Source organism: Candidatus Finniella inopinata (assembly GCF_004210305.1).
GTDB lineage: Bacteria > Pseudomonadota > Alphaproteobacteria > Paracaedibacterales > CAIULA01 > Finniella > Finniella inopinata_A.
Genome location: NZ_SCFB01000001.1, coordinates 114,492 through 158,651, shown reverse-complemented (window position 1 = coordinate 158,651; position 44,160 = coordinate 114,492). Strand labels below are relative to the sequence as shown.

Sequence of the window (44,160 nt, the reverse complement as noted above, 5' to 3'; positions counted from 1 at the left end):
GGCCTTCCAGCCTTTAACCCTCCATTTTTCCGACACGTATAGTATGAATTATTATAAATTTAGAACTCAATATCTTCAATAATTTTGTTGATATCAATTTTGTTTATAGTGCCGTAGAAAGTAAAATGACCCGTAAAATGAACGTGTTGCCAAGCAACGGATGATGACTTTTTGAGAAATTTTAAAGCCTTTTGGCCTGGATGCTTGTTCAAGTAACAGGAATGGAGGCACATATTATAGTAAATGATGGCCAAGGCGATTAGCCGACCGCATTGATTGCTGATCTCCATCTCAATATCCGTTTGTCCAAGCAGGGCTTTTCGACCTCCTGCTTTTGCAATGGCAGCGCGTAAGGTGTGATATGATTCGATGCGATTTTGTGACCGGTGCACATCAACTAAAATCTGAGGATTCAAAATGCATTTTAAGGTGTAGATGCTTTGTATCAGCTTGTTAAATTCAAACACAGCTTGGCGTGTTTTATTGGAGGACGGCAACGCACATAATTTTTTGATCAAGGTGCTTTGACTCATTTCTTTTAAAGCCAGTGTGGCCACGATTTGGTCGATGTTGTCTTTTTCATCTAGGATCAGCTGTTTATCAATTTGCCCTGTCGGTTGCACTATAAACTTTTTGTAACGTGAGACTTCTTTAGGCGCATAAATGTTTGTTAATTCAGCTTTCAGGTTTTTCAAACTGGGTCTAAAATCCGCGCCAAACCAATGCAAAATGGAAAAATTGGCTTTATTTCTGCTGTGCATGTCTCCTGTTAGGATAGTTGGAGTAAGGAGCGATGTGTTTTTGTACCAGATATCAAAAACAAAAGAGCTTTCATGCTCGTGGGCCCCAATCACTTCCGATTGGATAGGAATGTGGTTGGACAACAAGGTATAGGCGACAACGCCCCGCCCTTTGGCAAAATACTTTCGGGAATGGCGGGCTTTGGCTGTCGGCGTCATGGCTTCAAACTTCTGTCCATCGAGGGCTCCAAAAAGGGCTTGGAGATTATCAAATGTATAATGAGAAAAAATGTCGAGAGTAGAAGCTGCATTCACAAGTCTCATGTTGCTATTTCGAAGGGTTCCTAAACGCAGATATTGCTGATAATTGTCTTCAAGAATGGCGTAAGAAACGTCACTGGTTTGGGCCATTTTGTGGTTTCCTATGCCCAAACCCTGGGAAAGAATCACCGCAATAAGGTCGTCGATATTAAGATCTTTTTTGTTATAGCGCTGTTGTAAAGGGATAAAGTCTGACAAAAAACCTGTTCTTTCATGGGCGAACCGTAAGATATCGGCAATGTCCAAAACGGGGAGATTTTTGTAAAAAGTTTTCGTTTCGGTTGTGTTTTCTTCAGCAACAAATTTTGGCTTGACCCACAGCACTTTTTTCGTAACGGCGTTGTACTTTAGGTGTTTGATTTCGCCCTTTTTGAGTTTATTATCGAACTCAAGCAAAAGTGTCTGCAGCTCTTTAAAAAGTGAAGTCAATTGTTTCTTAACTGGGATTCTCATCCAAGGGATATCCAGGTCTTTTAGTATTTTCTTTTTATCTTTTAAAGACACCAGGTCATCAGCAAAAGGTCGGTGACGGATGCTGTCTTTAACGAAGAGGGCCCCCGTTTCCATCTGTTTGGAAAGTTGTTGGTAAACAAGCATTTCAAAACGGTTGGCCAACATAGTGGAGTTCTCCTTATCGTCAGTCGTCATCAGATACGGTTCGAGGCGTTTTGAAATCAACCCACGCGGAAAGGCACTAAAAGGCTGTTGGGCCAGGGATTGTTTCTTTGTGAAAACTTCCTTCATCCACTGCATCGCTTTCAACAAAGGATTGTCGGAAATAGAGCTTTCAAAATCAATTTTCATGAATAGGGGGCGAAGGTTATGAACATACTGAAGGGCCGCTTTATCCCTTTCCTTCCATTTGGGATCTTGCTTACGGTTTTGTTTTTTTACCAATTTTTCGCCAATGGTACGAATCGATTCCTTTGGCAAAATTTTAAAGGCTTTTTGATGGATGACGTCCTTGTTTACCCCATCATCAACATATAAAAGTATCAGTTGGCCAACCTGTTTATCATGGTTTCCTTGGTCTTGTGCTGCCTGGTTCTTTGCCTTTTCTTTTATTTCTTTTTCCAGTTTTTTGACGTTGAAATCCAGAGATTCTACCAGGTTGTCGTTGATTTGTTGGTGGCGTCTCAGGATATAGCACAAAAGGTAGAGGTAGGTTTGCTCAATATCAAACTGTTCTAATTCGTAGATCGTGTAGTGATGGATCAAACTGGCATAGTAGGTAATGTTTTGCTGGGAAATGTCCAGATGGGGCAGAATCGCTTGGGCTACAGCGTGCAAGGGTTTCAGGGTGTCATGTTTCTTGATTTCAAGACGCATCATAGAAAGTTTAAAGTTTTTGGCGTCTTGCTTGAGGGCAGCCAGTTCCGACAGGGTGTTTTCCTTTTTAATCAGTTGATTCAGGCTTTCTCTATGAGAGTCTGTAAGATGCTGCTGCAAACAAGATTTAAGGCGGATTCTCTCTTCCGTCAGCGTTTGACTTATAACTTTTTGAAGCGTCGAATATCCCGGCCGCACGATCTTTTGGGTCTGCAAAAAATCCAAAAGCTCGTAGGCAATAAAATGAGGGCTGATATCGCGTTTAACACTTATTTTGGCACGATTGTAAAGCTGGAGTGAAAACTCGTTGGACCAAAGTTTATACTCAAATAGTTGGCTGATGGCGTCTCGCTGGAAATAGTATTCGTATTTTGTAATCTGGAATGTTTTAAGGGATTGTTCTGTAAAATATCGTGACAAAATAAAGTCGAGATCCTCTTTTGGAATTTTGTGAAGGGAGAACCGAAAGAAAATTTTCTTGGCCTTGAAATAACCGATTTGGAGAGCACAGGCCACCTTGGCGTGCAGAGATGAGCATTTTGAAACCAGCTCCCACTCTTTGTCTTCGAAGGCAAAATAGGTTGAACGCTATTCATCGTTAAAGTCCGGAAAGCCATAAAAGGCAAATTCTTCTAACTCGGATAAAACGGAAAGTCTTTTGTCTATATATTCCATTAAAAGTCCTCTACTTTGGTTGTTTCATAACGGCCGTTAGAGGGCCTTCGTAATGGGCCATTAAAACACATTAAAAGAGGAATACAAATTGGATTGTTTTTTATCTAAAATGACGTTAACGCTTAACAGGTCTATTTTATGAGCAAAATCGTCGCTTATTTACGAGCTTCTACTGACAAACAGGACCTGAATCATCAAAAATTATCCCTACTTGAATTTGCCAGGAAAAAATCCTTGTCCATTGATGAGTTTGTTGAAATTACCATCTCTTCTCGTAAAACAAGTAAGCAACGACGCATCGACGAACTTTTGGAAAAGCTCAATGAAACAGATACCCTGATGGTGACGGAACTGAGCAGGCTGGGTCGAAGCACAACAGAAGTTATTTCATTGGTCAATGCGCTGCTTCACCAAAACATTCGGGTCATTATTCTGAAACAAAATTTAGATATCAGCCAACAGGACATGAATTCAAAAGTCACGTTGACGCTGTTCTCTTTGTTCTCAGAATTAGAAAGAGATTTGATCAGCCTAAGAACAAAAGATGCCCTAGCCTGTAAAAAAAGAGGCGGGCAGATTTTGGGGAAGCCAAAGGGGACCATTCAAAAAAGCAAGTTTGATAAGGACATAGAAAAAATCAAAGAACTTTTGGGATATGGACTCTCTATGAGGAAGATGGCAAAAGTACTTGGATATACTAATCATATTGCCCTAAACACTTATATAAACAAGAGAAGTCTAAAAATAAAAGAATTATAGTAGAGATCTATACGTGTCGGAAAAATGGAGGGTTAAAGGCTGGAAGGCCTTTATCGATTGGAATTTTGTTTCAAGTTCAAAAGAACGACTGGAGAAAGCAAAAATGGACTGGGCTAATGGCAACTTCCCCAGAGTACCAGGTGATGCTGTTGAGTTCATCCCCTTACCGAGTTAAGAAGTCGTTCGGGATCTTTTTTGATTTCTGATAACCCAAAACAAATAAAGGGCGGACAGGGTACTAAACAGCAACCCGCCCCCGAACGAAGCCACCGTGTTGCCATGATAATCGGCTAAAAAACCCGCAATATAGTTCCCAATTAGCACAGCAATGCCGCTGGTCAAATAATATAACGCAAACGCGGTTCCTCTTAGGTCCTTCAAGGTGTTTTCTGCCACCAGGGTGGCTATTAAGCCTTGAGTCATACCCATATGAAGGCCGGCAAATAACATGGCAAAGGCCATTCCCCAGGCACTATGCCAAGTTAGGATAAGAACGTTAACCCCTGCCAAAACGACAATCCCGAACAGCAATAATGTTTTTCTGTCGTACCTGTCGGCAAGTTTTCCAATCGGCAAAGCGACGCCGGCATTGATCAGGTCATACCCCACCATCAGCAAGGGCAGCATAGCCAACGACCACCCTAAATCCTTGGCGCGTAAGGTCAAAAAGGCTTCACTAAACCGAGCCAACATTAATAAAAAGGATACGCCCAACAGTTGCCAAAAAATCATCGGCATATCATAGGCCTGCCGCCATTGCCACTTTTTAGAAGGCGCCCCAGGGGCCGATAAAGCAGGCGCCTTCACAACAACCCATAGTACAATGAAGGCGATAGCCGCAGGGATCGTCGATAACCAAAAAACCAACCTGTAGTTGTCATTGGATAGACGCATTGTTAAGGCTGCAATACAGCCCCCTAAAACTGCGCCCAGGGCATAAAGGCTATAGCGCAGACCATAGCTTCTTCCCTGTTGATCACGGGGCGATAAATCCGCGATAAGCGCGTCCGTTGGTGCAGAACGAATACCCTTGCTCAATCGGTCAACAGACCGAGCCACAAAAACCCACGTAACGCTGCTAGCCAGGGCAAACAAAACTTTTACCAAGATGCTGAAAAACGTCCCCCACATAATAAGAGGCTTACGGCTTTTCCAATAATCACTTAGGATTCCAGAGCCAACTTTTGCAGCAAAAGCACAGAAGACAGCCATGCCTTCAATCAGGCCCAAGGCTGTCTTGCTGGCCCCCAATACATCACACAAAAAGGTTGGAAGCAGTGTAAAGACCATCATTGAAGCCGTGGTCCAGCAAAGGCTCATCCAAGCGATGCCCCATAAGCTGCGATTGTTAGCGGATGCATTATGATCTGTGGACAAAAAATCTTACTTTTATAACGCTGAATTTGGATTCACTCTAGGCTAAAATGGCAGCAGGCGCAATCGATCGAGAATTAGAAGGTTCGTTGTTCCGGCTTCCGCATTAAAAGGGCCTACAATCCATGTTTTGTTTCAACAATATACAAAGGGCGCCCTTTTATTTCCTGAAAAATCTTTCCGATATACACGCCCATTAACCCCAGCATCATCATGATAATACCATTAAAGAAGGTCAAAATGACGACAACTGATGTCCACCCAGGAATAAAGAAATCCGTAAACAATTTAGCTGTAATAATCCCCATGATCGCTAGCATCGATAAAACAGAAATCACTGATCCAACCAAAAAAGATAATCGCAAGGGCCAATCTGAAAAAGACGTAATCGCATTAACGGCCAATTTTAACATTTTTCTTAAAGGATACTTTGTTTCTCCAGCAAAACGCGCATGACGCTCGTACAGAACACACCCCTGCTTAAAACCCACCCAGCATGATAATCCGCGTAAAAAACGGTGCTGTTCTCTCAACTGGCGAAAGGCTTCAACAACTTTACGATCCATCAAGCGAAAATCCCCTGCGTTCCGTACAATTTTTGTCTCGGTGATTTTTTCAAGAAAACGATAAAAAAGGTTCGCTGTCGCTAGTTTGAACCAGGTTTCTCCTTGTCGGCTTTGGCGAACGGCGTGTACAACATCAAATCCAGCTTGCCATTGTTTAATTAAATCAAAAACAACTTCGGGGGGGTCTTGCAAATCAGCATCCATAATAATGACCGCTTCCCCATCAGCCTGATCAAGACCGGCCGTTACCGCATTTTGGTGACCAAAATTCCTGGAAAATTTCAAAACTTTAAAACGGCTATCTTTTTGAAATTGTTGTTGCAACAGTTCATAGCTGTTATCCGAACTGCCATCATCAACCGATATTATTTCTGCTGAACCATCCAACTTACCAAGGGTGTCCTCTAGACGTTCGAACAGCTTATGCAGAACTTTTTCTTCGTTAAAAATGGGAATCACAAAAGAATATTTGGCCTTATCCATAAATCCCTATTTCCTTTCTATCTCGGCAAACTGGCCCCACAACAAAGTATGAGTTTTCTTTATTTTATAGTGGCTGAGCAATATTTCTTTTAACTCATTAACTTGCTGCTTAGTCAAATTTTGAGACTGCAAGGCATCCATATAGTCAGGTTCAATCCAAGGTGTGGTTGCGATCACTCGTTTTCCCCGTTCCATAGCCGAATTTATTTCCTGCATAATTTGATCTGCCGCTTGTTTTACACAAATGCCCGGAGAAAATTGAAAGGGCGTATTAAGACAAGATACGTCCTCTAAATAAATTGTGAAATCTCCTTGGTAATCGAAAATCATTAACCAAGGTGACCATCCTTCATAAGCTAAATGAACAATTTTGGTCTTTTCTTTTGGGAAAAGCTCTCGAAACTCTTTGAATCCTTTGACGGCCTGGCTGTCAGCACCTTTAGATTGCTTAAAGGCCAGAACATTATCAAACCCCACTAAAACGACTAATATGGGTAGGGCTACTCTCAAGGCTACTTTCCATTTTTGGCCTAAAGACAAAAGAATCAAACTAACCGTCACGATAAACATTGGTTGAATTTGAAATTGAGGATCTTGAGGTTGACCATACATGTTCTGAAGCTGTCCAAAGATAAACACGCCTAGCCCCATGGAGGCTAAGATTTTATATTTTTCAAAGGTATCCTTCCTGAGGATATGAATAGAAACGCCTAAACAAAGAAATGTCAAAGCCCAGGAAAAAACTGTGCGAATGATGGTGTGGCCAGAGACACCCGAAAAAGTAGCCACATTCTGTCCCCCCACCAAAAAATTTCCAACGCCCAAGTATAAACTTTCAAACTTATGCCAACAAAATCCCACCCACGAACCGGGACCCGCTTTATTCGGGAAAAGAAGATCGAAAAAACGAAGTTTAGATTTAAAATGGCTCGCAACAAGAAAATTAGATGAAAGAACAAAAAGTCCGATCAGACCCGAAAATAGGAACAGTTGTTCAACAAAAAGCCTGATATATCCTTTCTCTTTAAAACAAAGCCACAACCCCACCAATCCATATGTACAAATTATGGGCGGGAATAAGGTCCAATGGAGAAACATCGCCCCTAGCACGCTGAATGTTGTTAATGTCAAATAAAGGCGTTTGGAATCAGTTATTATTGCCTGGTAGAAGAACAAGAAGCTAAGGCAAAAGAAAAAGTAGCCTGGCATGATATCTTCAGATGTAATGCTGTTGACCAAGATAAAGGCTGAGACGGCGTGCAACAACGCAATGCTGGTTGATAAAAGGCGATCGCGGGTTATCTGATAGGCAAAAATCAAAATGGAGGTACTAGCCAACGCCCCGAAAATGCTGTGTATCAAAGCCAGCTTTCGATAGCTGATGAAATTAGTTACCACCCCGTAAAAAGTAACCCATTGGTCGGGTATCAGCTTTGCTAACATACCCATACCGAATGCATACAGTAATCCCCCACTGTCAACAACGAAGCGGGTCCCTTTTTCCCACCCCAAAACGTCAACTGCCTTATACAAACCGTTACCAGTAGCAATGTTGGTGTTATCTAGATAAACAACCAAACTTAAATAGAAAGTAAGCAGGATAAGAAAAAAAATGGTACTTAAAAAGGCATTACATAAATTTTTAGCCATAAGCTTATTTTTCACTCCATTTCCAGGCATCATTTAAAATTTGTTCAATTGGCCGAGTGGGGTTCCACCCCAAAATCTCTTTCGCTTTATCATAGCTGCTGACCAATTCAGCTGGATCACCCTCGCGTCTATTACCATATTCAAACGGAACCCTAGCTCCAAACAATTTTTCCAAAAGCTGAATCATTTCTAAATTCGTCGTCCCATGGCCACTCCCTAAATTAAGAGACGCCGTCTCTCCCCCTTTTTGTAAGTATTCCAGGGCTTTCAAGTGAGCATCCGCCAGATCAAGAATATGAATGTAATCACGCAGGCATGTCCCATCGCGCGTTTCATAATCATTACCAAATACTTTCAAGAACGTCCCCTTCTGGGCTGCTTGAATCATTAAGGGGATGAGATGAGATTCAGGTTCATGGGCTTCGCCTAACCCTTCTTCAGGGGCAGCGCCGGCTGCGTTGAAATACCGCAAACTAATGGACCGAATCCCGTAAGCCTGGGCACAATCCTTTAGTATCTGTTCAATCATCAGTTTGCTATGGCCATAAGGGTTAATGGGATGACAAGGGTTCTTTTCATCAATAGGGGTATATTCCGGGTTACCATAAACGGCCGCTGAACTAGAGAAGATCATGTAAGGAACATGCCCTTCCCTCATAGCGTTCAACAGGTTAATCATGCCAGTCACATTATTTTGGTAATATTTCAAAGGATCTTTGACCGATTCCCCCACCTGAATAAATGACGCCAAATGCATCACTGCCAGGGGCTTATGCTCTTGGATGGCTTCGTAAATATCATGGGGGTTTAAAAGATCCCCTTTAACCAAGGGACCATACTTGACAGCCCATTCATGGCCCGTTGAAAAATTATCAAAGCAAACCGGATTCCAGCCTTGTTGTTTTAAGTAACAGCAAACATGACTACCAATATAGCCAGCGCCCCCGGTTACTAAAATTATACGGTCCATTAGCTACCTTTCTTTCTGCCGTGCGTGCAATATTGGGCCCCTAAGGGCAGCCAAGACAATAACTTATCGAGTTTTTGAAACAATGAATGCTTAAAGGGGGTGAAGAAAATAAAATCACTTTTACAGGTGATAAGATTGGTTTCATTCAATAAACATTCAACTTTTTTTGATCGCAATAAGACGGCATCTTTATCAAAGGGACATCGATTTACAGCCAAGCGTGTTAAGGGATTATAAGGGTTGTGTTCAAAGATAAATACCCGACCTTGTGGCTTTACGACGCGCACCATTTCATTAACAAAGTGCTGCCACTGCAAAGGAGAAACGTGATGCATAACGCAAATGGTCAAGGCCATGTCAAATGTATTGTCCTCAAAAGGCAGATTATATCCGTCGTAAGAAATATATTTATTATTAGGGTTATTAATTCGCGCTATTTTCAGGCTTTCTGCGGAGACATCAACACCAGTAATGTTGCTTTGATCGTTTCGCAAAAAGGCATGTATCTCGCCGGTTCCACAGCCAATATCTAGTATTTTATAATCTTGCTCATTCTCTAAAAACGCATTCAAAAAATTTGCTTTACCTTTCGTAAAGAAATCAACCGTTAACCCTGAAAAATTCACAGATTGGTTAACAAGGTTTTTATAGTCTTGGCTATAGGAATCAAATTCAGCTTTATGTTCAGTCATGTTTATTTCCTAATTCAACAACGGGGACCAGGTACAGTCAGCCGAATCCCGGCTGGTTTTAACAGTTCTTTGATGGTGGCCAGTCAAATCAACCATTCGAATCTGTCCCTTGTTCGATCGTCTTTCCTCTTGAGTGAAAATCAAATACCGTCCATTGGGGGCCCAATCAGGTGCTTCCACCAAATAGCCCTGGGCAATCAATCGCTCCTCAGTTCCATCCGGTTGCATCAACCCAATATAAAACTGTCCCCTCTGCTTGGTAAACACAATCAAGTCCCCCCGTGGTGACCAAACAGGTTGGGAATACTTTCCCTCACCAAAGCTGATGCGACGCACGTTACCGCCGTCACTGTCCATAACGTAAATTTGTTCACCACCTTCGCGATCCCGGTCAGAGGTAAACACAATATGCTTACCATCAGGTGAGGGACAAGGCGATGTGTCAATAGACCGGTGGGGCGTGAGTGGCGTCAATGTTTTCGTTGTTAAGTCAAAGCGATAGATGGCACTTTTGCCGCCCTTTACCAAACTCATAACCAGAGTTTTGGAATCAGGCATAAAACGCGGAGCAAACGTCATTTCACCAAACCCCTTTAGTAACTTATTCAAATCACCATAGGGCGAGGTTTTACCTGTTGCTGCGTCAGTAATATGAACCTGCGCGCTTTTACCGACGTACCTTAAATAGGCAATCAGTTTGCCATCGGGCGAATACCGTGGCATCAAAACCAAATCTTTTCCATCGGTTAATGTCTCAACATTTTCACCGTCCTGATCCATACGCATAAGGCGCTTTTTGATGTTTTTCCCTCTAAGACCCATGGTTTCCACATAGACCATTTGCGTATTGAAAAAACCCTTCTCATTCGTCACGCGACTGAAAATTTGGTCAGCCACAATGTGGGCAATTTTTCGCCAATTTAAGTGATTCCCTGTCAGGCTTAACGCCAACATTTGCTGTCCTGTGATGACATCGTAAAGGCGGAAATGAATAACAACCCCCTCACCACCCCCATCCTTTATGGTTCCACACACCAAAAACCGCGATTTAATCAATCGCCAATCGTCAAAACGCGGAAGTCCAACTGCCAACGATTCCTCTGTTTGAATAAAGGCATCTCTGGTAATGGCTTCAAACAAACCAGATCGCTCAAGATCTGCCTTAACAACGCCTGAGATATTTTCACCCAGCTTGCTTAAGGACGTGTCATCACTGTGAAAATTTGTAATGGCAATAGGGTCAGGACGAACCAATCCTTGCGTAATTTCAACTTTCAGGGCCTGAGTTGTATTCAAACACAACGCTGCAAAGCCCCACAAAACGACAATTTTAATCATTGAACGCACTTTAATACATATCCTTTGGGTTAAAGCTAAATTCTAAATTCTTCCATTGATCATATTTTCCAGGTGGCAAGGGTAATGGGCTGCACTGCGGGTCTAACGCGGCCCGTTTCGCACTTTCTGCCGCCGTTCGAAAGGCACTGTCACGAGCCATACGACTTTTATCAACAATGTCAGCTTTAATCACGGTGCCATCCTTGCTTAACTCCATTTTAATATCAACAGCCATGTCCTTGGCCCCCTTGATGCCAGCCGGAACCACCCAACATTTGCGCATATGTTGGCGCAATGCATCAATCTCTGATGCTGTGACCGTATCGCCAATCGTCTCCGCCGGCGCTCCATCGTCCCCTTGCGATTCATCACTGTCTTTATCGACATCTTTTAACAAATCATCAAGGGAAGCTTTCAGTTGTTTTTTTGCCTTAGGATCGGTCTTTTTATCCTTATCAGGCTTTGATACAACCTTATCTTTTTTCAAATTCACTTCAGCCTTATGGTTCTTTATCTCTTTTGGTTTTGGGTTTTCTGTTTTTTTAGAGTCTGATTTTTTAGGATCTGGCTTCTTTTCTTCTTTCTTTTTTGGGGGCTCTTTTTTCTTTACAGGAATACTTTCTGGCTTAACTGGCTCTTCCACCTTTTCTGGCTCCGGTGGTTTTTGTTCCTGAGGTTTTGGTTTTTCAGCCTCTTGAGGTTTTGAAACAGGTTCCGGTTCTGGCTTGGGTTCAGGTTTAACCTCTGGCTCAGGTTGAGGTTTTGGTTTAACGGGTTCAATTTTCTGTTGAGGCGACAATTTAGGGGCCGCTGATTTTTCGGCAATATTAACGAAATCAATCAAAAGCGGTTGCTGATCTTTTAATGTTTTCTGAAAAGGGTTACCAATCCCAATGCAAAAAAGCAGAACAACCGCTGCATGGAGGATTAAAGATGCAATGACAAAGTTTCTCATCATGCTCTAACTCATGCTTTGGGTGGAAGTTGAGACGGCCTTGATGCTGCCAGCGGTTTTGTTCCAACTGGCAATGGATTCTTTGTCATCTTATTCGTCGGGGCTGGCGTGGGCATTTCAGCAATCAAAGATACTTTCGAAAAACCGGCTGATGAAATGGAACCCATAATCTCCATAATCTGACCATAGGCTAATTTTTTATCGCCCCGAATATAAACTCTGGCATCAGGATTATTGCCTGTAATAGCTTGAAGGCGCGTGATCAAAACCTCCACCGGCATTTCCGTTTCTTGCAAGAAAATATGCCCTTGGGCATCCACAGAAACAACCAAGGGTTCAACCTGGTCATTCATTTGGGCAGCCTGGGTTTTTGGCAGATCAACAGGTACCCCCACCGTCATCATCGGCGCTGTGACCATAAAAATCACAACCAGAACCAACATCACATCCACAAGGGGGGTGATGTTGATGTCCGTGTTGGGGCGAAACGTTCGGCGGCGTTTGGGGCCAGAACGGCGAGGTGTGTGGGAGGATGAACCGGCCATTAAACTGCTTCTTCCAATTGACGGGATATAATAGCACCGAACTCGCTGGCAAATGCATCCAGGCGATTTTCATAACGATTCACATCACTTGATAATTTGTTATAGGCAATGGCTGCAGGTATGGCTGCAATCAATCCAATAGCTGTCGCGAAAAGCGCTTCGGCCATGCTGGGGGCCACAACGGCCAGACTGGCGCTTTGTTGTCCAACGATGTTGCCAAAGCTGTTCATGATACCCAAGACCGTTCCAAACAAACCGATGATCACCGCATTGGACCCCAAAGACGCCAAAAACCCCATATGGCGTTCCAGTTGCTGAATCTCACGATTCAATGTGACTTGCATAACCCGGTCGATACGTTGTTCCACCGTTCCGCGTATTTCTGTTGTGCGCGTCATTCCCTTGGCAATGGATCGGCGCCATTCACGCATGGCCGCACAAAAAATAGCAGACAGCGGATCAAGCATGCGATTATGTATTCGATCAAACAAATCATCAAGGGCTCCCCCTGACCAAAATGCCTTCTCAAAAGAGTCGGCCGCTTTGTTCAATCGCTGCAAGCTGTAAACTTTATTGAAAATAATCGTCCATGACCAGACAGAGGCCACGATCAACCCAAACATCACCAATTTGATGATGGGCTCTGCCCCCCAAAACAAATCCCACATGCTAAGGCTGTGCAGGACCGGCGCTGCAGGATCAGCCAACGATTGGGCTAGATTTTGACCGACGGCAACTGTTTTAGCAGCGGCATTTTGTAATGTTGATTGATCCATGAAATGAAATACCCTTTTATAGAATAGTCTTATGATTTAACGCTGAAATAAAGCTATGTAAGCTTTTACCAAAAGCGACCCCTCTTTTACAACAAATTGTTTGGATGCACCCCATTCAAAAAATCAATAAATAGTGTGTTAAGCTTAAATGTGGGGAGTTTCAAAACCTTTCAACATACACCATGCCCCTAACGGAGAACCCGCTTTATGGAAAAGAAATTTGTTATTTTTCTGTTGTTTGCCGGAATAGTAGGCGGAGGTTATAGTTTCAATCAACATCGAAAAGCCCACGATGATCAAGGTTTCTTAACCCTTTATGGCAATGTGGACATCCGCGATGTTTTGCTGGGGTTTCGAGTCGCCGGCCTTGTCAAAACCTTGCATTTTGAGGAAGGGGATCAAGTCGAAAAGGGGGTGGTTTTAGCAACCCTTGACAAGGAACCTTATGAAAAGGCCTTGGCAGCACGTCAGGCAGAACTGGCCGAAGCCCAAGCTTTGCATGAGAATGCTGTGAAAATTTACGAAAGAACCAAAACCCTTGTTAAAAAAGTAACCGCCTCTGAAAGCGATTTTGATACGGCCATTGCAAATCGCGATGCAACCAAGGCAAAGTTAGAGACGGCAAAGGCGCAATTGGAACAGGCACAAATAAGCCTTAATGACACGGAAATGCATTCCCCCGATAAGGGGACTATCCTAACGCGGGTCCGAGAACCTGGATCGGTCGTGTCCGAAGGAACAACCGTTTACACGTTGGCACTGGACAACCCTGTTTGGGTGCGCATCTATATTGATGAGCCGAATCTTGGAACAATTCATCCCGGCCAAAAGGCCGTCGTGTTGACCGACTCTGGTCAGGAATATCAGGCGAAAATTGGCTTCATTTCGCCACAGGCTGAATTCACCCCAAAAAATGTAGAAACGACCCAATTAAGAACCAGTCTAGTCTATCGTTTACGCGTGGTGGTTGATAACCCCAACAACGGCCTTCGCCAGGGAATGCCTGTCACCGTGAAAATCAAAAAATGACGATACCTATAGGGATCATTGATGGCGTGACAAAACGTTTTAAAGGGTCGGACAAGCATGCCCTTGATTGCGTGTCGGCCCGAATTATCCCTGGAAAAATGACAGGATTGGTCGGCCCCGATGGCGCCGGGAAAACAACATTCATGCGCCTGTTGGTTGGCTTGCTTCACCCTGATGAAGGAACAATCACCATCAACGGACTTGACACCAAAACCCAAGCCGCAGAAATTCATGAAATTTCTGGGTATATGCCGCAAAAGTTTGGCCTGTATGAAGACTTAACCGTCATAGAAAATCTAAATCTTTACGCTGATTTACGCCTTATCACCGACGAAGAGCGTCAGCAAAAATTCAAACGCCTTTTGGATTTCACAGATCTTCAACAATTTCAGTCTCGCCTGGCCGGCCAATTATCAGGTGGCATGAAACAAAAGTTGGGCCTTGCCTGTTCGTTAATCGGTGACCCAAAAATTCTGCTGTTAGACGAACCAAGCGTTGGTGTTGACCCCATTTCCAGACGCGAACTTTGGAAGATGGTAAAAGAACTGTTGTCTGATGGAATGGCTATTGTATGGTCAACATCTTATCTGGATGAGGCTGAAAAGTGCGACAGCGTTATTTTGCTGAATGAAGGGAAAAAACTATACGATGGTCCGCCATCTGACTTTCTTAAAAACGTTGAGGGCCTAACCTGGCAAATAAGAGGCATAGAGGAAAATGACCGTCGCCGTGTTTTGACCAACGTGTTGAAGCACGATGGCGTGCTGGATGGCGTCATTCAAGGTCGTCATATCAGAATTGTTGAGAAAACGGCTAAAAGCAAACCCACCCTTGATAAGGGCGAATGGCATCAAGTTCTGCCGTGGTTTGAAGATGCGTTTATTTATGCGCTGGGTGGTGGGCCTGATGGCCATTCCAAAGTGGCAGAAGGGATTACGTCCAAGCCTTTCGATGGCAAGCCTGTCATTGATGCGCAAAACCTTACAAAAATGTTCGGTAATTTTACAGCTGTAAAAGATAATACCTTTCAAATCAAGCGGGGGGAGATTTTCGGGCTGTTGGGGCCCAACGGTGCGGGGAAGTCCACGACCTTCAAGATGATGTGTGGACTGCTTCAACCAACGCAAGGGGTGGCCTTATGTTACAGGCCTTGATTTGAAAACAGCCTCCTCCCAGGCACGCGCGCGTATTGGATACATGGCCCAAAAATTTTCCCTGTATAACAACCTTAACATTTTGCAAAACCTGCGTTTTTTCTCTGGCCTTTACGGCCTTTCGGGCACACACCAGAATCAGCAAATCGACTTGATGGTTGAAATTTTCGATTTCAGAAACCATTTGAAAATGAACGTGGGCGCCCTGCCCCTTGGTTATAAACAAAGATTGGCGCTAGCCTGTGCTGTCATGCATCAGCCAGATGTTTTGTTTTTGGACGAACCCACGTCTGGAGTTGACCCAATAACGAGCCGGGAATTTTGGATACACATCAATGCCATGGTTGAAAAAGGTGTGACCGTGATGGTGACAACCCATTTTATGGACGAGGCAGAATATTGTGATCGGATTGGTTTGATTTATCGTGGAGAAAACATCGCAACAGGAACGCCTGATGATTTAAAAATGTCGGTCATGTCAGAAGAGATGCCAAACCCAACCCTTGAAGATGCTTTTATCGCCCTTGTCAAAAACACCGACATGAAACGAGAATCTGCATGAGAAGACTAAAAGCCCTTATGAAAAAAGAGGCGCTGCAGATCATTCGTGACCCCAGCACAATCTTGATCGCCTTAGTCTTGCCCCTTATTCTTTTGTTCATATTTGGATACGGCGTAAATCTTGACAGCAATCGCGTTAAAATTGGCCTAGTATTAGAGGACACGACGCCCGACATCGTATCCCTTGCCAAGGCTTTCACCAATTCACCTTTCTTGGAGGTAAAAACAGCCAAAGACCGCCATGACTTTGAAGAAGATTTGGTAACAGGTCGTTTGCGTGGCATGGTCGTTATCCCTCAAAATTTTACGGCCAAAAAATTGCAACAATCTGAGAGCGCCCCTTTGCAAGTCATTTCGGATGGGTCTGAGCCAAACATCGCCTCTTTTGTGCATAACTATGCGCGGGAGGTTGTGCAGATTTGGTTGACGCATCAGATGGAGGATCGGGGTGTTGAAATCTCTAATTCCGCCATCTCGTTAGAGCCACGATTTTGGTATAACGCTGAACTTAAAAGTCGTAATTTTCTTGTGCCGGGTTCTATCGCCATCATCATGTCCCTGATTGGCACACTTTTAACAGCCCTTGTGGTTGCCAGAGAATGGGAGCGGGGAACCATGGAAGCCCTGTTAGCAACACCTGTCACAGTTACAGAAATCTTATTGGGTAAACTTATTCCGTATTTTTTGCTGGGCCTTTGCTCCATGATCCTATGTTGGATAATCGCAACGGCATGGTATGAGGTTCCCTTCAGGGGCTCTTTTCTCGCCCTTGTCTTGGTTACCTCCATTTTCCTACTTTCTGCTTTGGGACAAGGGCTTTTAATCTCCTCCATCGCAAAGGATCAATTCATCGCTTCCCAAATGGCCCTAATGTCGGCCTTCTTGCCGACCTTTATGTTGTCTGGATTTATTTATGAAATCTCAAGTATGCCAAAGTTGATAGAAGGCCTGACCTACCTATTTGCGGCCAGGTATTTTGTCACCAGCCTGCAAACATTATTTTTGGCCGGCAATATATGGCCCTTATTACTCAGTTGCATGGCGTATATGTCAATAACCGGTTGCGTATTCTTTATTCTAACGGCCAGAAAAACTGTGAAAAGATTAGACGCATGACCCTATTTTGGCAACGTATCAAAACGCTGATTGTGAAAGAGCTTTTAAGCCTTTTTAGGGATCCCAAGGGGCGTCTTGTCCTTATTGCCCCGCCATTGATGCAACTTTTCATTTTTGCCTTTGCCGCTACATTAGAGGTGAAAAATGTATCCGTAATTATTTACAACCAAGATGCTGGACGCCATGGTTACGAGCTTGTCCAAAGAATCACAGGGTCGCCCACCTTCACACATATAAAATTCGCCAAAACGATTGCTGAATTTGAACCCTATATTGACCAGCAAAAAACTATAGCAGGCATTCATATACCACAAGATTTTTCAAAAACCATTGAATCCGGTCGTCAGGCAAAATTGCAAATTATCATGGATGGAAGACGATCCAACAGCGCCCAGATTGTCAGTGGATATCTAACTCAAGTGACTGCTGGCTATGGCCAAGAAATACAGTCCCATCAGTTCAACAAGCCTCCCAAGGGGGCGATCGTTGATCGAAGCTGGTTTAACGAGAATCTTTTGTATCTGTGGTTTACAGTCCCGTCTTTGGTTGGCATTTTATCGATGCTAATTGCCTTAACGGTAACCGCCTTATCTGTTGCCCGTGAAAGAGAACTTGGGACTTTCGATCAGATGTTGGTATCGCCCCTTATGCCCTATGAAATCCTTTTGGGGAAAATGATGCCAGCGGTGATCATTGGATTGGCGGAAGGCGTTTTTATGTGGGCTATGGCGATATTGGTTTTTCATATTCCATTTACAGGGTCCTTCTTATTGCTGCTTTTTGCCTTATTTATTTTTGTGATGTCTGTGGTTGGGGTGGGGCTATTTATTTCTGCGTTGTCAAAAACACAACAGCAGGCGATTTTGGGAACTTTCATTTTTATGGTACCAGCCATAACGTTATCAGGTTATGCAGCCCCCATTGAAAACATGCCCTCATGGTTACAAACAGCAACCTGCCTTAATCCTTTGAAATACATTCTTGTGACGATTAGAGGGCTTTTCTTTAAAAACATGTCTTTCGTGGAAGTCTGGGCAAATACGTGGCCGGTTTTGATTATAGGATCCATTACGTTGTCCCTAGCGGGTTGGTTTTTTTCAAAAAGGCTTGGATGACCGACTAAAAACTTTAATTTTTCCCCTTTGAATAAAATATATTATTGACATCATTCAAGATAGGGTGCTCATCTTACGAAAAGTCTATGGGAAGGTTTTTTCTGGATTTTCTTGCTAAGCTTGTGTGGTCTTCGCAGTAAAGTTCGCAGCTATGTGTTTTTTTACTATTTTCATTATGTATGCATTGTGCGGCGCAGAGATTGATTTGTTTGTGCCCAGTTTCCCTGAACTACAGCAGGTTTTTCACCTTTCACCTTTCATGGTTGAATTAACACTGGGCGTGAATTTGGTTGCCCATTGTCTAACATCGCTTGTGGTGGGAAGTTTGGGGGATCGGTTTGGTCGCAAAGCCATTATCCTTATTGGTCTAAGTATTTTTACAATCGGCAGTTTGTGTTGCGTTTATGCGCCGGCTTATTGGATATTACTTTTGGGAAGGTTGCTGCAAGGTATTGGCATCTCTGGCCCTGCTGTTTTATCATACGTCATCATTGCAGACATCTACTCTGTTGATAAACAACAGCAGCTTATGGGCTTTTTAAATGGTGTTATTGCGTTTGCTATGGCTTTTGCCCCCGTCATTGGAAGCTATGTCAGTCTTTCTTTTCATTGGCAAGGGAACTTTGTTGTTTTGTTGATCATGGGATTAATCAGTTTAATCATGGGGATTCTATTTTTGCCAGCATCGAAAAATAATAAATCTAATTCCTTTTCGATGAGGGAATATCAAGTTGTTCTTCGATCTTCCAAAGCCCTTTATTACATTTCAACGGTTTGCTTTTTGCTCATTCCTTATTGGTTTTTTGTGGGTATTTCCCCCATTCTTTATATGGAAGATTTAGGAGTCAGCCTGGAAATGTTCGGATTTTACCAAGGATCGATGGCCATGTGCTTCTCAGTCTTTAGTATTTCCAGTTCTTATTTTATTAAAAAGTTTGGCCAACGAAATTGTTTGTTTTTCGGATTGTTTATGGTAGTCATTTTTATGCTGGCAACTTTTGCTCTGCTTGTGGGGAAGATTAATGATGCCTTGGCTATTACATTGGCTATGCAGTTGTTGGCAATTGGGGTCATCTTTCCTATCAATATTCTCTACCCCCTTTGTCTGGACGCTGTCCCTGACGCAAAAGGAAAAATCTCTGCATTGGTTACGTCGGGTCGTTTAGTTTTGACGGCAATTAATTTACAGATAGCAGGCTATATCTATAACGGGACTTTTATGCCCATAGGAACCATTATGATCTTGGCATTAATCTTGGGTTTATGGTTTTGTTATCAAGTTTTCCAAAAGGAAAAGGGTAGTCCCTACCCTGTCTTTGCCTCCGCGTCTTAAAACTGAAAAGGAGATTACCGAATGAAGAACATCGTATTTGATATCGGGAATGTTTTGGTAAAGTGGTCACCCATGGATATCATAAAAAGCGTTTTTCCAGATCAATCAGACCCTAAAGATTTGGTAGAAAAATTTTTTAAGGCACCTGTTTTCTATGACTTGAATTTGGGCACCGTTACTGAAAAAGATGCCATCAAAATTTACAGTCGGGATCTTAATCTACCGTTGCATATTGTGGAAAACGTCCTGGCAGAAGCTAAAAACTCTTTAACACCTGTTGAGGGTGGTTTTGAATTATTGGAAGACGCTTATCATGCCGGCATTCCCCTTTATTGCATAACCGATAATGTCCACGAGTTTGTGCAGCATTTGAAAGAAAGATATACGTTTTTTAATAAATTTAAGGGGGTTATTATTTCTGCCGAGGTGGGAATTTTAAAACCCTCTGAGAAGATTTACCGTTGCCTTATTGACCAATATGACTTAAATCCGCGCGAGACGGTTTTCATTGATGACCTGGCACAAAACACCGAAGGGGCAAAAAAAGTTGGTATGCAGTCTATTCAGTTCATTGATGCAAAAGACTGCCGTCAAAAGCTTATCGAATTGGGGTTTACACAGCTTTCATGAACTCAATCAAACAAAACCTCGCCATTGCTTATCGGGTTCTTGCCCATTTGGGATTAGATGATCACACATATACCCATCTTTCCGCCAGATCAGAAGATGGCGATTCTTACTATATTTACCCCTTTGGGCTAAGGTTCGAAGAAGTAACGCCTGAACTTCTTCTTAGGGTTTCTTTTGATGGGGTCATACTAGAAGGGACAGATCATACTTACAACCCCACCGGATACTTAACCCATGGTTCGTTGTATAAGAAAAGGCCTGACATTAATGCCATTTTTCATGTCCATACCCCCGCCATTGTGGCTGTGTCAGCTTTGGAAGAAGGTTTACTACCCCTTAGCCAATGGGCCCTGCACTTCTATGGTCGAATGGCTTATCACTCTTACGATTCACTGTTGCTGGATCAGGAACAAGGGGCAAGACTTACTCAGGACCTGGGCAACAATTATGTCATGTTAATGCGTCATCATGGTGCTTTAATCTCGGGACGTACTATTCAAGAAACCATGTTTTATACTTATCACCTTTATCAGGCCTGTCAAACGCAGTGCATGTTGTTGAGTATGCAAAGATCCCTGATCTTTCTAGACGAAGCAACCTGTTTACAAGCGTCCAAAGATCTTTTATCTTTTGAAAAGGACTTAGGCAGTCGTGATTGGGAAGCCTGGGAAAGGCTTGTGTCTTTAAATTTTATTTAATATCAAACATTCTATATTCCTTCTCTCGCTCATGCACTGCAGCATGGGCGTAACTTTCAAATTTCTTGAAAGCGGCTGATGTTACAGTCATAAGCAGAATAGCCAAATTTAACTTATTTTTTACATCTATGTCATTAACACCATAAGCAATACCAGCTAGGCCGCACGTTCCAACACTTGTCAAAAAAGCCGCTGTTTGAAACCACTTTTGCCCAAAAAAGCAGCAAACTGTTGAACATTCAACATATTTTTTCGCAAGGGTACTTTTTGACAAAACAGGATGAGCCTTTGGCCTGTAATCCTCGCGCTCAGCATACCGCAAATCTGAATTTGAACGGCTTTCGTTTATCCCTAAACTGATACTTCTACTAAGCGTATCCTTTATGGCTGTCGCTGGCAAGCCAGAGTCGGCTAGTTCCTCTTCTGTTTCAGTCGCCTTGTCGTGAGTTTTCGGCATACCATCTTCTGTCCCCAGATCAATTGCCAACGCACCATCATTAATTCCAATTCCTAAATTAAATCCACCTACGTGAACCTGAACCTCTGCCGCATTACGGTCAACTACAGATTCTTCATAACCGCTATCGTCATTGGCTGCAAAGACTTGTGAAGACAACAAACATATAAAAATCAATGAATAAGTCATTTAAAAACCTATTTTTAATACAATTCTAAAAAAACAATTAGATTTAATTTATTAACAAGCCGTTAATTTGTAATTTTTATATTGATAAAGATTATTTATGGATTCAATTAGCTATTTGAAAAAATTTACTAATGATATTAGACGGGATTTCAAGAATTTGATGAGGTTCCAGGGAACCCAATTCAAAAGGGCCATAACCTTCCCGAATAAGGCGATTAACTTGCAGGCCCAGATGATTCATAACCTTGCGGATCTCTCGATTTTTACCTTCGAACAACGTTATCCGTAACCAATTGTTTGTTTGGATTGATGAAGAATTTGGAATCTCTACATCGATTCTGTCATAGTGGATGCCTTCTATCGTAATTCCATTTTTCAAGGACTGAAGAGCACGCCTATCTAACCTGCCGTAAACACGAACCCTATAACGGCGGGCCCAACCCGTTTTAGGTAGCTCTGCAAAGCGAGAGAATCCCCCATCATTGGTTAATAACAACAAGCCTTCTGAATTTAAATCCAACCGCCCAACCGAAATAACACGCGGCAAATTATGGGCCTGTAAATCCTGAAACACCGTTATGCGCCCCTGGGGATCGTGATGAGTGGTGACGTACCCCACGGGTTTATAGTAACACCAAACACGGGTTTTTAGGGGTTCAGCAACAGGTTTTCCATCCACCTCAACTTTTGAGGATTCATCAACCAACGTAGCGGGGGTTAATAGAATACTGCCATCTACTTTAACACGGCCCTCTGCAATAAACTGTTCGGCTTGGCGACGCGAACAAATACCAGCACGACCTAAAAATTTAGCAATTCTTTCAGCCATTAATGATGGACTCCGAAGAAGGGGGGATATTGTTAAGAACCAACTTAACAGACCATAGGCTATTTTAAGAATAGAAAATATTCCCTTTTAAACAGTTGCGTTGGTATGACCAAAATCAGAACCAGAATAAACTGAATAAAGTTTCCCGCATAATCTTAATAAAATATTCACTATTAAGATCTATTTGTATTGGTACAGTAAATATTTTTGCCTGTAGATGAAATTTAAATTGTTCAAAATAGAGAAGGATTTATGAAAAAATATCTACCCTTTACATTCCTGCTGTTGAGCGCAACTTTAAGTTATGGGTCTGATTTGGCTCTTTTTAAAGATCAGGAAGTACCTAATTCTGCTCAAAAGGCGCATCTTCAAGCCCAAAGTTTTCTAAAAACCTTAAAAGGCTTAAAAGCGGAGTTTGACACTCAGCTGCAAACTTTTACAAAGGATAACCAAGGCGCAAAAAGCGCGGAATTTAAGCTTGAACTTTACGAGACAAAACTGGACGGACTGAATAGTGACATTACCAACCTAGAAACTGCTTTGCAAAGTGCATGCAACACTGCGCAAACGAGCGATAAGTCATCCTTTGGAGAACGAAGTTTTTGGTCTTATTTTTGTCCTTTTTCCGCATGTGCTGCAAAAAGAAAACAGCCTAAAGTCGATGTTTTTTCTTTAAAGTCCGCGTTCCAAAAATTAAAGCCCAACATCGAATTTAAAAAGTTTGTTTTCTATTACGAAGATTCACGAAGCGGAGAAATTTTACCCTTTACTGTGTTTACAACACCTAGAAATGCATCGCCAAAAGAAATTGGAAAATACGGCATGCCAATAGGCCTTGAAATTTACCCGCAAAAAGATGGTGAAGAATATGGCATATTTTCATTTCCTCTTATTACATCAACGTATCATGCCGAAATAAGATATGAAAACCTTGTGATAGGGACCGTGCAGAGCAAGCCTTTTATTGCGTTGGACAAAGAAAGCGCCGCACAGAAGATTATGCAAGAAATGTACTCTTGGAATTGGTCTGATAATGGTGAAGAATACTATGTAAGGGCTAGTCGAAAGGAAAGCACTATTGCAGAAATGATGCAAAACTTGCTTTCTGGCAATTGGTCCTCTGCTCCCTATACCCATATCATTGATTATAAATATAAAACAAAAGGTCACATAGAAATAAAGGGCGACATTACAAGCCTAATGAGAATACGCTCTGATATATTCGCCCTAATAGATTCGATAAAATAAATAATTGAGAAAGGCAAAATTCTAAAACACCACGTTTACAATGCGGTTTGGAACAACAATTACACGTTTAGGAGAATTCCCCTGTAGCATTTCAACAACGGCAGGCAAAGTTAAAGCGTGCTGTTCCAGAACAGAGGTATCGGAATCGGGTGCGGTCGCAAAAGAACCTTTCAGTTTGCCATTAACCTGGACAGCAATCGTAATCTCCTCGACCGCTGCCAAGGTGGCGTCAATCGTCGGCCAAAGCTGATGATGCAAAACAGCATGCGGGTCGCCAGTGACTTGACACCACAGTTCATGGGCAATATGCGGAGCAATAGGTGCCAATGTTTGAATAAGAATTTTTAGAACTTGATTCAATTGATCAGGCAGTGTTTTCTCACCCTGCTCTTCAACCTCTCGTGTTAACTCTCGGTGAAATGCGATAGCTTTGTTAAATGCATTGCGTTCATAAGCATCCGTTAATTTGGCCAAGTACTGGTGGGCCTTTTTCAACAAAGTCGTTTCTCCCGCGCTTTTTGGCGCATCTATAACCTCATGAATCACGCGCCAAACACGGTTTAAATAACGCCACGCACCATCCAACGCCTCTGTATTCCAGTCAAAGTCACGATCAGGCGGTGTATCTGACAATATAAAAAACCGAGCCGCGTCAGCCCCATAACTGTCCATGATTTGTTGAGGATCAACCAGATTGCGCTTAGACTTGCTCATCTTTTCAGCACGTCCGATGACAACTTTCTCACCCGTTTGTACATGAACAGGCTTCCCGTCGTCTCCTTTGGTCACCTCATCAGGGTACAACCACTGCCCCTTCGCGTCTTGATATGTCTCATGACAAACCATGCCTTGGGTAATTAAATTTTGGAAGGGTTCATCTAGAGTCAAATAACCACAATCACGCAAAGCCTTTGTAAAGAACCGCGCATACAAAAGGTGCAAAACCGCATGCTCAACCCCACCAATATACCAATCCACAGGCAGCCACTTTTGACAGGCTTCTCTATCCAGAGGTTGATCACAATTGGGGTTGATATACCTCATAAAATACCACGATGACTCAAAAAAAGTATCCAAAGTATCCGTCTCGCGGCACGATTTTTGGCCACATGTGGGGCAATCAACATGCTTCCAAGTCGGGTGATGATCCAAAGGGTTCCCTGGTTTGTCAAAGGCGACATCTTGCGGCAAAATAACAGGCAAATCTTTTTCAGAAACAGGCACCGCACCACAGCTGGGGCAATGAATAATAGGGATTGGACACCCCCAATAGCGCTGGCGAGAAACCGACCAGTCACGTAAACGATAGGTCGTGCGCCCTTCCCCTTGACCCGTCTCTTCTAAATGCCGGATAGCAATCTCACGCGCCTTTTCAACGGTTAAACCATTTAAAAACCCAGAATTGATCACCAAGCCAGGGCCGGTGTAGGGCAAGTGCTGGTTCGTTTGAACCACAGCTTGAACGGGAAGTTGATATTTCGTAGCAAACTCAAAATCCCGTTCATCATGGGCAGGGCACCCAAACAAGGCGCCTGTGCCATAATCCATTAACACAAAGTTCGCGACATACACCGGCAAAGTCTTGTGCTCATCCAACGGATGAATAACCCGTAAACCCGTATCAAAGCCTTTCTTTTCCACCGTGCTCACAGCTTCTTCTGTTGTGATCATCTTTTGGCATTCGGCCACAAAGTCACGCAAATCAGGATTTTGCGCGGCAACTTGCTCCGTCAATGGATGATTTGCGGAAATTGCACAGAAAGAGGCACCAAATAACGTTTCTGGACGAGTTGTAAAAACATCCAAGGTTTGTATCTGATCGTGCTGCAGTTTAAATTTGACCAGGGCGCCCTCGGACCTTCCAATCCAATTTTCCTGCATCTTGGTAACCTTTTCAGGCCACCCCTTCAGTTGATTCAGATCTTTAAGCAAGCTGTCAGCGTAAGATGTAATTTTGATCGACCATTGATTGAGTTTGCGTTTCTCAACCACAGCACCTGATCGCCAGCCGCGACCGTTAACAACCTGTTCGTTGGCCAAAACTGTGTTTTCCATAGGGTCCCAATTCACCCATGATTCTTTGCGATAGATCAGCCCCTTCTTATAAAAATCCAGGAAGATTTTCTGTTCATGCCCGTAATAATCAGGGTTGCAGGTGGCAACTTCGCGTTGCCAATCATAAGAAAAGCCAAGGCGTTGCAATTGCTTTTTCATCTCGGCAATATTTTGAATAGTCCACAATCCAGGGTGAGTATTGTGCTGAATCGCCGCATTTTCAGCCGGCAAGCCAAAGGCATCCCAGCCCATAGGATGCAAAACCTCAAACCCCTGCGCCGCCTTAAACCGGGCAATCGCGTCGCCAATGGCATAGTTGCGCACATGCCCCATATGCAAACGCCCCGATGGATAGGGCAGCATTTCAAGCACATAGCATTTTGGTTTGTTAGTTTCTTTTGTTGTATAGAGATTCAGTTGGTCCCATGTCCGTTGCCATTTTTCTTCGACGGACTGAAAGGGGTAGATGCGCGGATTCATAAACTTTGTAACGTCAAGGTTGGTTTGGAGGTAAGTATACCCCCTTCAAATGATTTTGCGTAAATTTTGTGAAGAAGTTTGTCTCACAATATGTTTTCAATCAGAATGCTTAAAATTCTTCACCCACGACTTCCAAATTCATTTTTTAACCAACTGCCTGTGAACGCATGCCATCCAAAAGAGTCACAATTTTTTCCTTGGTTAAAATATGCAAAAAACACTTCAGAGGGAAAGATAATATTGCGATCTCTTCGACCGTCTGGCTGATCCTTTATGGGTAGACCAAAGGATATGACCCCGTGAGATAAAATTGTTTTTTTAACGGCTACACCCAGGGCAATCGGGCCTGTTTGGCAAAGAGTTCTCAAAAGCTCTCCACCAACATTCAAGGAAGTCAAAATGTAGCTCGGTGTTGTTTTTGGGTCATAGTTACGGAGAAAAATTTCCAAAAGTCCACTCAGAACAGGGTGACCAGGACGGGAGCCGTATATTGCATTACAAGGGCAAGAATAAGCGCCTTCAATGCCTGCATAAAAATCATAGGCTAAATGCAACCCAGTAAAAGGACGGGTCATTTCAAAATCGATATCTCTATATATACCCCCAAATTTGTATAAGAAAATAACGCGCAAAATATCAGAAGCACGTCCAAATTTGGAGTCAGAAACCTCTTGATCGAAATTTGATTTTAATCCGTAAAAATCACTTTCTTCAGCCAAAACTCCATAAACTTCCTTAATTTCAACGCCTACTTTTTCCAATTCTTTGACTGTTTTGGGTAATTTGGTTCTATCTTGAACCCACAAATAATGTTTCCAACCTACACTAACCAAATTCATGCTACAGGATTTCTTAAACCATACTATGAACTCGTCCTTTAATTCTACCGGTGCGTCTAGATTCGTCAGCCAGATACTATGGGTAACTAAAGGTATTCTGGGTTCGGTTGTAGCCATCAGATTATCAAAATGGCACGCAATATCAGGATGGTTTTCCCGCCAAAGTTTATCAAACTGTCGGTAGGCCTTATCAATATCAATATCCTCTTGCGGCAACACAGTATTCCGATAATAAGGCGCAGAAGGTTTAAAAAATGTTTGTTTATCAGCGGAATAGGCAACAAAATTGGAGACTGGGTAAGTGCGAATACCAAAAATAGGTCCAAATTTGGGATGATTAAAACTTTGGTTACGCCCCACATGGTCATCGCCAAAAATATCGGATGCGTTTATATCTTGATTAGATAATAGTAGCAATATGTGAATAATAAACATATAAAACATTGATAAATTCCAAGACTATAATATACATCCCTAAAACCTATCATTTTTGGGTTAACATTTGATTAACAATATTATATTGGACATGGAATATACCAAGAATTAAACGAACCGCGCGGGACGGCTTTACAAGATGGCAAATAAAAACCGAAGATCACAAAATATAGTGAAGAAATTATTCTTATAGGAGCTTAGCTATGTTGTTTCTCTTGATGAATCTGGATTTACTCCTGATACGCCGTGCTTCATGGCTTTGCTTTTAAAGGACATAGATATTATGAATAAAGCATCTTTTAGGCGATCTTATTTTTTACAGCGTCATTCAAATCATTACTGGCCAGCTGATTCTTCATCGGGAGACCCACAATCTGGGTTTCGATCTCTTGCTTGAACTTATTAAATTTCTGAATATCTTTAGTCGCCAGGTGCGTTGTGGGCAAGGCTTTGACAGATTGGGGGTTGACGTGAACGTTTTTAAGAATCACCTCGTGATGCAAATGGGGACCTGTTGCTAGCCCAGTCGCACCCACATTACCAATAACTTGGCCTTGTTTTACACTGGCCCCTATACGGGTTCCAGAGGCGATTTTGCTTAGGTGGGCATAAACTGTTTCGTACCCGCCCGCATGGCGAATTCGAACATAATTACCATAATCGCCAAAATAACCAGCTTTTAGAACGACCCCATCACCGGCCGCCATTACAGCCGTTCCATGAGGGGCACCAAAATCGACCCCTTTATGATCTCGACGAAATCCTTTGATGGGATGAACACGACTGCCAAACCCCGACGTCACCCGCATACGGCTTGAGTCTATGGGAGTTTGCAAAAGGCTGCGAATAACACTTTCACCCCGGGCGTTATAATAACCTGCACAATTGCCCGCGGGCGCGTACGAATAAATACGATGAAGCTGACCTTTGGCAACGACAGAAATATATTTCAGATTTCCAGGTTTTATAGAATTTCCTTGGGCATCTTCATATTGTTCGTACAATAATTCGAAAGGATCACCAGACTTTATACCATGCTGGAAATTAACGCTGTAACTTAATGCCTTAATGGCTTCTTTTACAACCTTGGCTGGAATGCCTAATTTAAGAGCAGCACTATAAAAACTAGCATTAATCCGACCGTCAACACGCTTAAGGACTGTCTTTAACTCAACTGTATTTTTCTGGGTTTTGAATTGACCTTTTTCATTTCTTTCACAAACAACTGTGTATTCCAAAGAAGGCTTAAACTCAGCCCCTAAAAGCTGAACGCCCTGCTGATCCTTCTTATATTGAATAGAGAATGCTTGACCTGGCTTCAAATCACGGGGATTTAAATGACCTTTCAAGGATTTATTCAGGGACTCAATATCTTGCTTTGATATATCAAACTTGGCCAGCAACGACCCCAGGGTATCACCCTTCCTAATTTCTACGGTTTGATATTGTTCTTCCAGTTCCTCATTACTATTAGAGCAACCAATTAACATCGGGGAAGTTTGATTTGAATGATTTAAATTTTGTTCCTCAGCTGGAACATTGTCAGCTTGACCAAGAGACACGTCAATCTGGTAGTTTATATAGTATTCACGGGCAGCAATCAAACAAGCCACAACCATAAATGCGACACTAATAAGGTGAGAATGACGTTTCAAGCCAGTATGCCTCCTATAAAAAAACGATCTATGCCAACTTAATATAAATAAATTTAGTATAGTTTTAAATAACAACCATCATTCGAAATATGCTCTAAATTCAACCCTTTGTCAAGATTTTACGCAAATTTTGATTTCTAAGCTGCCTACAAAAGATCTAAAGGGTATATCGTAAGGTCTTCTTATTTTGTATAAAAGTGATTAATGAAAAAAAATTAGCAGGAAGACGAGTCCTTAATGATAATTGCAAAATTGACCGGCATTCTTGACAGCCTTTATGACGGGCATTTAATTCTTGATGTTCAAGGCGTTGGCTATTGGGTTCAGGTCTCGGCTCGTACCATTGACCAGCTTCCCGCCATTGGTCAAAAACTTAGCTTATGGATTGAACACATCATCCGCCAAGATCACCAACAGCTTTGCGGCTTTTACGACCCTGACGAGCGTCATTGTTTTCAGTTGTTGTTAACGGTACAGGGGGTGGGAGCAAAAGCAGCACTTTCCATCCTATCGAATCTTAGCCCTGAAAGACTCAGAGCCGCCATCAGTCAGCAAGATCGTTTATCATTAACCCAGGCTGATGGTGTTGGCGCTAAAATAGCGGGCCGGATTGTGTTGGAACTAAAAGATAAAATTTTCACCCTGTCGGGTTCTCTTCCGATTCAACTGGCGTCTCCAACCTCAGCCATACAAGACGCACTGTCCGGCTTACTAGGACTTGGTTATTCAAAGGCCGAGGCCAGCTTGGCGTTAACAAAAACCGCTCAAGAAAACCCAAATAACCCTACCGCTGAAGTCTTAATTCGGTTATCTTTGCAAAAATTGTCTAAGACATCATGATGAATAATGACTGACCTTCGTTTAATTGATCCAAATAAACAGTTAGAGGAGGAGTTAGAACCTTCGCTGCGCCCCTTAAGCCTGGCTGATTTTACGGGTCAGGCGGCTGTGCGCAGCAATTTAAGCGTGTTTATTCAAGCGGCCAAAAACCGCAAGGAATCATTGGACCACGTTTTACTATTTGGCCCCCCCGGCCTTGGTAAAACAACCCTGGCTCAGATTGTTGCGAAGGAAATGGACGTGGGCTTTCGTGCCACATCAGGGCCCATTATTACCAAAAGCGGTGATCTGGCTGCTCTTCTGACCAACCTGCAACCACATGACGTTTTATTCATTGACGAAATCCACCGACTAAACCCAACCATTGAAGAGGTTTTATACTCGGCAATGGAAGATTTTAAACTGGATATTATGATTGGCGAAGGGCCAGCGGCTCGCTCTATTCGGCTTGACTTGGTTCCTTTTACCCTTATCGGGGCCACAACCCGGTCTGGTCTGTTAAGTCAACCATTGCGGGAACGATTCGGTATTCCACTGCGGTTACAATTTTATGAGCTGAATGAGTTGACGACTATCATTCGTCGTGCCGCGAAAATTTTAGAATTTAACTTGATAGAAAGCGGGGCCTTTGAGATTGCCAGGCGATCACGTGGGACTCCGCGGGTGGCAGGGCGATTATTGAGGCGTGTCCGTGACTTTGCCAGCGTTATGGGCCAAACGATTGTGGAAGAGGATATGGCAAAAGACGCCCTGAATCGGTTGGAGGTTGACCCGTTGGGCCTGGATGCGCAAGACATAAAGTACCTGCGCACCATTATTGATTATTACAAAGGGGGGCCCGTTGGCATCGAAACCCTGGCCGCTGCTTTGTCGGAACAACGCGATACGTTGGAAGAAACGATCGAACCCTATCTGATTCAACAGGGTTTTATTCAACGCACCCCCCGCGGTCGCATTTTAACAGAAAACGCCTATCAACATTTGGGGTTGCCTTTTATTGCAGCCTCAGGCGCACAATCGCAACTGCCTTTTTCTGATTCGTAAATAAGGAGCTTGAAATGCTAAAAATTTTCCGTCAATTCGCTTTACTGCTTATTTTTCTATCCCCGCTTCACGCTGAATTCTCTTACCAATCTTTAAAACATGAAAACGGCGTCAAAATACGCGTGGGCGAATGGCACTCGAAAGTATCAGCGGATACCAAAAAACTGCTAATCATTTGCCCGGGACGAGCATCGTTTATTGAAAAAAATGATCGATTAGCCGACTATTTTGCCAATTTGGGATTTCGGGTCGTCGTTATTGACTGGCGTGGGCACGGTGGATCCGATCGGGAAACGGACAACCCCCAAAAGGTTTACATAGATGATTACCAGTCTTATGTGGAGGACGTGAAATTAACCCTAAAAACCTATCGCACCTCCGACCAGGCGATTTACCTAGTAGGCAGTTCGATGGGCTCCTTGGTTGTTCTACATTTTTTGAGTGATCAAAGCGTTGCCAAAACTTTCCCTGTTCAAGCCGCCGTGTTTTTATCGCCTATGTTAGGATTAAAAACCAACCCCTTCCCCGTTTTTGCTGCCCGCTGGTTGAGTGCCGCAGCAACAAAATTAGGGTATGCTGATCATTATTGTTTTGGCTATGGTGATTTTGACATCAATAAAGATGTGTTTGAAAAGAATCGAGGCACCCATGATCGTGAAAACTTTGAACGGCAAAAAAAGATTACCCAAGATCATCCCCAATTCATGACCGCAGGCCCCACCTATGGTTGGCTAAATGCAAGCTTTAGAGCCTTGGATCAGGCACTACAAGCTGAAGGACTACAGGCGATAACCACACCCATTTTCATAGCCACAGCAGGTGACGATCAAACGGTTGATACCAGTCAGGATGCTAAAGTTGCTAGCCATTTAAAAATCGGCACGCATAAAATTTATGAAGGGGCCTGGCACAATATTTTCAATGAAACTGCCGATATTCATCAAAAACTTACAAAAGATATCGAAGCTTTTTTGACCACACATTCAACAAATCATTGACAGCAGCGCCTTGTGGACGGCATATTTACCTATGTGGTCCGCAGGGACTTGTACCCATACTGATTCAAATAGAAGAACCAACATCTTTATCCAGAATGGGTATATAACTGGATAGAATTAAAATTATAAATTAAGACATGCAGTTTTGGTGATGATGTATTCTCATAGTTCCCGTCCTCAGTCTACAACAATTAGTTTCATGCCCCCTAAAACCATTGTTTTGGTTGGGCTCATGGGCTCAGGTAAAACCAGCATTGGCAGACGTTTGTCCAAACGACTGGAATTACCTTTTTATGATTCCGATCACGAGGTTGAGGCTGCTGCTGGCTGTCCGATTAAAGAGATTTTATCGGTTTTTGGTGAGCAGGCCTTTCTAAGCGGTGAACATCGGGTGATTACTCGTTTATTGGATCAACCTATACACGTACTAGCAACTGGAGGGGGTTCTTTAAACAATCTTGAAACCCAAAAATTGATTAAGGAAAAGGCCATTTCAGTCTGGCTAAAAGCCGACATTGAAACATTGGTCGCCCGTGTCTCAAGACGAAACGACAGACCCTTGTTAACCCAGGGAAATCAAAGGGAAACATTAGAAAGTTTAATTGCCGAACGGTACCCCATTTATGAAAGCGCTGACATCCATGTTGAAACATTGGATGAGCCGACGAACGTCACAGTGGATCGAGTCATCCAAGAGATGAGCGAGTATGTCCGCATTCACTACCCCCACCATTATGTTTTAAAGTCTGTATAAGTGACATCACTTTGTACAATTTCTAACTTCCACAAAATTTTACCACTCTAGCGTAAACAAAGAGTAATCATGATTATTGGTGTTCCCAAAGAAATTAAAAACCACGAGTATCGGGTTGGATTGACCCCAGCATCAGCGCAGGAACTTTTGTCGAACGGACATAAGGTTTTGGTTGAAACACAAGCTGGTACTGGAATTGGTTTTGGTGACCACGATTATCAAAAAGTCGGTGCGACCATTGTTCAAACGGCTGCCGAGATTTTTAATCAAGCTGATATGATTATTAAGGTCAAAGAACCCCAACTTAGTGAATGCAAAATGCTGCGCCCTGATCAGGTCCTTTTTACGTATCTGCATTTGGCCCCCGACCTTGAACAAACAAAAGGGTTGATGGAATCAGGATGCATTGCAATTGCTTATGAAACCGTGACAGATTCCCGCGGTGGTTTACCGCTACTAGCCCCGATGAGCGAGGTTGCAGGCCGCATGTCCATTCAGGTGGGCGCCTATATGTTAGAAAAAGGGCAAGGTGGAGCCGGCGTCCTTTTGGGTGGCGTTGCTGGTGTAGAACCTGGCAGAGTTTTAGTTTTAGGTGGTGGCGTGGTTGGTGCCAATGCAGCCCGTATCGCCATGGGTATGGGGGCTGAGGTGACCATTGTTGACAGAAACCCCCGCCGTTTGAACGAACTAGACTGGGAATTTTCAGGTCGAATAAAAACTATTTTTTCCACCCGAAGCAGTGTTGAGAAATTAGTGAGCAAATCTGATCTAGTTATAGGTGCTGTCCTAGTTGTGGGTGCTGCGGCCCCTCGTTTGGTCACACGTGATATGTTAAAAAAGATGCGTCCTGGCTCTGTATTGGTTGATGTGGCCATCGACCAGGGGGGTTGCTTTGAAACAAGCCGACCAACAACCCATGCTGAACCCAGCTATGTTGTGGATGATATTGTTCATTATTGTGTAACTAATATGCCAGGTGCTGTAGCGCGGACATCAACCATGGCTTTAAATAATGCCACGCTGCCTTTCGCCCTGGCTTTAGCCCAAAAGGGATACCGTCAAGCCCTTTCAGAAGACCCCCATTTGTTAAATGGCCTGAATGTTTATAAAGGGAAAGTAACCTACCAAGCAGTAGCAGAAGCCCTAGATTTGGATTACACGGAGCCTAGTCAACTTTTAGCAGCATAAATTTGATGCAGAAATACGTTAAATTATTATGTGTATTTGTTTTAGCCACAGGCTTCATTGAACCCCTACATGCCATGTTGTCAGATGGAATTCATCAGCAACGTGATTATGAAGACCTGGCTAATGAGAGCACAGAATTTGACTCAACTTGTTATGTTCTGGACCATAAGGCACAAATCAGTCAAACAGGCGTTCTGATTGCCCCAGATCTGGTAGCCACAGCTGCCCACGGGGTGATTGAAATGATTCAAAAACGCCAACAAGAACCCATGAATCAACCCCTTCCTGTTGAGCAGGTTGACGTTACCTTTATTAATAATGGGCAAATTTTTACAGCCCAGGCAGCTTGTGTGCTTGTGGATGCCCGTTACACTGAAAACTCGGGCCTTCAAGCTAAACACGATATTGCTCTTATAAAGCTGAAACAACCTATCCATCATATTCGCCCTGCCAAACTGTTTGAAAAAAAAACCGTCCCGAGCCAATCTGTTTTAACAGTTGTTAGCTTTGGCATGGCGGACCAACCAAAGAATCCAGCAATTAAACGCGCCTTTCGATTATATGAACGCGACACCTACCATGTGGGTGGGTTGGACGAGGAGGAATTGGCATCGAAAAGGTCTTTATTACAATCTTCACTTTTCTTTAAACCTGATAAAAAACTAACTCAACCATCCGAGCAGGCTGACGAGGAGACCATTCGCGTTTTCGATGCGACCCAAAATTGGATAAAAGATGGTGAAAAACCTTATGCTTTAGCTTTGCCGGGAACCAGTGGCGCCCCTGTCTTTGTAAGGATTACTGAGAATGGTAAAACAGAAGATTACTTATTTGGAGTTGTCACCAGTTTTGCCCATTTGTCTGGTCAATTTCAAGCACCCAAGGGAGTACCAGAGGACGAGTATATACTGACTCGCCGTCAGCAGAGTTTCAACAATTATCAAACGATTTTTGCCCTGTTCTATAAAGAAGATAATAATCCCATCACTTATGACAAAGCAGCACGTGACTATTTTCTGGATTCGACCTTTATAAGACTTTTAGAGCGTATTAAAAGATTCTGAAGATAGATGCCCCCCAAGGCCTACGCATCGTAAAATTTTAAGCAAATTACTGTAAATAATAGTAAGTTATCTGCCAGAAGAAATGCCAACTGACAGAGGAAATGGATACCACCAAACTATTAGGGAGTCTTGGCTTTTTGTAATGCCACAATATTGGCTAAAAGCTCAGGATCTACGGCTTCTGGTTGAGGATTTTGTCCTGTTCTTAAGCAGTCACAATACTTTTTAAAGGAATTTAACAAATCCTTTTTACTAACGCGGACACGCGCTCGACCACTACTCGCATAAGAGATATTATCATCACCTTTGAATACATTAATATTTTCGTTTTCCTTTAAGGGAGAATATATTTTGGCTAGTGGATTGACCAATTCTTCATTTAGAGCTGCTGCAACGCAAATAAGAAATGGTTGCAATTCTGCGTCAGATAGATTGCAATCCCCCTCCGTAATTTTTTTAATCACTAGCATTGTTGGTTCGATTGTTCTCTCGCCTATTGTATACCTGCCTGCTTTACCAGTTGCGTCAACAGGTAGGCTCTTTAGTTGTGACGCTAGGGTACCGCAGCTGAGTTCAATATTGCCGGCACCGTTTGCACCTAAAACAATTGGTCTTGATGGTATTACTTGTTGTGATGCTATCTGTACTAATGGCGGAGGTGCTATTTCTACTATTGGCGGAGGCGCTTCTTGCGTTGTTACTGAAGACGCTATCATTTGGTCTAAGGTAGGGAGATCTTTCTCATTAAAAAATATGTTTGTTTCCAAAATGGTCTCTTCCAGGTTATCCAGAATATAAGCCTTATTCCGAATAATATCTAGAAACTCACTTTTTATAAGATTATCATAGTATTCCAGGAAGGCTGCTGCATTCGAGGCCAGCCCAATTACATTTTTAGATACATCAAGATTTGGAGGTGAAAACCAAAAATTTGTCCACATGTAATATTGTACGATCTGGCCTGTTGGCTTGTTACTTGCATCACGGTAATTAGGATCAAGGAAATTTGACGGAGGAGGTGAGCTGGTTAAGCCAATTTCATTGAATATCCTTTCTTTTGTAGAGTCTCTTTCTTGCCGTTTTCGAAAAGTTAAGTTCGGATAGACTGCATAGGCTTTACGGGCAAGAAGTGCTTTTATGTAAGACAGCCTGTTACTTGATTTAATAGCTTCCCACACCTGTTCCTCAAGCCCACTTGCAGAAGGTTGTGTGGCCTTTTGTGTTTTATATAATTTTAATGCGTCTAAAATAAACTTTTGATCATCTTCTGCAATATCTTCGTGCCTTGCTTTTGTCACCAAGGCGGCAGCTTCTTTTGCAGCAAAAGTTGAGCTTTGCATCGCTGGAGAAAACTTGAATGGTATCTCTTTCTTTTTATGCCAAGCCACTAAATCCATAAATCTAAAAATTGTTTCGTAAAAGCTTTTCATTGGATGATAAAATGTAGGATAAGAATGACCTAAGTCTCTATCAAAATAGGCGGCAACTAAATCTCTCTTCCCATATTTAAAAGCTGCATTAATGAAATCAATTGATTCAAACGGACTTGTATTACGATCCGAAAGACCATGCATCAAAAGCATAGGTCTTTCTAAGAGGTTCATTCTATAAATTGGTGAAACCTCATTATTGTCTGCATCGTTATCTAGAATGTTTCTGTTATAGAAAGCATTAGCTATCCACCCATTCATGCCCTGCAGTAACGTAAGTTTCCCAGGAGTCCAGCGTCTTTTTGAAACTTCAGTGCCTGAATTCATATCACCCCGCACATCGTTCACCCCCATGACGGGAATATATGCATCAAAAGTTGTTCTGTGATCGTAAGAGAAAATTTCAGATTTAGCAAAACCCACATCATCAGAATCTTCATCATCAGAATCTATATTTTTAAAATCTACAGCATCAAAGGTTTCGTCGTAAGTCGCAACAAGCATAGACATATAACCACCAAAACTTCCACCAGTCAAAACGATTGGGATGTTTTGATCTTTAATTAAATCGCTAAATTCTGGGGAATTTATGGCAGATTGTGTCTGCTTATTATTTCCCTCTTTAAGTATTCTATGGGCTCTTTTAATCATTTGGGCGAAATAAGTAACGTCTCTTAACGTAGAAATCACGCCTTCTGATTTTCCTTGAGCAGCTAATAAATCTGGGTCAATACCTTCGACACCCCTAAGATTCAGTGCGTAAACAATGTATCCCTGGTGAGCCACAATATATTCCAGTGATGGTTCTGTCTGTACTAAAGCTTTTTCTTTTATAACTCCTCCGTATATTTTGACAATGACTCCTTTAGGTTGCTCTCTGCCTTCCCTAACGGCATCTGAAATATAAACGTTGTAATGAATTTCCGTTTTTGTGAGCTGACTTGAGGCAGCGGCTTTTGATCGAAGATTATATTGATGCCCTTGTTGAGTTTTGCCTGTTGCACTGACGCGTTGTAGCGGAGAAAAAGTTCCAGCTGCACCTGCTGCAGTCTTGTCGCTTGTGTAACACTTCACATCAGAACATTGCGAAGCTATATGTCCATTCCAAAATGTTTCACGCATTGAAGCTTCGGATCGAATAAATCCTTCCATGGTGTACAAAGGCTCAACTGGTGTAAGGGGAGGCTTACTGCCCAACAACTCATTTGCAATACGCACATGTTCATTAATGTGTGTTCCGGTCTTCGTTGTTTTAGAAATTTCTTCTACTGCCAGTGATTTGGCTGACTTGTTGAGATGCTGTCCAATTGTCGTAACAGCGTCACGATACTTTGTCATTTCACTGGGATTAACTGGTGTGTCAACGATGCCCTCATCAAAACCGTACCCTTGCAACATGGACAGGGCAACTGAGGCAAGGTACTGCTTTGGGTTTCTGCCCTTAATCAGCGGATTAAGAGAGGGTGGTATGTGTCCTGCTAATCCTCTATCTGCAATAAAATTCAAAATATCAATACCTTCGTATTGTCCTGCTTTTACAACATGTGCACCTGGTTTGTTCCAGTTGGCCCATGCACGAAAGGCGCGCACTTCAGCATCTTTATCAAAAACCATTGAAAATAGCTGATCACACGAAATAGCGAGGAGAAAAAAAGTTCCAAAAATATATTTATACATAATGACTTGACCCTTAATACACAACCAAACCAAATTGAATTTTACGCAACTATGGCTTTTATATTACGCGTCGAAATATTAATAAATAGTAAAAGCAATAATAGAGCGCCATTTATGAATTTTGGCTTTATATAATTATAATGCAGTTAAGATTTATCATCTGTCTGGTAGCTAAATATGTCGAAGTTTTCGCCAGCGGTTAAGTCCATATCGGTGCGATGGGGCAGAAAATTAAAACAGGCTTGTGCCAGACTTTGCCGCTTTTCCCTTTCTAACATTGCATCAAGCTTTGCTTTCAGTTTGTGTAAATGCAATACATCTGTCGCAGCATATTTCAGTTGTTCCTGAGTTAAGACTTCGCTTCCCCAGTCGGATGTTTGTTCCTGTTTAGAAAGTTCTACTCCCAACAATTCTTTACACAAATCTTTCAAACCATGACGATTGGTATAGGTCCGCACCAGGCGCGAGGCAATTTTTGTGCAATAGATGTTTTCCAACGGAATTTGGAATGTATGCTTTAGTATTGCTACGTCAAAACGGGCATAGTGAAAGATTTTTACCAAGTTTTTGTCTGCCAGAACACGCTTCAAATTGGGTGATTGATCAAAATGCGGTTCGGGGAAATGAACCAGATGGCATTCTCCATCGCCTGCAGATAATTGAACCACACACAATCGATCACGGTGATTCTTCAACCCCATGGCTTCGGTATCAATGGCTACGCTGTTTGTAAAAGTGACATCACTGGGTAAGTCATAGGTGTGCAGATTAATTTTCATTGTACATCATCTTGTTCGAGTAAACGTTCCATGTTGCGGCGCTGTTGTTTTGAATAATTTGTAGAGGCATTTTTATTGGCGTCCGCTTTAGGCTTTAAACGCGCCAGCTCCTCTACCGTTTTTTGGGTATTTGCCTTTGTGTCTTTTTCAGTTTCTGGTTGGTTGGCAGCTGCAGAGGGAGGGGGGGATTGACGTGATACGGAACCTGGAATAAGCGCCTGCGTTCCTTTCTGAATTTGATCGTTAATGACTTCGGTCAATAAATCTTGGGGAGTGGTGGCTACAGAGATTGCGTCAGCTGCCGGTTTTGCGACTTGGTCACCATATTTTTTTTGCTGTTGCTTGATAAGGTTTTGAAGGGACGATGGCAACACATTAAAAACAGAATCGCTGCCTTTGTAAATAGCTGAACTTAAATGGCTTTCTTGAATAGGTTTTGGATACTCTGGCCGGTTAACAAAAACGCCCATGATGATTTCAACAAAGCAGATTAAGACAAATCCCCTCAAAAGCCCGTATCCAAAGCCTAAGGAACGATCAATGCCCCCCAATTTGCTTTGACGAACCAAGCCTGTAAAAAATTGACTGATAAAGCTGAAAAGAATTAGGAAGATGATAAACAAAACACCCCCGCCTACAATATCAGCCAGCATAGGGTTTGGGATATAATGCCGCGATAAAGATTGGGCCAGAGGCATCGTGAAAAAGGCGGCGAACGCGGCAGCTGTCCAGGATATAAGGCCCAACACTTCACGCGTCAGGCCACGCATCACACCCATAAGGGCCGACAGAAACATGATAATTAAGATGCCGATATCAACAGTATTCATGACAACCTCAGATTTTAGACGACCTTACAGACCGCATCAAAGTCAAATCGGGGCAGACGTGGATACAACTTATCAGGCTGACCGTAACCTAAATTACACAGAAAATTGGACCGCCAGGTGGTGCCAGCAAAAAATACCTCGTCCGTTTTCTGACGATCGAATCCAGACATAGGCCCGCAATCTAAGCCTAATGCGCGTGCGGCTATCATGAAATAGGCAGCCTGCAAGGCGCTGTTTCGAAGGGCTGTATCTTCGGCGAAAGCCGCATTTCCTGTAAACCAAGATTTAGCATCCGCATGGGGGAATAGCATGGGAAGTTCATTATAAAATTCATTATCGTATGCAAAAATTGCTGTAACCGGGGCAGCCATGGTTTTGTCCACATTGGCTGGTGCCAAAGTCAGTGCCAGTTTTTCCTTGGCCGATGCGCTTTCCACAAATAAAACCCGCAATGGGCAGCAATTGGCGCTGGTTGGGCCAAACTTTGCCAGATCATAAACATCTTTTAAAAGCTGAGGGGAAACCGGTTTGTCCTGCCAATTGTAATGGGTTCGGGCATCGGTGAAAATCTTGGCAACAAATGGTTGTATATCCTGGTGACTGGTCATCTGGCAAAATCTTTCTTACACTGAGTATATTTTTTGCAACGTATTTTGAGAATATCCCATTACCTAGAACTTAGCCAGCGTTACAATTTGGATTCGGAAAGCTACGAAATTCTTTATTCGTGATGATAATCAAGGCGATCCACAAGAAGGGCATTGCCCTTGACTCCAATAACAATAACTTTAGTTCCGGCCGGCATGTCAGGCCCTTCCACACGCCAGATGGAATCATGAATGTGCACCCGTGAGTGCCCATTTTTGATGGGTTGTTGAAGGGTTAATCTGGTGTTTACCAACCGTTGACCGGGTTGATTCAGGTTGTTGGGTTTAGAGCCGCCCGACTTAAACAAAAACTTTCCCATCCAAGCAAGCAGGACGGATAAAACCGCCACCATCCCCAGCTGCGCCCAGAAATTAATGGCGACAGATGAGATAACGATGGCCACAACAAAACTAGCAATAGCCATCCATAAAAGGCTGACGCCTGGTGATCCTACAAATAGTTCTAAGCATAGCAAAATAAGTGAAAATCCGATCCAGTGCCAAGCCGTTATATAAAAGCTCATGCTTTATCCTTGGTTTTTGGTGTGGCGGAGGAAGCGGGCTTCAGTGTGTCTTTTGTAAGTTCAGCAATGCTGGCAATGGTCCCGATCAGACTGCTGGTCTCCAGCGGCATCATGATCATTTTCTGATTTGGGGATCTGGCGAATTCTTGCAATGCTTCCACGTATTTTTGGGCGATGAAATAATTCAAAGCTTGGGTGTTGCCTTTTCCTATAGCCTCTGAAACAACCAGGGTGGCCTGTGCCTCAGCTTGAGCCAGGCGTTCGCGAGCCTCGGCATCGCGTTGCGCTGATTCACGCCTTCCTTCGGCCTCTAAGATCATGGATTGTTTCAATCCTTCGGCCCGGTTGATGCGGGCTTGACGTTCGCCCTCTGCCTCTAGGATGGCGGATTGGCGTTCCCCTTCGGACTCAAGAATCAGCGCGCGTTTCTCTCGTTCGGCCTTCATTTGACGCGCCATGGAATCAATCAAATCGCGGGGTGGTTTAATATCCTTAATTTCAATGCGGGTGACTTTTGTTCCCCAGGGGCTGGTGGCTTCATCTACAACATATAGCAAACGAGCATTGATCGTTTCGCGAAGGGACAACAGTTCGTCCAGAACCATGGATCCCATGACGGTGCGAATATTTGTCATCGTTAATTTCATGATGGCATTTTTAAGATCAGAAACTTCATAGGCTGATTTAGAGGCATCTAGGATCTGATAAAAAATGACGCCATCAACGGTGACCACGGCGTTATCTTTTGTAATTACATCTTGGGATGGCACATCAAAAACCAATTCCATCATGTTGATGCGGGACCCGATACGGTCAACGAAAGGAACAATTATATGCAGACCTGGGGTTAGCGTTTGAACATACCGGCCGAACCGTTCAACCGTATATTCATACCCTTGTGGGACAACTTTCACAGCCTTGAAAAGAAAAATAACGGCCAGAGCTAACAGACAGACGAGGGTGGTCTCAAAGGCGTACATGTTGCGTAATCCTGAAAGGAATCATTTTTTGAATTGTAACCTGTAGTAAAGGCATGCAGCAATGACAAAAACGGCAAAAGCAACTAGTTTATCAATTCATATATTTTGCCCATTGTTGTGAGAAGTGCTATTTTCTCAAAGATAATCCATTTGTAAAAGGACGTTCTCGTGGTTTTAGATCCTGGTGAATCTTCTAAAAAAACCAAACCAGTTGTTTGCGATCCTGTCGAGACGACTTCTCTTGGTTTTTTATTAAAACAAACCCGCGAGAAACGGGGCCTTTCTATTGAAGAAGTATGCCAGGTTCTTAAAATTCGGAAGCTTTTTATTGAATCTATTGAAGCCAGGGATTTTAATAAATTGCCAGGAATGATTTATACGACAGGCTTCGTTCGATCTTACTGCAAATTTTTAGAAATTGACCCAGACATTACAAAGCAGATCTTGAATCAAATTTGCACCTCTGATTCTCAATCGACTTTGAGTCCTTTTCACTCAAAACCGGGCAAGACGACTTTTCCGGCAGGGATTATGAGGGCCTCGTTAATTTTAACATTCAGTTTGATTCTGGTTTTTATAGCTTTTCGATGGGATTTTTTTAAAGGCGATCAGAAACCTCTACCCACAACACCTATTCTTTCTGATCTGGGTCGTGTGGAATTTAACCTTGATATTTTAAACGAATCTTTAGTTACCTTTTACGTGTTGGATCAAACCTGGATTCAACTTACGGATGCCAAAGGAACCATCTTAGAAACACGTCTTTTATCGCCGGGTGAAGTTTATCAAATAAATCGTCAACCCAATCTTTTCCTAACTACAGGTAATTCGCAGGCCTTAAAGGTCTATGACGGTCATCAGGCTTTGACATTGCCCGTTACGTCAGAGGCATCTTTATCGCCCGTGATCTCGGAAGACTCAGACCTGTTGGAGAATTATCCATTGACAGAACCATGAGCCTTTTTACACCGTTGGTTTTAATTCCATAATATTTAAAGTTGATTCATAAAGAGGTTTGTTGCCACATCTTTCTTGACTATCGTACCACCATGTTCTTGCGTGGTTAATTTGAATTAAACTCTTGGGATGCTCTGGAACCAAAAGCAATCTGTCTGTGGGCGCACTAAAAGCGTCAAACAGCGCCATATAATGGGCGCCGGACCCCCAAATTTGGGCTTTCCAATCCTGCTCATTAGCTAGACTCTTGACCGTATCCGGCATTGCATGCAGATTGCCTAAATTATCTAGAAAATTTTTGGCAATCGGGTCGTGTTTTTTAAAACCGAAAAATGTTTGATCCAAAAATATACCATTATACCAAAAGATATAATCATAGGTGTTCAAAAAGGGTTCTAAATCAGTCAAAAAATCTGTCCCTAAGTCTGAGTAAAGTCCACCATATGTATAAACAATTTCTTGCCTTAGGATATCGCTGGCAAGGCAAAATTGCTTGTCATCATAATAGGCATCAAATAAGTACTTAACCTTCATGTTCGGAACTAGTTCTTCTACTTCATGAATGGTTATGGGAATTTCCGAACTTTGCAAAGCTTTGATGGTTTCTGGAATGCCATCTTTTTTCATACACCAGAAATGATGATCCCAGGCTTTGGATTTAAGTTTTGTAAGACTTTTAAGGTATATGGCCAATCGTTCCTTAGAGGCTTCAGTAGGGAATTCTTTAGACGTAATCCATATACGATGGGTGCGAAGGGGGATTCCGTTTTCTGGGTTACAACTTGGTGTATAAAAGGTCCGTTTCATTGTTTCGCATATTTCGGCCCTTTTCATTCTGCAGTCATTTTCTAACTTACCATACAGTAAACGAGCTATACCAAGAGAAAAATTATTATTTCTATTATTCTCAATGATATAAGGCCGCTCTACAAACCAGGAATATTTTTCACGCTCTTCTAATGATAATCTTGCAGGAACATATGGCGTCACGAATTGCGTTTCATCCTTAGGTTCTTGAAAAGTAACCGCAGGTTTTTTCTTTCTGGCTTTTAACTTAATGGGTTTTTTGTCGAAGGTTAATGTTGCACTAACGTCTGATGCCGTAGGTTCTGTTTCATCTATCGGTTCTTGAAAAGTAACTGCAAGTTTTTTCTTTTTTGTCTTTAACTTGATGGGCGTTGTTGGAGTTACAATTGATTTCTTTTCTTTTGTTTTTGACTCAGCACTGGGGGAGGAAACTTCGACAGGTTTTGGTGTCTTAAAAATAAGAAAGTTTTTTTTTCTTTTCTTTGATTCTGACGACTCTTCCTCTTCAAAATTATCTTGGAAAACCACGTCGTTTGGGATGTAGGGAATTTTATTTATTGCGGGTTGGGTACTGAGATGACCTGAAGTCCGCCCTAAGGGGACGGTTTGTTCAAAATCTGCGGAGTTTTGCATGGCCATAGTGTG

General features: G+C 42.7%; 36 protein-coding genes and 3 pseudogenes (1 of these 39 cut by a window edge). 17 read left to right on the top strand and 22 right to left on the bottom strand.

The window, feature by feature from the left end; translation table 11 throughout:
• Positions 1-59: 59 nt before the first annotated feature.
• A pseudogene (locus tag EQU50_RS00810) lies at positions 60-2,963 on the bottom strand (Tn3 family transposase); the annotation flags it as partial.
• 240 nt (positions 2,964-3,203) lie between these two features.
• On the opposite strand from EQU50_RS00810, the gene EQU50_RS00805 reads away from it, so the two are divergent.
• Both EQU50_RS00805 and EQU50_RS08610 read left to right on the top strand, forming a co-directional pair.
• Entirely contained in the window at positions 3,204-3,824 is a 621-nt protein-coding gene (locus EQU50_RS00805; protein WP_130153266.1) for a recombinase family protein, read from the top strand.
• Positions 3,825-3,876: 52 nt separating this feature from the next.
• Positions 3,877-3,999: pseudogene (locus EQU50_RS08610) on the top strand (pirin-like C-terminal cupin domain-containing protein); the annotation flags it as partial.
• Here EQU50_RS08610 and EQU50_RS00795 read toward each other — a convergent pair.
• From EQU50_RS00795 to tolQ, 9 genes are all read right to left on the bottom strand, one after another.
• Positions 3,996-5,201 carry an MFS transporter gene (locus EQU50_RS00795; RefSeq protein ID WP_130153264.1) on the bottom strand — a complete coding sequence of 402 codons (1,206 nt, stop codon included), beginning with the start codon at positions 5,199-5,201 and terminating at the stop codon, positions 3,996-3,998. The pseudogene EQU50_RS08610 and the gene EQU50_RS00795 overlap by 4 nt on opposite strands.
• A gap of 113 nt (positions 5,202-5,314) precedes the next feature.
• Positions 5,315-6,247 (bottom strand): glycosyltransferase family 2 protein, encoded by a 933-nt coding sequence (locus EQU50_RS00790; protein ID WP_130153263.1) that lies wholly within the window; start codon positions 6,245-6,247, stop codon positions 5,315-5,317.
• Positions 6,248-6,253: 6 nt separating this feature from the next.
• Entirely contained in the window at positions 6,254-7,897 is a 1,644-nt protein-coding gene (locus tag EQU50_RS00785; RefSeq protein WP_130153262.1) for a hypothetical protein, read from the bottom strand.
• Between the two features lie 4 nt (positions 7,898-7,901).
• The gene (galE, locus tag EQU50_RS00780) at positions 7,902-8,867 is read right to left on the bottom strand and encodes a UDP-glucose 4-epimerase GalE (RefSeq protein WP_130153261.1); all 966 of its coding nucleotides are present in this window, start codon (positions 8,865-8,867) and stop codon (positions 7,902-7,904) included.
• Positions 8,867-9,559, bottom strand: a complete 693-nt coding sequence (locus EQU50_RS00775) for a class I SAM-dependent methyltransferase (protein WP_130153260.1) — start codon at positions 9,557-9,559, stop codon at positions 8,867-8,869. The genes galE and EQU50_RS00775 overlap by 1 nt, the downstream gene beginning before the upstream one ends.
• A 9-nt stretch (positions 9,560-9,568) precedes the next feature.
• The gene (tolB, locus tag EQU50_RS00770) at positions 9,569-10,897 is read right to left on the bottom strand and encodes a Tol-Pal system beta propeller repeat protein TolB (protein ID WP_130153259.1); all 1,329 of its coding nucleotides are present in this window, start codon (positions 10,895-10,897) and stop codon (positions 9,569-9,571) included.
• A 10-nt stretch (positions 10,898-10,907) separates the two neighbouring features.
• Positions 10,908-11,855 (bottom strand): energy transducer TonB, encoded by a 948-nt coding sequence (locus EQU50_RS00765; RefSeq protein ID WP_130153258.1) that lies wholly within the window; start codon positions 11,853-11,855, stop codon positions 10,908-10,910.
• 8 nt (positions 11,856-11,863) lie between these two features.
• On the bottom strand, positions 11,864-12,397 hold the full coding sequence (gene tolR, locus EQU50_RS00760) for a protein TolR (RefSeq protein ID WP_130153257.1): 534 nt from the start codon (positions 12,395-12,397) through the stop codon (positions 11,864-11,866).
• Entirely contained in the window at positions 12,397-13,173 is a 777-nt protein-coding gene (tolQ, locus tag EQU50_RS00755; protein WP_207216271.1) for a protein TolQ, read from the bottom strand. Before tolQ ends, tolR begins: the two co-directional genes overlap by 1 nt.
• Positions 13,174-13,380: 207 nt before the next feature.
• Here tolQ and EQU50_RS00750 point away from each other — a divergent pair, with 207 nt between their 5' ends.
• From EQU50_RS00750 to EQU50_RS00720, 7 genes and pseudogenes are all read left to right on the top strand, one after another.
• Entirely contained in the window at positions 13,381-14,202 is an 822-nt protein-coding gene (locus EQU50_RS00750) for an efflux RND transporter periplasmic adaptor subunit (protein ID WP_130153256.1), read from the top strand.
• A pseudogene (locus tag EQU50_RS08555) lies at positions 14,199-15,918 on the top strand (ATP-binding cassette domain-containing protein). The gene EQU50_RS00750 and the pseudogene EQU50_RS08555 overlap by 4 nt, the downstream one beginning before the upstream one ends.
• Positions 15,915-17,033, top strand: coding sequence for an ABC transporter permease (locus EQU50_RS00740; protein WP_130153255.1), 1,119 nt, complete (start codon positions 15,915-15,917; stop codon positions 17,031-17,033). The pseudogene EQU50_RS08555 and the gene EQU50_RS00740 overlap by 4 nt, the downstream one beginning before the upstream one ends.
• On the top strand, positions 17,030-18,148 hold the full coding sequence (locus EQU50_RS00735; RefSeq protein ID WP_130153254.1) for an ABC transporter permease: 1,119 nt from the start codon (positions 17,030-17,032) through the stop codon (positions 18,146-18,148). The genes EQU50_RS00740 and EQU50_RS00735 overlap by 4 nt, the downstream gene beginning before the upstream one ends.
• Positions 18,149-18,299: 151 nt before the next feature.
• Positions 18,300-19,481: an MFS transporter gene (locus tag EQU50_RS00730; RefSeq protein WP_130153253.1), complete on the top strand. Its 1,182-nt coding sequence runs from the start codon at positions 18,300-18,302 to the stop codon at positions 19,479-19,481.
• Between the two features lie 21 nt (positions 19,482-19,502).
• Complete coding sequence (locus EQU50_RS00725; RefSeq protein WP_130153252.1) at positions 19,503-20,111, top strand: HAD family hydrolase; 609 nt, start codon at positions 19,503-19,505, stop codon at positions 20,109-20,111.
• Positions 20,108-20,809 carry a class II aldolase/adducin family protein gene (locus EQU50_RS00720; RefSeq protein ID WP_130153251.1) on the top strand — a complete coding sequence of 234 codons (702 nt, stop codon included), beginning with the start codon at positions 20,108-20,110 and terminating at the stop codon, positions 20,807-20,809. Before EQU50_RS00725 ends, EQU50_RS00720 begins: the two co-directional genes overlap by 4 nt.
• Here EQU50_RS00720 and EQU50_RS00715 read toward each other — a convergent pair.
• Positions 20,802-21,455, bottom strand: coding sequence for a hypothetical protein (locus EQU50_RS00715; protein WP_130153250.1), 654 nt, complete (start codon positions 21,453-21,455; stop codon positions 20,802-20,804). The genes EQU50_RS00720 and EQU50_RS00715 overlap by 8 nt on opposite strands.
• Before the next feature lie 103 nt (positions 21,456-21,558).
• Entirely contained in the window at positions 21,559-22,284 is a 726-nt protein-coding gene (locus EQU50_RS00710; RefSeq protein ID WP_130153249.1) for a pseudouridine synthase, read from the bottom strand.
• 252 nt (positions 22,285-22,536) lie between these two features.
• Here EQU50_RS00710 and EQU50_RS00705 point away from each other — a divergent pair, with 252 nt between their 5' ends.
• Positions 22,537-23,532: a hypothetical protein gene (locus tag EQU50_RS00705; protein ID WP_130153248.1), complete on the top strand. Its 996-nt coding sequence runs from the start codon at positions 22,537-22,539 to the stop codon at positions 23,530-23,532.
• A 21-nt stretch (positions 23,533-23,553) separates the two neighbouring features.
• Here EQU50_RS00705 and leuS read toward each other — a convergent pair whose 3' ends face one another.
• The 3 genes from leuS to EQU50_RS00690 form a co-directional block, all read right to left on the bottom strand.
• On the bottom strand, positions 23,554-26,067 hold the full coding sequence (gene leuS, locus EQU50_RS00700; protein ID WP_130153247.1) for a leucine--tRNA ligase: 2,514 nt from the start codon (positions 26,065-26,067) through the stop codon (positions 23,554-23,556).
• Between the two features lie 119 nt (positions 26,068-26,186).
• The gene (locus tag EQU50_RS00695) at positions 26,187-27,323 is read right to left on the bottom strand and encodes a glycosyltransferase (protein ID WP_165380273.1); all 1,137 of its coding nucleotides are present in this window, start codon (positions 27,321-27,323) and stop codon (positions 26,187-26,189) included.
• Positions 27,324-27,640: 317 nt separating this feature from the next.
• Positions 27,641-28,996, bottom strand: coding sequence for a peptidoglycan DD-metalloendopeptidase family protein (locus tag EQU50_RS00690; protein WP_130153245.1), 1,356 nt, complete (start codon positions 28,994-28,996; stop codon positions 27,641-27,643).
• A 237-nt stretch (positions 28,997-29,233) separates the two neighbouring features.
• On the opposite strand from EQU50_RS00690, the gene ruvA reads away from it, so the two are divergent.
• The 6 genes from ruvA (at position 29,234) to EQU50_RS00660 (ending at position 34,884) form a co-directional block, all read left to right on the top strand.
• Complete coding sequence (gene ruvA, locus EQU50_RS00685; protein WP_130153244.1) at positions 29,234-29,836, top strand: Holliday junction branch migration protein RuvA; 603 nt, start codon at positions 29,234-29,236, stop codon at positions 29,834-29,836.
• A gap of 6 nt (positions 29,837-29,842) precedes the next feature.
• On the top strand, positions 29,843-30,880 hold the full coding sequence (gene ruvB / locus EQU50_RS00680) for a Holliday junction branch migration DNA helicase RuvB (RefSeq protein ID WP_130153243.1): 1,038 nt from the start codon (positions 29,843-29,845) through the stop codon (positions 30,878-30,880).
• Between the two features lie 14 nt (positions 30,881-30,894).
• Positions 30,895-31,878, top strand: a complete 984-nt coding sequence (locus EQU50_RS00675) for an alpha/beta fold hydrolase (RefSeq protein WP_130153242.1) — start codon at positions 30,895-30,897, stop codon at positions 31,876-31,878.
• A gap of 151 nt (positions 31,879-32,029) precedes the next feature.
• Positions 32,030-32,632: a shikimate kinase gene (locus tag EQU50_RS00670; RefSeq protein WP_130153241.1), complete on the top strand. Its 603-nt coding sequence runs from the start codon at positions 32,030-32,032 to the stop codon at positions 32,630-32,632.
• A 69-nt stretch (positions 32,633-32,701) separates the two neighbouring features.
• Positions 32,702-33,820: an alanine dehydrogenase gene (ald, locus tag EQU50_RS00665; protein WP_130153240.1), complete on the top strand. Its 1,119-nt coding sequence runs from the start codon at positions 32,702-32,704 to the stop codon at positions 33,818-33,820.
• Between the two features lie 5 nt (positions 33,821-33,825).
• Positions 33,826-34,884 carry a trypsin-like serine peptidase gene (locus EQU50_RS00660; RefSeq protein ID WP_130153239.1) on the top strand — a complete coding sequence of 353 codons (1,059 nt, stop codon included), beginning with the start codon at positions 33,826-33,828 and terminating at the stop codon, positions 34,882-34,884.
• Positions 34,885-35,003: 119 nt separating this feature from the next.
• Here the strand turns inward: EQU50_RS00660 and EQU50_RS00655 are convergent, their stop codons facing one another.
• The 6 genes from EQU50_RS00655 to EQU50_RS00630 all read right to left on the bottom strand — a co-directional run bounded on the left by EQU50_RS00655 (position 35,004) and on the right by EQU50_RS00630 (position 41,751).
• Positions 35,004-37,991 carry an alpha/beta hydrolase family protein gene (locus EQU50_RS00655; protein WP_130153238.1) on the bottom strand — a complete coding sequence of 996 codons (2,988 nt, stop codon included), beginning with the start codon at positions 37,989-37,991 and terminating at the stop codon, positions 35,004-35,006.
• Positions 37,992-38,137: 146 nt separating this feature from the next.
• Positions 38,138-38,770, bottom strand: a complete 633-nt coding sequence (locus tag EQU50_RS00650; protein ID WP_130153237.1) for a ribonuclease D — start codon at positions 38,768-38,770, stop codon at positions 38,138-38,140.
• Positions 38,767-39,600, bottom strand: coding sequence for a CvpA family protein (locus tag EQU50_RS00645; RefSeq protein WP_130153236.1), 834 nt, complete (start codon positions 39,598-39,600; stop codon positions 38,767-38,769). The genes EQU50_RS00650 and EQU50_RS00645 overlap by 4 nt, the downstream gene beginning before the upstream one ends.
• A 14-nt stretch (positions 39,601-39,614) precedes the next feature.
• Positions 39,615-40,208, bottom strand: coding sequence for a malonic semialdehyde reductase (locus tag EQU50_RS00640; protein ID WP_130153235.1), 594 nt, complete (start codon positions 40,206-40,208; stop codon positions 39,615-39,617).
• Positions 40,209-40,321: 113 nt separating this feature from the next.
• Complete coding sequence (locus tag EQU50_RS00635; RefSeq protein ID WP_130153234.1) at positions 40,322-40,771, bottom strand: NfeD family protein; 450 nt, start codon at positions 40,769-40,771, stop codon at positions 40,322-40,324.
• A complete protein-coding gene (locus EQU50_RS00630) occupies positions 40,768-41,751 on the bottom strand; it encodes an SPFH domain-containing protein (RefSeq protein ID WP_130153233.1) in 984 nt (327 codons plus the stop codon). The genes EQU50_RS00635 and EQU50_RS00630 overlap by 4 nt, the downstream gene beginning before the upstream one ends.
• A gap of 168 nt (positions 41,752-41,919) precedes the next feature.
• Here EQU50_RS00630 and EQU50_RS00625 point away from each other — a divergent pair, with 168 nt between their 5' ends.
• On the top strand, positions 41,920-42,708 hold the full coding sequence (locus EQU50_RS00625; protein ID WP_130153232.1) for a helix-turn-helix domain-containing protein: 789 nt from the start codon (positions 41,920-41,922) through the stop codon (positions 42,706-42,708).
• Positions 42,709-42,714: 6 nt separating this feature from the next.
• Here the strand turns inward: EQU50_RS00625 and EQU50_RS00620 are convergent, their stop codons facing one another.
• A protein-coding gene (locus EQU50_RS00620) for a glycosyltransferase family 32 protein (protein ID WP_130153231.1) crosses the window boundary here: on the bottom strand, positions 42,715-44,160 show its 3' portion. Its footprint extends 147 nt past the window's final position; 1,446 of the gene's 1,593 nt are visible here — the last part of the coding sequence; its start codon lies off the right edge, out of view; its stop codon occupies positions 42,715-42,717.

What these genes read in the sequence shown, in the direction of transcription:
- EQU50_RS00670 (WP_130153241.1), top strand. Translation starts at nt 32,030, where the DNA reads ATGATGTATTCTCATAGTTCCCGTCCTCAGTCTACAACAATTAGTTTC.
- ald (WP_130153240.1), top strand. Translation starts at nt 32,702, where the DNA reads ATGATTATTGGTGTTCCCAAAGAAATTAAAAACCACGAGTATCGGGTT.
- tolR (WP_130153257.1), bottom strand. Translation starts at nt 12,397, where the DNA reads ATGGCCGGTTCATCCTCCCACACACCTCGCCGTTCTGGCCCCAAACGC.
- EQU50_RS00725 (WP_130153252.1), top strand. Translation starts at nt 19,503, where the DNA reads ATGAAGAACATCGTATTTGATATCGGGAATGTTTTGGTAAAGTGGTCA.
- EQU50_RS00805 (WP_130153266.1), top strand. Translation starts at nt 3,204, where the DNA reads ATGAGCAAAATCGTCGCTTATTTACGAGCTTCTACTGACAAACAGGAC.
- ruvA (WP_130153244.1), top strand. Translation starts at nt 29,234, where the DNA reads ATGATAATTGCAAAATTGACCGGCATTCTTGACAGCCTTTATGACGGG.
- tolQ (WP_207216271.1), bottom strand. Translation starts at nt 13,173, where the DNA reads ATGGATCAATCAACATTACAAAATGCCGCTGCTAAAACAGTTGCCGTC.
- EQU50_RS00720 (WP_130153251.1), top strand. Translation starts at nt 20,108, where the DNA reads ATGAACTCAATCAAACAAAACCTCGCCATTGCTTATCGGGTTCTTGCC.
- EQU50_RS00775 (WP_130153260.1), bottom strand. Translation starts at nt 9,559, where the DNA reads ATGACTGAACATAAAGCTGAATTTGATTCCTATAGCCAAGACTATAAA.
- tolB (WP_130153259.1), bottom strand. Translation starts at nt 10,897, where the DNA reads ATGATTAAAATTGTCGTTTTGTGGGGCTTTGCAGCGTTGTGTTTGAAT.
- ruvB (WP_130153243.1), top strand. Translation starts at nt 29,843, where the DNA reads ATGACTGACCTTCGTTTAATTGATCCAAATAAACAGTTAGAGGAGGAG.
- galE (WP_130153261.1), bottom strand. Translation starts at nt 8,867, where the DNA reads ATGGACCGTATAATTTTAGTAACCGGGGGCGCTGGCTATATTGGTAGT.
- EQU50_RS00790 (WP_130153263.1), bottom strand. Translation starts at nt 6,247, where the DNA reads ATGGATAAGGCCAAATATTCTTTTGTGATTCCCATTTTTAACGAAGAA.
- EQU50_RS00645 (WP_130153236.1), bottom strand. Translation starts at nt 39,600, where the DNA reads ATGAATACTGTTGATATCGGCATCTTAATTATCATGTTTCTGTCGGCC.
- leuS (WP_130153247.1), bottom strand. Translation starts at nt 26,067, where the DNA reads ATGAATCCGCGCATCTACCCCTTTCAGTCCGTCGAAGAAAAATGGCAA.
- EQU50_RS00710 (WP_130153249.1), bottom strand. Translation starts at nt 22,284, where the DNA reads ATGGCTGAAAGAATTGCTAAATTTTTAGGTCGTGCTGGTATTTGTTCG.
- EQU50_RS00640 (WP_130153235.1), bottom strand. Translation starts at nt 40,208, where the DNA reads ATGACCAGTCACCAGGATATACAACCATTTGTTGCCAAGATTTTCACC.
- EQU50_RS00705 (WP_130153248.1), top strand. Translation starts at nt 22,537, where the DNA reads ATGAAAAAATATCTACCCTTTACATTCCTGCTGTTGAGCGCAACTTTA.
- EQU50_RS00635 (WP_130153234.1), bottom strand. Translation starts at nt 40,771, where the DNA reads ATGAGCTTTTATATAACGGCTTGGCACTGGATCGGATTTTCACTTATT.
- EQU50_RS00765 (WP_130153258.1), bottom strand. Translation starts at nt 11,855, where the DNA reads ATGATGAGAAACTTTGTCATTGCATCTTTAATCCTCCATGCAGCGGTT.
- EQU50_RS00785 (WP_130153262.1), bottom strand. Translation starts at nt 7,897, where the DNA reads ATGGCTAAAAATTTATGTAATGCCTTTTTAAGTACCATTTTTTTTCTT.
- EQU50_RS00650 (WP_130153237.1), bottom strand. Translation starts at nt 38,770, where the DNA reads ATGAAAATTAATCTGCACACCTATGACTTACCCAGTGATGTCACTTTT.
- EQU50_RS00730 (WP_130153253.1), top strand. Translation starts at nt 18,300, where the DNA reads ATGTGTTTTTTTACTATTTTCATTATGTATGCATTGTGCGGCGCAGAG.
- EQU50_RS00655 (WP_130153238.1), bottom strand. Translation starts at nt 37,991, where the DNA reads ATGTATAAATATATTTTTGGAACTTTTTTTCTCCTCGCTATTTCGTGT.
- EQU50_RS00715 (WP_130153250.1), bottom strand. Translation starts at nt 21,455, where the DNA reads ATGACTTATTCATTGATTTTTATATGTTTGTTGTCTTCACAAGTCTTT.
- EQU50_RS00735 (WP_130153254.1), top strand. Translation starts at nt 17,030, where the DNA reads ATGACCCTATTTTGGCAACGTATCAAAACGCTGATTGTGAAAGAGCTT.
- EQU50_RS00750 (WP_130153256.1), top strand. Translation starts at nt 13,381, where the DNA reads ATGGAAAAGAAATTTGTTATTTTTCTGTTGTTTGCCGGAATAGTAGGC.
- EQU50_RS00630 (WP_130153233.1), bottom strand. Translation starts at nt 41,751, where the DNA reads ATGTACGCCTTTGAGACCACCCTCGTCTGTCTGTTAGCTCTGGCCGTT.
- EQU50_RS00740 (WP_130153255.1), top strand. Translation starts at nt 15,915, where the DNA reads ATGAGAAGACTAAAAGCCCTTATGAAAAAAGAGGCGCTGCAGATCATT.
- EQU50_RS00660 (WP_130153239.1), top strand. Translation starts at nt 33,826, where the DNA reads ATGCAGAAATACGTTAAATTATTATGTGTATTTGTTTTAGCCACAGGC.
- EQU50_RS00675 (WP_130153242.1), top strand. Translation starts at nt 30,895, where the DNA reads ATGCTAAAAATTTTCCGTCAATTCGCTTTACTGCTTATTTTTCTATCC.